Source organism: Nocardia sp. NPDC003979 (assembly GCF_053605015.1).
Genome location: NZ_JBSGIJ010000024.1, coordinates 1 through 56,190, shown reverse-complemented (window position 1 = coordinate 56,190; position 56,190 = coordinate 1). Strand labels below are relative to the sequence as shown.

Here is a 56,190-nt window from a genome sequence, read left to right as displayed (position 1 = left end):
TAGAGCTCGAAGCCACCTGCCAGTTGTTCGGGTCGGCTGTAAGTCCTTGCGTACTCGTCGATCTCGGCGTCGGTGAACGGGGATCGGTCCGAGGTGCCACCGAAGGCTGATCCGCCGAAGGAGACCTGCGGATAGAACAGCGCCAGATATTCGCGGACGTCGTCGACGACTGCCTCGGGGACCCGCCGCTGGGAATGGAAGGCGATATGCCAGCTCATCGACCGGTATGTGGCCGCATCGATCGCGGGCCCGGGTAGCGGCAGGTCGAGGTAGCCGAGACGTGCGGTGTCGGCGGGGAACTGGGTGGCGTACTGGAATGCCACCGCGGCGCCGAAATCGTGCCCGATGACGCGGGCGTCACGCACCCCGAGCCGATCGGCGATCAGCGTGTGCACGTACCGAGCCAGGGTGGCTTTGTCGTAGCCGCTCGGTGAGCCGGTGCTGTCGCCCAGCCCGGGCAGGTCGACGGCGTAGACAGTATGGTTCTCGGCCAGCTCCGGCATGATCGGCCACCAGCCGAACCAGGTTTGCGGCCAACCATGTATCAGCACCACCGGTGTGCCGCTGCCACCGGTCACATAGTGCATCCGCACCCCGTCGATTTCGGCGAACTCGTGCCGGAAGGTCTTGTCGAATTCCGGATCGTTGTGGGTGGCAAGGGCGTATGGGGGAATGTCGGCGGAGGACGGCGTGGTGCACGCGGCGGCGCCGACCGTGAGCAGCAGAGCCAGCGTGCCGGTCACCATCGCGTATACGGCTCGGCGGAAGCGGTGCGGTGACGGCCGGATTGTGGTGATCATGTGTTCCTGTCCAGGGAAGTCGGCGGACGCCGAGAGCGGGGCGCGGCGGCGTGGGCACGCCGAATTCGGCGCTCCCGGTCCTGTTCCAGGAGGTGACCGCACGGGTGGCGCTCATCGAGACTCCTTTGATCGGGACACTCTCAGTGTTTCCGGATCGCACACGATCTGGCACGTAAACTTGCTGTTCCAGCAAAATGAACTCGTGGAACGAAAGCGAGAAATGCAGCCGCTGAGGCTATTTCGGCCGGAGGCGGGATTCCGGGAGGTTCAAAAGTGAACTGTCAGCGCCGGGTGACGAGCTTCGCACCGCGGAGCATCCACACCGCCGGGACCAGGCAGCACAGCAGCGCGAAGAGGCTCGCCTCCGGACCGAATGCCCCACCGGTCAGCACATCCGGTCCGGAGAGGACGGTGCGTAGCAGGCCGGGTTCGCCGTCGGCGCCGGATACCGCGGTGCCGAACACGCCGGACTCCGTGAAATTCCAGGCGAAATGCAGGCCGATCGGCAGCCACAACGACCGCGTGGCGGTGTAGGCGATGGCGAGCAGCGCACCACCTTCGACCGCGATGGCCAGAGCACCCGACAGCGTCGCATTGTTGTTGACCAAGTGCGTCAGGCCGAAGATCAGCGACGAGACCGCGATCGCGATGATGCTGCCGGTCCGTTCTTCCAGGATGCGGTGCACCACGCCCCGGAACAGCAGCTCCTCGGTAACCGCCACCGAAGCCATCGAGCCCGCCACTCCCAGGCAGGCTCCGAACGAGCCACTGGTGATGTCGGCGTCGGTGAACAGGACCGCGAGCACCATCGTCGCGAGGAATGCCTCGGCTCCGATGAGCACACCGTGCCCGAGCCCCCGCCACCGCCCAGCGGCGGCCAATTCCGTGACCTCCGAACGTTTCTCGACACGGCAGGTAAGCCACCTGAAAGCGAAGATCGCCCCGACCGCCGCGCCGATTCCTAGGAAGAACCGCAGCACAGGCACATCCGAAACGAGCGCGTCCACGCCCCGCGCGGCGATCAGCAACACGGCCGTCCCAACGAGCAGAACCGGCACCCGGAGCCGCTGCATCGGCGATCTCCGCTCGGTGGGGGTGATCATCAATTGTCCTCTCGCCGTTGGTCGGTACGGCGAGATTACGAACGAGCCGAGCCGCGCCACATCACTCCGTGGGAGCGTTCTCGGTAGTACTCGCGAGTGAGTCGCTGCTTTCAGTCGCCGGAAGCGGCGTTTTAGTTTCCGGAACCGACGATGGCGGTGACTCGGATCTCCACGCGCATGGCGGCGAGACCGAGCGCGGTCACCCCGGTCTCGGTCCAGATCGGCGCGCGGCCGCCGAGCCGCCGACGGAACTGCTCGGCCATCACCCTGTTGTGACCGTCTCCGATGACGCCGCTTCCCGCTTCCACCTTGTGGTAGGAGTTGACGTGAATGACGTCCCTCCAGGTGGCGCCAACGGTGGCGAGCGTTCGCTCCACGTTGTCGAAAGCCTGGATGATCTCGTCCTCCAGCGAGTGGGGAACGACCAGCTCGTCATCCACCCCGGCCTGACCAGAGGTCTCCACCCGGTCGCCGACCCGGACGGCGCTGCTGTAGCCGAGCGCTCGGTGCAGCTTCTCGCCTGCGCCGGGACTGATGCCGAAGGTAACCGTGCTCATGATGCTCTCATTCGTATGGAGGGGCGTACCGTCACCAAGCGCTGTGAACAGCGCGGTTGGATCGTCCGGGCGCCCGACCCGGCAGACGGTCGCTACACCCTCGCCGAACTCACCGACGCCGGCCTGGACATCGTGCGTCTGGCAGCTCCGACCCACCTGCGTTCAGTGCGCCGCACCGTCCTCGACTCGCTCAGCACGAGTGATCAGAAAGCCCTCGCCCGCATCGCGCAAAAACTTCGCATCGTTCCGGACGGCCTCGGCTGAGGGTAGTCCCACGTGACGGGCCCGGTGTGGGGCGCTCGGTCAGGACTTGGCTGCCTCGTAGGCGGCGGTGAGCTCGGCCAGGACGCCGTCGCGCGGGGTGGGTGCGCCCTCGAGGTGCGTGGCGCGCAGCTCTGCCATGAACCGCTCCCACAGCGGTGGTCCGCCCGCGGCGAGAAGTTCCGCGCGCACGGTCAGCTCCGGTGTGGTCTCGAGCCAGCGCGCGCCCCAGGCGCCGAGCTGGGCCAACACCGGCACCAGATCGATCGCGGCCTCGGTGAGCCGGTATTCCACCTTCTGCCGGTGCGACGGATCGTCGTGGCGGGTGAGCAAACCGGCCGACACCAGTTTCGCCAGCCGCGCTGCCAGCACGTTCGACGCGATTCCTTCGATCGAGTTGGTGAGCAGCTCCCGGAAGTGTGTGTGCCCGCCGAACATCATGTCGCGCAGCACGATCATGCTCCAGCGGTCGCCGAGCAATTCGACGCTCCGGTTGATCGGGCACCCGGATTTGCCGAGCGGTACCGGCAGCTTGTTCTTTGAAACTGGTTGCGTCACGGGATCAGTTTAGGCTACCGTCGCAACTGCTTGCAGATCGCAATCAGAAAGGGGTGTCGCCGTGGCACAGCTGGTCCGGGTGCAGAACTTCAGCGTTTCCACCGACGGGTACGGGGCAGGTGAGGGGCAGAGCCGCGAGCGGCCGTTCGGCCACGCCGACCCGGGGGACTTCATGTTCTGGGCGGGCGCCACCGCGCACTGGCCCAACCGCACCGCGCCGGGCGGCAGCTACGGCCTCGACGACTACATCACCCGCGACTACGCCCGCAATATCGGCGCGGAGATCATGGGCCGCAACAAGTTCGGCCCCGCGCGCGGTCCGTGGGAGAACTACGACTGGCAGGGCTGGTGGGGTGACGAACCGCCCTTCCACACACCGGTTTTCGTGCTCACCCACTACGAGCGCCCTTCGTTCACGCTCTCCGACACCACCTTCCACTTCCTGAACGCCTCGCCGAAAGAGGCGTTGGCGCGAGCCCTCGACGCCGCCGACGGCAAGGACGTGCGCATCGGCGGCGGCGTGGCGACGGTCCGGGAATTCCTCGACGCCGACCTCATCGATCAGCTGCACATCGCGGTCGCCCCGGTGGAGCTGGGCGCGGGGGAGCGGCTGTGGGAAAGCCCGGCCGAACTGGCGGACCGCTTCCAGCACGAAGAGGTTGCCAGCCCGAGCGGGGTCGTCCACCACTTCTTCTGGCGGCGCTGAGGCAATCGGTCGTCATCGATCTGCAACCCGTTCACCCGGCCGTGGCCTCCATGCGCCATGCTTGTGCGGTGGTTATAGCGTCAGATGTCGTCCCCGTGCGTGGCAGTGAGTTCTCGGTCCTGTTGCGTCGTGTCCGGGAGGCGAACCTCTTGGACCGGCGGTTGCGGTATTACGGGTGGAAGAGTGCGCTCACCGCGGCGGCTTTCGTCGCTGGTTGGGCGGCGTTTTTCGTCATCGGGGACTCGTGGTGGACGCTGCTCGTCGCGGCGTTCCTCGCGCTGGTGTTCTCGCAGATCGCCTTCCTCGGCCACGACGCCGGGCACAAGCAGATCTTCGCGGGCCGCAAGGCCAACTACCTGTACGGCCTGATCGCGGGCAATCTCGCGATCGGGTTGAGTATCGGCTGGTGGACCAGTAATCACGCCCGCCATCACGCCCACCCCAATACCGAGGGCATGGACCCGGACGCGATGGGGGTGCTGGCGTTCTCCGGCGAGCGGGCGCGGACCGGAAAGGGCTGGCGCCGCTTCATCTTCCGGTACCAGGGGTGGTTGTTCTTCCCGTTGCTGCTGCTCGAGGGCGGCAGCCTGCACTGGAAGAGCATTGTCGCGGTGTTCCGCTGGCCGATCGCGAACCGCGTCTGGGAGGGTGCGCTGCTCGCCGCCCACTTCATCGGTCTGCTGTCGGCGGCGTTCCTGGTGCTGTCGCCGGGCAAAGCGCTGGTGTTCATCGCCGTGCAGCAGGGCCTGTTCGGGCTGTACATGGGTTCGACGTTCGCGCCCAACCACAAGGGCATGGAAGTCCTGCCCGAGGGTGACAACACCGACTTCCTGCGTCGTCAGGTCCTCACCTCACGCAATGTGCGCGGCAGCTTCCTCGTCGACCTGGCGATGGGCGGCTTGAACTACCAGATCGAACATCACCTGTTCCCGTCGATGCCGCGCGCCAACCTGCGTCACGCACAGCCGATCGTCGCAGGCTTCTGCGACGAGATCGGCGTGCCGTACTGCGAGACAAGTCTTTTCGAGTCCTACCGGCAGGCGCTGACCCACCTCGACGAGGTCGGCCGCCACGCGAAGTAGGTCAGTGCTCACAGAGGTAGAACTCCCGCTCGAAGTATTCCTCGTTGTGTTCGTCGACGAAGAACTTGCGTTCGTGCATCAGTTGTTCACGGAATTCCTCGGCCTGGGCCCTGGTCATCGTCGAGGTGGGTGACCACGGCTGCTGCGGCGGGATGTCGGCGGTCGAGGTGATGGTGACCGACGGGTCAACCAGGAAGAAGGCCACGATCTTTCGGTGACCGTTTCGGGTCGGATCGTCGAGCCGGAACGGGGCGACGCGGTGCTGGTAGATGTTCGGAAAGGCCACGCAGCGGCCGGTCGTGGTGCGGACCGAGCCCAGTTCCTGGTTGAGCGCGTCCTCGTCGTCGAGACCGTAGACCTCGCGGACTCCGGTGCGGTCGTTCTGCTCGTAGTACGGCTCGTCGATGGCGGTACGGAAACCGAGCAGGCTTTCGGTGATGTTGTCGCTGTCCCAGTAGTAGATGGCGGTGGCGACGATGCGTTCGTTCAGCATGGCCTCGACATGCCATGAACCACCGGGATATTCGGGTTTGTCCGGGGTGAGGTGGATGTTGGCGAGTTTGACGATCACCTGCAGCCGGCGGCCGCTGAGCGTGACGGTGTGGGTGTCGTCCCGCTCGGGCGGTTGGAACTCGGGCGCGTCCGGGATGGTGGGCTGACGTTCCTCCCACCACTTCTCCATGGCTTCCTCGTACGCTTCCTCGGCCGCCTCGTCGTCGTCCTCCGGGGGTTGCGGTTCGGTGTCCTCGTACCAGCCGAACGGGTCGGCGACGATGCGCACTCGTTTCGGGGCGCGCAGATCGGTGAGCACGTTCTCCAACAGGGGGAGTATCCGGCCGAAGAGCTCGGGCAGGACGGCGGCGAGCTCCTGATGGCGGTCGGGGTCGACGTTGTTCACGTAGGAAAGGAACGCCACGCAACCGTCGGCGCCGACCTCGACATCGGTGGGCAACCACTGGAACTTCTTCGAATGCGAGGCCGACTCGGCGTTCTTCTCCGGGTCGGGCCACGGTGCGTCCTCGGGCAGGCTCACGCCACGAACCAGGCAGTACATCGAGGGATGCACCAGATCGAGCACCTGCCCGTCGGATCCCGGATGCCAATCCAGTTCCGCCGCAGGCACTTCCTCGAGTACGTGCACCGCCTCGGCCAACCGCTTGCGCAGATCCTCGTCGACCACCGAGTCCGACTGCCACACCCCGTCGACAGCCGACACCTCGATCCCGCGCTCCGCATTACGAAGCTCGGCGTAATACCCCAATTCGTCGAGCACATAACGGATCTGAGCCTGCGTCATCCCCTGTTCGGCCGCCTCCCGCGACCACCGCGCCACGACCTCGGCATCCTCGCGCTTGCGATACCACTCCGGCTTGGCGCGGATACTCGCACTCAACCGCATCATCTCGAGCTCCCGCACCGTCCGAACAGGCGCGACACACGCCACATGGGCGGCACGAAAGGGCAATGGGAACAGATCCAACTCAGTCAATTCTCTGATCTCTCAACAGTTCTGCCGCACCCACGGCGACTCCGCGGATACACCTGCGACCCTGCCACAGAACTGTCTCCCAACCCATCCCCGTCCTCGGATGTGACACCGCCCGCGCCGGCTGGGCGGGCGGCGGGTCTACAGGCGGGGGTCGGTGGGTGTCGACTCCATGGCGAGGACCGCGAAGACCAGCTCGTGGACCCGCCACAACGGCTCGCCGGCGGCGACAGCGTTCAGGGCGGTGAGGCCGAGGCTGTGTTCGCGGAGGGCCAGGCCGCGTTTGCGGTTGAGGTTGCGGTCTCGTAGGCGGGTGAGGTGTTCGGGGGCTGTGTAGTCGGGGCCGTAGATGATGCGGAGGTATTCGCGGCCTCGGCATTTGATGCCCGGCTGGACGAGTTTGCCCTTGGTGCGGGTGGACAGGCCCGCGTAGGGCTTGATGACCATTCCTTCGCCACCCGAGCCGGTCAGGTCGAGCCACCAGGTGGTGGCCTCGGCTTCGGCGGACGGGTCCGACAGGTCGACCACGCGGCGGTCGGTGGATCGGAACGTGGTGGGGTCGGCGGCGACCAGGCGGTCGCAGATGTCGAGGTGCCAGCCGTGATCGCGGTCGGCGAAGGTGGTGCCTTCGGCGGCGAGCAGGGCGAACGGTGCCAGCGCCACGCCGTCGAGATCGTCGGTGGGCCAGCAGTATCGACGGTAGGCGGTGGTGAAGTCGTCGGCGTTCGCGGCGCGGGCGGCCGTGCGGTCACGCAGGGCGGTGAGGTCGAGACCGCGGTCGACGCCCGCTGCCAATGCGGCCAGCGCCGCGGGCAGGGCGGAGCGTGCGGCCGCACCGGCCGCGGCGTACTGGGTGCGGATCAACCCGCCCGCCTTGGCCGACCACGGCAGCAGTTCGCAGTCGAGCAGCAGCCAATCGGTGTCGAGTTCGTCGAACAGTGTCCCGGCGGCGGCCCGTACCCGGGCGAGCAGTGTTTCGGTGAGGGCGGCGTCGCTGAAGAATGACCGGCCGGTGCGGGTGTACACCGCACCGGAGCTGCCGTCGGAGACGCCGAAACGTGTGGTGGCAGCGGCCTGGTCGCGGCAGACGAGCACGACGGCACGCGAACCCATGTGCTTCTCCTCGCACACCACCTTGTCCACGCCCGCCGCCCGGTAGTCGGCGAACGCCTCGGTCGGGTACTCGAGGTACCCCTCCACCGACGACGTGGACGGCGGCGACATGGTCGGCGGCAACCACAGCAGCAGACGCGGATCGATGGCGAACCGGCTCATCACCTCGAGTGCGGCCGCCGAACTCTCGGCGTCGACGATGACGGTGCCGTCGTCGGTACGCACGTGCCTGCGCCCGGTGACATCGGCGAGATTCAGCGTCTCGTCGTCACGAACCGGTTCGGCGACAAGCGGTTTCACCGGTTCGTAGTAAGTCCGCTCGGCGGGCACCGCGACGAACGTCTTCTCCGGGTAGCGCAGCGCAGTCAGCTCACCACCGAAGACGGCGCCGGTGTCGAGGCAGACAGTGTTGTTGACCCACTCCACCTTCGGTGTCGGCACGTGCCCGTACACCACCATCGCCGAGCCGCGATAGTCGCGCGCCCACGGATACCGCACCGGAAGACCGTATTCGTCTGTCTCCCCGGTGGATTCACCGTAGAGGCAGAAGTCGCGTACCCGCCCGGAGGCGCGTCCGTGGTATTCCTCCTTGAGTCCCGCGTGCGCGACGACGAGCCGCCCACCGTCGAGCCGCAGGTGGCTGACGAGCTTGTCGATCCACCGCGCCGCCTCGTCGACGAACTCCGGTGGCTCCGCCGCCAACTGCTCGAGTGTCTCGGCCAGTCCGTGCGACACCGTCACCTGCTTGCCACGCAATTTGCGCAGCAGCTTCTGCTCGTGATTGCCGGGCACACACAGTGCGTAGCCGCTGTCGGTCATGCCCATCACCAGCCGCAGCACTCCCGGTGAATCCGGTCCACGATCCACGAGATCGCCGACGAACACGGCCTGGCGCCCGTCCGGGTGAGTCGCGTCGACGGGACGTCCGGCCTCGTCGCGCACCAGCACCCAGCCGAGTTCGGTGAGCAGGGACTCCAATTCGGCGCGGCATCCGTGCACGTCGCCGATGATGTCGAACGGTCCGGTGAGTTCGCGCCGGTCGTTCCAGGCCCGCTCGTAGGAGATCGTGACGTCGGCCGGGTCGCTCACCACATAAACCTTGCGGAACCCCTCGCGTCCGAGCTGCCGCAGCGATCGCCGCAGCTCCTGGCTCTGCCGCCGCAGGACGTGCCGTTCGAAGGTGCGATCCGTGCGGGTCCGCGTCCGTTCCCACGCGACCGCTTCCGGTGTGTCGAGCACGATCGCGACCGGCAGCACATCGAAAGACCGTGCCAGCGCGACCAATTCGGCGCGGGCGCGCTTCTGCACGTTGGTGGCGTCGACGACCACGCGTCGACCGGCACGCAGGCGGATCCCCGCGACGTGCCCCAGCGCGTCGAAGGCGTCTTTCGTCGCGGTCTGGTCGTTTTCGTCGTCGGCAACCAGGCCGCGGAAGAAGTCCGAGGACAGCACCTCGGTCGGCTTGAAGTGTGCGCGGGCGAAGGTGGACTTGCCGGAGCCGGAGATGCCGACGAGGGCGACGAGCGACAGCTCGGGAAGGTCGATGTTCATCAGGCGGCCTTACGGAAGAGAGCGAGCTGGGTGGGGGAGCCGGTGCGCGGGTCGTGTTCGCCGACGGGACGGATGTCGACGGTGTAGCCGAAGGTATCGGCCACGCGGGCGGCCCAATCGGCGAATTGCGCACGGGTCCATTCGAATCGGTGATCGTCGTGACGGTGACCGTCGAGAGTTTCGTAGTGCACGTTGTATTCGACGTTCGGCGTGGTCACGATGACCGCGCCGGGCGCTGCGTGCCCGAAGACGGCGCGCTCGAGGGCGGGCAACCGGCTCTCGTCGACGTGTTCGATCACTTCCATCAGTACGGCCGCGTCGAAGCCGCGCAGCCGGTCGTCATGGTAGGTCAGCGCCGACTGGACGAGGGTGATCCTGGCCCGCTGCCGGTCGGGCATGCGATGGAACTTCAAGCGCCGCTCGGCGATTGCCAGCGCACCGCTGGACACGTCGGCGCCGACGATCTCGGTGAATCGCTGGTCGGCGTGCAGTGCGAGCAGCAGAGTGCCCGGCCCGCAACCGAGGTCGAGGACGCGGGTGGCGCCGGTTTCGGCGAGTGCGGCGAGCACCGCGTCGCGGCGCGACTTCACCAGCGGTGTCCTGCGCTCGGTGGCCTCCACGAGTTCGACCGGGTCCTCGATGGTTTCGGGCTCGAGCTGGTCGTCGGCGGCGCGCAGGCGTTCGAGCGCGGACTGGGTGAGCGAGTGCCGACCGGCCAGGTAGCGCCGGGCGATCAGTTCGCGGTCGGGGTGGGTGCCGAGCCATCCGGAACCGGCGCGCAACAGTTTGTCGACCTCGTCGGCGTCGACCCAGTAGTGCTTGGCGTCGTCGAGCACCGGCAGCAGCACGTACAGGTGGTTCAGCGCCTCGGCCAGGCGCACGGTCCCGGTGAGCCGCAGCCGGGTGTAAGGCGAGTCGCCCCACTCCGGGAACTGCGGGTCGAGCGGTTCGGTGGTGGTCGATACCTGCCAGCCCAGGGGTGCGAACAGCCGCTCGACGATCTCGCTCCCACCTCGGCACGGCACCGCTGGCACCTCGATCTCCAGCGGGATCGCCGTGCCCGCCAGTTCGGCCCGGTCCCGGCTGGTGCCGTTGAGCGCCGACCGGAACACCTTGCCCAGTGCCACCGACAGCAGGCTCGACGCCACGTACGGCCGGTCGTTGACGTAGCGTCCCAGCGCCGAGCTGTGCTGACCCTTCGCCGGCCTGGCCAGTTCCACGGGGTCGATCTCGAGCAGCAGCGCCACCGTGCACCGTTCGGCCTCGGCGTGGGGGTAGAACACATGCGCCGTGCCGCCGGTCGTCGCGAACGACTGCACCCGGTCGGGGTGTTTGACCAGCAGGTACCCGAGATCGGTCGCCGGGGAGTGGGTCGTGGAGATCGTCAACAGCACAGACCGATCCTGTCACGGCCGGTCCAGCGATTTTCTTGTGAAAACCTTCAGGCGAAGGCGAACAGCGGCCCGATCACGACCACGACCACCGCCGCCCAGGCGCCGTAGACCGGGAGGTAGCGGGTCTGCCAGTGTTCCAGCGCGGTGAAAGGGGTTCGGCCGCGCAGGAATCGCAGACTCAGGTGGGCCGACCAGGCCAGGTTCACCAGCAGCACGACATTCATGCCGAGCGCGACGATTTTATTGGGGCTGGAACCGAATTCGGCGATCCTGGTGGCCATGACCGCCAGCATCATCAGGTCGACGATCAGGGCGCTCAACACCAGCACCAGTTGCACACGGTCGAAGAAGGCGGGTGGTGCCAGCGGGTCGCGGGCCGAGATCGTGTAGAGCAGCAGGCCGAGCACGAGGACCAGGATGAGGTCCATCTGGATCAGCAGGTCCCGGTCGATGCCGGTGAAGCTGCGGGTGGTGGCGAAGGCGCCGAGCAGGGCGAGCAGCATCAGGATGGTGAGCGGCGTGAACACCCTGGTGAGCACGGGTGCGATGTTCTCGATCACGTTCTGTTTGGCCTCGACCAGCCACGCCGCGACGATCACCGCACCGGCCGCGCCGAACGGCATGATCCAGCGGGTGATGACCGGTTCGATATCGAAATCGAGGGCATCGAACGCGGCAGCCGTGAGGCCCATCAACACACCACCACCGAGGGCGAGCAGCGTGAGATAGACGAACCATTCGCCGGTGAACCGGATGAAATCCATGCGCGGACGGTCCGAGCGCCAGTCACCGCCTGCATACGCGAGGCCGACCACCAGCCACAGCGCGATCGGGGCGTGGATGCCCGCCAGCACCACCGTCGAACCGCCGTCCTCGAACGGGTACAGATTCAGTACGAGCGCGGCAAGCACGAACGGCACGATCAAGGCGAGGGCGACCGCCGCGCTCACCTGCCGCTTCCAGGCGAAATACCCGGTGAGGAAAGGCAGGACGAGAAGACTGAGGTTGAGGGCGAGGGTCTCCTCGTGCAGGAACGTGATCCCGGTCTTCACCGCCACGCCCGCGGCGAGTGCGATGGCGTTCACCATCATCAGCTCCCGATTGCTCTGGCGCCCACCGTCTTCGGGCATCAGCACCAGCTGTTTCCACAACCGGTCGGAATGCTCACGAGCGAACTCGCGCGAGATCGAGTCCACATTGCCCATCCGCTTGACCGCGACGAGAAACGCTTCCTCGCTGCTGAGACCGGCGTCCTGCAATGTCGAGACCTGTTCGCGCAGATGGTCTTCCATCTCGTCCACATCGGCCACCGAGATCACCCGGTGCCGTTGGACATAACCGCGCCACAGGTCGACCGCGGTGTCGAGTTCGGCATCCATCACGCCCACCCCTGCGCCGCGGCCGGCGGCTGATTGATGCCGCGCCAGACCTGGTCGAGGGCCTCGGCCACGACGGTCCACTGCGCCCGGCGTTCGGCGAGGGCGGCGCGGCCCGCGTCGGTGATGAGGTAGTGCTTGCGGCGGCGGCCGCTGTCGGACACGCGCCAGGCCGAGGACACGTAGCCGAGCCGTTCGAGCCGGTGCAGCAGGGGATAGAGCATGCCGTCGGTCCACTGCATGCGGCCGTTGGACAGCGTGTTCACCTGCTCGAGGATGGCGTAGCCGTAGGACTCGCCGTCGGCGAGGATCCCGAGCACGAGCGGCGTCGCCGAAGCCGCTACCAGGTCTTTGTCGATGCGCACTGCACTCCCATACCTAGAACCGTTAGGTATGACCCTAGCAGATCTAGGTATGGGAGGCGGGGAACCTCAGCTCAGGCGGACCGGCAGGGTCGCGTGGCCGTTGGAGATGAAACTGGCCACCGAACCGAATTCCTCCGTGGCACCGGCCAATCGGATTCCGGGAAAGCGTGCGAACAGGGCGGGCAGGGCGATCTCGGCCTCGAGCCGGGCCAGCGGCGCGCCGAGGCAGCGGTGCACGCCGTAGCCGAAGGCCAGGTGTTCCTTGTTCACCCGGGTGACATCGAAGTCGTCGGCGGTGTCGCCGTGCAGGTTCGGGTCACGGCTCGCCCCGGCGTAGGAGGCGAGGATCGGGTCGCCCGCCGCGATGGTGACGCCTTCGAGCTGGATCTCCTCGACGGCGAACCGCAGCGGCAGATGCGCGACCGGCGCCTCGAAGCGCAGCGATTCCTCCACCACATCGGCCCAGGTGGCCTTGCCGTCACCGACCGCGGCCAGCTGCTCGGGATGGGTCAGGAGAGCATGCACTGCCTGATCGAGCAGGTTGACGGTGGTTTCGTGGCCCGCGCTGATCACCAGCAGCAAGGTGTCGACGAGTTCCTGCTCGGTGAGCTGGGTGCCGTCGTCCTCGTCGCGGTGGGTGATGAGCAGGCTGGTCATGTCGTCGCCGGGGTTGGTGCGGCGGTAGGCGACCAGTTCGCCGAGGATGCCGTACATGTTCATGTAGTTGGCCTGCGACTCCTCCGGGCTCAGCGAGGTGTCGAAGATGCCGTCGACGCACTTGCGCAGGCCCGCGTGCAGCGAGTCCGGCACACCCATCAGCTCGGAGATCACCTGGATGGGCAGCGGGTAGGCGAAGCGTTCACGCAGGTCGATCACCTCGCCTGCCGGGACGGCGGCGAGTTCGTCGAGCAGGCCCGCGGTGATCTTCTCGATCATCGGGCGCATCGCCACCGTGCGCCGATGGGTGAAGGCGGGTGCGACAAGCTTGCGCAGGCGCGTGTGGTCGGCGCCGTAGGCGGTGAACATGTTGTTCACGGCCACCCAGAGGAACAGTGGCCAGTCCGGCGGCACCTCACCCGCGGCGAACGCGGGCCAGTGCTTGGTGGCGGACTTGGACACCCGTGGGTCGGCCAGCAGCTTCTTCAGCGTGGCGGCGTCGGTGACCGACCACGCCCGCACCGCACCCGGCAGCTCGACGAGCGTCACCGGCCCCCGTGCCCGAATCCGCGCGGATTCTCCCTGGATATCCGCGCCTGCGGGGTCAAGTACCAGTGCCACGTCGTCCATTCAGGTCTCCTCATCGCTCGCACATCACACTGCTTGCGGGGCAAGCCTTTTCGGTACGAATGCCCCCGTTTCACGGTAACAGTGCCATCGATCGCGCGCCGATGCTTTCATTCGGTACCACTCGCTGGAAGCTGCTCGGCGCGGAGGTCGAATCGGCACGTCACAGCCGGTGGGGCGGAGGGTGTGGATTTCGCACCCTAGGGCTGGGATTCGCACTTTTCGCCTAACGGGCCCGGCGAGAGTCTCGATGGAGTCGTTGTCCGCGCCGACAGCGTGCGGGGGACCCGGAATCGAGGAAATCATGAAGAACGCAGTTCGGATGAGTGCGCTGATCGCGGTGGCGGCGGGGATGGTCGCGGGCTGCACCGGGGACGACGGGGGCACTGTCCGCCCGACGACCTCGGTCACCGCCACGTCTTCGGTTCCGGTGGAACCTCCTGTGGAGCAGACCATTTCGCCGTCGCCGGGCATACCGTCGCCGGGGAGGCCGTCGGCTGAGGTGCCGCCGGTGATCGACTCACCGGTGCCGTCGGATACGGAGCCGCCGGTAGTCACGCCGCCCGCCGACGACATCAGCGGGCCGGACCGGTGCGTCGACCCGGGCTCCAGCGGTGTGCGCACCGCGCTCGCCGGGCTCGGTGACGGTTGGGCCGCCTCGCAGGCCTCGGAGGACCGGCCGGGCAGCTGTGGTGAGCTGCTGTGGGTGCGCGCCGTCGGTGGGAATTCGGCGGGTGCACCGATTCACATCATGTTCTTCCACGACGGGAAGTACCTGGGCACAGCGACTTCCGAGGCCTACGCGTTCACCTATGTCGCCGGGGCGAGTGGCAACTCGGTGACCGTCAACTACAAGTGGCTCGTCGGTGACGAACCGTTCGCGGCGCCGCAGGGTGGCCCGGCGGCGATCACCTACAGCTGGACCGGGTCGGGTGTGGCGATGAGCGGTCCGCTGCCGAGCGAGGTCACCCAGCCGCATCGCTGACAGTTCAGGCGGGCTCCGGGTGGAGCACCAGGACGGTGATCTCGCTGGGTGCGAACACCCGCAGCGGCGGGCCCCAGAACCCGGTGCCACGGCTGGTGTAGAGCTGGGTGTTGTTCGCATGCCTGCTCAGCCCGGCCACGACCGGCTGGTCCAGTCGCACCAGGTAGTGGAACGGCCAGATCTGACCGCCGTGGGTGTGACCGGAGATCTGCAGGGCCACCCCGGCCGCGACGGCGTCGGCGATCTGCTTGGGCTGGTGGGCGAGCAGCACCACCGGCAGGTCGGGGTCGGCGCCGGTCAGGGCGGCGGGCAGGTCGGGGCCGTGACCGGGGAGTCCGCGCCCGGTCGGGTCGTCGATTCCGGCGATGACCAGGCGGTCGCCGTCGCGGGTGAGGGTGCGGTGTTCGTTGTGCAGTGGCTGCCAGCCGAGGGCGGCCATGTAGTCGATCCAGCCCTGCGCGTCGCCGAAGTACTCGTGATTGCCGGTGATGTAGAAGCGGCCGAGCGGCGCGACGACCTTGCCGAGCGGGTCGACCTGGGTCTGGCGTTTCTCGACCGAGCCGTCGGCGAGATCACCGGCGTGGCAGGCGATGTCGGGTTCGAGGCCGTTCACCACGTCGACCACTTTCTCCGACCAGCGCACGCGGTTCAGCGCGGCGTAGTGGGTGTCGGTGACGACGACCATCCGCAGGCCGTCGAGGCCGGGGGCGAGGCCGCGGATGGCCACGTCGACCGTGCGCACGCGCGGCACCCGGCGTGCCTCGTACACGCCCCAGCCGGTGAGGGCGAGCGCGGTGATCGCCACCCCGGCGGCGACCGGGCGGGCGGGGTCGTCGACACCGATCACCGTCAGCGCGCCGCGGACGAACACGCCGATGACCGACCAGGCGAAGAACACCCAGGACACCCCGAGCAGGGCGTCGCCGACGATCACCGCCGGGTCGGATTGGGCCGGGCCGTGCCCGAGGAACATCGCCACCGGCAGGCAGGCGAACAGGGCCGCGGCGACGGCGGTCCCGATCCAGAACAGCGTTCCGGTACCGCCGGTGGGTGCCCAGACCAGGGTCCACCAGGGCAGGGCAAGCAGCAAGGCTGGGATCAGCACGAACATCAGGCGTACAGCGAGCTTCACGGGGTCCCGTTCTGCAGGGGCCGCCGGGGTCGCGGCACGAATTTCCTCACCAGCGTAGCGCCCGGATCGTCACCCGTGCCGTGGTGAAAGCCCAGGCCGGTGAAGGTGGCTGCGTCGCACCGTAATTCGGTATGTGCCGGTGGTAGCCGGGCGCGCTATGCTGCGCGGCAGGACATCGCCGTGGGGGCGGGTCGTGTGGGGAGCGGCGTGGCCGCGTCAGCGAAAGGTCGATCATGCGTGGCGTAAACGGGGGAGGGGCGCCTGCGCGCCGATCCGGGCGGGTCCGGCGGACCCTGATCGGGGTCACGGCGGCGGTGTTGCTGCCGTTCGGGACGGTGGTTCCGGCGGGTGCCGACGCCGATCCGAACGCGATCGACTTCGCGGTCGAGTCGTCGATGGGCACCATCAACACGCGCATCGTGCGCGCGGCCGACGGCAACACCGACCGGGTGGTGTACCTGCTCGACGGTGAACGGGCCGAGAACGACCTCAACGGCTGGGAGAAGCACACCTCCATCCCGGCGCAGATGGCGAAGTTCAACATCAATGTGGTGATGCCGGTCGGCGGGCAGTCCAGCTTCTACGCCGACTGGGAGCAGCCGAGCAGCTTCAACGGGGTGAACCCCGACGGGTCGATGCTGCCGAGCGCCGACTCCGGTTCGGCCATCGGCGGCTGGGAGGACACCCAGGGCAAAACCACCGCCTACCAGTGGGAAACCTTCATCACCAAGACGCTGCCCGAGGCCTTGAAGTCGCGGTTGGGATTCAGTTCCACGCGCAACGGTGTGCTCGGGCTGTCCAGTGGCGGGAGTGCGGCGCTGTTGATGGCGGCCTACTACCCGGAGCAGTTCAGCTATGCGGGATCGCTCTCGGGGTACCTGCACATGTCGATGCCCGGTATGCGGGAGGCGCTCGGTGCGGCCATGATCGCCAGCGGTGGGTACAACATCGAGGCGATGGCGCCCGCGGGCAGCGAGAAGTGGCGGCGGATGGACCCCTACGGCTTCGCCGAGAAGCTGATCGCGAACAACACCCGCCTCTACATCTCCGCCGGTAGCGCCAAGCCCGCCGATCAGGATCTGTCGTCCATCGACGCGATCACCCAGGGCATGCCGCTGGAAGCGATCGCCCTCGCCAACACCCGTTCCTTCGAAAAGCGCCTCACCGCACTGGGTTACACCAACGTGAGCTTCGACTTCCCCGACATCGGCATCCACAACTGGGGCACCTGGGAGCAGGTGGCGATCCGTTTGATGCCGGACATGGCACCCCACATCGGCAAGCCCCTGCCCGCCGGCGCCAAGCCACCCGCCGCTGCCGCGCCCCCGGGCGCTCCCGGTGCGGAGCCGCCGGCCGGTGGTGCACCGCCGAAGTAGGTCGTCCCGAAAAACAACAACCGCCGCTGCCCCGAGGGACAGCGGCGGTCGTTGTTTCGGCTGGTTGTGCGTGCGGGCCACGCGCACCGCACCGCTCTCCGCGAGTCGTGTTCGCGCCCGAGCATTCGGCTCCGGTCGCGATCCGAGCTATTCGGTCGAATGCGGTCAGTTGGTTCTGATCGGTGCGGCGGTCGACCAGCCCCAGGTGGGTTCGGTGTGGATGGTGATCTCGGCGGGGGGAGCGGTGATCAGGCGGGTGAGGCGTTGGAGTTCGCCCCAGTCGCGGGTCCAGTCGTCGGCCAGGTAGGACGGGATGGTTTGCGACCGCATGAGCATGCCGGTCCAGCCGAGGGGGCCGCCGCCGGTGTCGCCCTGCCAGGTCTCGGAGACCTGGGCGTTGAGTTTGTCGGGGAGGATGCGCCAGATCGGCATCTCCGCCACGCCTGCTCGATGATCGAAGGGGCGCTGGCATGGGAAAGCCAGTCCTACATGCCAATCCGCGAGCACCGGGTTCTCCTCGCCGACCATCGTGTTCAGCGTTGTCAGTTTCGGCAGGCGTGGTGGGGTGAGTGCCACCCACTGCATCGGATCGGGGTCTCCTTCGGTGATGAGGCGAACAGCGTTGGTGCCCAAGGGAATACGGTCCAGCGCGACTGGAAGATTCCGCCACCCCGGTGCGCCGCCCACACTCGGCGGGGTCGCTTCGCCCAACCGCGAGAACGTTCCCCCGGCCTCCTGCCCGAACTCCACGCGAAGCCGCTGTCCCGGCATGGGCGCCCCATCAGGGCCCACTCCTTCGATACGTCCGGCAACGGTGAGGATCAACACCCGGTAAGCCGGATCACGCTGCACCGCTGCCAGATCCATCCGGAACCACTGGGTGACCAACTTGCCGGCGCGAGGCTCTCCGACGGCGTAACTACCGAGAACCGGAGTCCGCTCCGGAGCAAGCCCGAACGGAAGCGCCACGGTACTCCCGTTGACACCGGCAATCCCTGTCCCGTTTGGCCCTGCGGCTCCAATCGGTGCGCCATTGCCTGGTCCTGGAACTCCGGCTGGTGCGCCATTGCCAGGTCCTGCGGCAGCGCTCGGCCCGCCGGGAGCGCCCGCCGGGCCGCCGATCGCCCCGCGCGGTGCTTCGTCGCCACTCGGCTGCCCGCCGGGAGTGGCGCCATTCTGTCCGCCGGGTGCGGCGCTGGTTGGGCCAGGGCTGCTGGGCCCTGCGCCGCCACCAGGCGCGCTGCTGGGTGCCGGACTTCCCGGTGCCGGGCCCCTGGGGCCGCCACCGGGTCCTCCTGCGCTGGCGCTTTCTTGCGGAGGACCGGCCGTGGCGCCATTCGGCCCGGCGGGCGCGCTGCCACTCGGGCCGCCGCTGCTGGGCCCTGCGCCGGCACCGGGAGCTGAACCACCTGGCGCTGGTCCGGTCGCCGCACCATTCGGGCTGCTGGGGGCGGCTCCAGTTGGACCGCCGGGTGCGGCGCCACTCTGGCCGGCGCCGGGGCCCCCTGCGCTGCCACTGGGTGGTGGGCCGCTGGGGGCGCCAGGTCCGCCACCGCTGGGTCCACCTTGTGGGGGACCTGCTGCCCCGCCATTCGGACCGCTCGGTGCGCCGCCGGGCCCGCTACCTGGCCCTCCACCGCCGGGTCCGGAGCCGGAGGGAGGTGCGGACGACTGGCCGGGGCCGGGGTCCGGGGCGAGGCTGCCCACGCCGTTCGGGGTGAAGCCGGTGTTCTCGGCGGCGAGGCTGTCGGCGATGGTGCCGGTGTACGGGGTGAGCAGGGAGTCGGCCGTGTTGGTTTCGACCAGGACGTCGTCGGCCATGGCGCAGGGGTTGCCGCCGAGGGCACGCAGGTTGGACAGGCCGACCGAGTAGGCGGGGTACTGCGAGATCGCCGCCGAGGCAAGCGAACCCACCTCGAAGAGCACCAGCGCTGCGGCAACCAGAGTCAGCGGCGCAACCGGGGCGACCTTGAAACGATCAGCTGCAGCCCACTTCCCAGCAAACGGCAACCTGCTGTCGGTCTCCGAGGCTCGAGGCTCACCGTCGTTCTCGTCGTCGAGAAGTGGTGCGCCATGCTTGTCGACCACTGGGTTGTCGCGCTCGGATATGTGCGGATAATCCACCGCCGGCTGGCCGCCATGTTCGGGTGACAGCGAATGGTCGTCGCGCTGGGAATCGGCAGGGGCGCTGTCGTGCTCGGCGGAGTCTCGGGTCTCGCACTCGGACATGCGCGGATTGCTGTTGTGGTCGCCAGTGGGTGTCAGAGTGTCGTGCTCGCGCGGGCGGGGTTCGCGGTAGTACTGGTACAGCGCGAGGAGGAGGGTTGCGGCGGTGGCGGTCAGGGCGAGGGTGGACAGGCTTAGGCTGCCGAGGGTGGGGGCGCGGTCGGGCCAGGGGACGCCGTAGCCGGAGACGTACCACCAGCCGTTTGAGCCGGTGAGGCTTACCGCGAGGAGGAACAGGACCGCTGCGGTGAAGAGGGTGCGGACGTAGGCGGCGTGAATGATCTTGCGGCTCAGGGCGACTGCGGTGACAGCGGCGAGGGCGGCGGCCAGGCCCGCGTACACGCCGAAGTGGTGGGTCCACTTGGTGGGGGTGAACATCATCAACAGCAGTGCCATGAAAACCACTGCGAGAAGGCGGGTTACCGGTCCGCGGGCGGTGCGGGGGACGCGCCCGTGGCGCAAAGTGGTGAGGACACCGATGATCAGGCACAGCAGCATGGCGAGGATGCCGAAGCGGCGGGCGAGGGAACCGTCGGGGTTCACCGATAGCAGGGTGTCCCAGCGGGTGCGTTCCTCGAACCAGGACATGTCGGGGCCGACGAGCTGGCGGACGCGGGTCGCTTCGAGGACGGTCGCCAGGGTCTGGTCGGCGAAGACCACAACCAGAACTAGTGTTCCGGCGGCGGCGATCGGTGCGAGCAGGGCCGCGTATCCGCTCGGAGTGGAGCCGGAGCGGGCGACGATGGTGCGTAGAACCGGGCGTGAAGCGGCCAGAAGTGCTGCCGTGCAGATCAATCCGGTGGGACCGGCGGCCAACGAGAATGCCGCGACGAGCACGGCGACGGCGGCCGGTAGCAGACGCCGGGTCGCCACCGCGCGCTCCATCGAGCACCAGGTGACCAGCACCCCGACGGCGATCAAGGGTTCCGGACGCAGACCGTTGTTGTACGGCAGCCAGATCGAGAGGAACACCAGCGCACCGGTCCACACCGCCCAGCGGTTCGCGGCAATTCCCGAGCGAGGCAGTACTTCCCGGCTGAGTACCAGCCAGCACACGAGTCCGGCGAGCAATGCGGGCAACCGCATCCACACGCCTGCCTCGCTGACCCTGCTCATCCAGGCGAGCACCTCGTACGGCCAGCCGAACGGCGCCTCCGCCACCTGGAACCACCGGTAGTAGTTGGCCGTATATCCGGCCTCGCGCGCAGACCGGGCCATCGTGAGGATGTACCCGTCGTCGGAACTGTTCGCCCCGATCACATGCCACACGACCAGCACGCCCGCCACGGTCGCGTCGACCGCGCGGAATCGCCACCAGCGCATCGGAAGTAACCGGCGGGTGCGCCTGCCGTCGCGAAGGTCACTGCGGTGCAAGCAGATCAGCGACACCAGTGTGCACAGCACCGCACCGATGATCGCCGCCAGCTTCCACCCACTCGGACTCGACGAGAACCGCGCGTCGATCTCGGCATGCAACCGCGCATCACCGAGCCGCCCCCGATCGAGTTCGGTGAACACACCGACAACCTGCGGCCGCACATCGCCCTGCACAGCCGTCCGCATCACCGCGCCGTCGCGGTCCGCCACTCCTACGATCTCGGCACTGGTGCGCCCCGCATCGGAGAAGAGGACAAGCGCACAGCCACCGTCCGCCGCGCCTGGCGCACCACTCTCAGGCACTGCCGATGGTGCGCTGCTCGCCGGTGCCCCCGATGACGCTGCCGGTGCCCCCACCGGCGCCGCCGAGGGTGCTCCCGCTGGTCCTGCCGATGGCGCTCCCGACGGTGCTCCCGCTGGTGCTGCCGATGGCGCTCCTGACGGTGCTCCCGATGGCGCCCCCGAGGGTGTGGCAGGCGTCGAAGGCAAGGGTGCTTCGCCTACCCCAGGCGCTGCGGGACCGGTCGGAAGGCTGGTGAGGGGGACGCTCAGTAACAGGCGGTCGCGCAACACCATCGACAGCGTGCGGCCCTGTTCGGGGCGGTCCTCGATGCGGGCGACCAGGCCCTTGGAGCCTGCTCGGGGAGCTTGGGGTGGGACGGTGGACAGGACGGTTCCGCCGGTGAAACCTTGTAGGGCGGTGCAGGGGATGCGTAGGTCGAGGCTCAGCGGCACGTAGTCCACGAGCGGTGCGCTGACCTGTAGCGACTTGTCCTGCGGCCAATCCAGGCTCGCGCGCTGTTGCTGCACGGGAAGCAGCGGGACGAGAACCGCCAGCAACAAACCGAGCGCCCCCGCCACGATCCCACCAATTTTCGCTCGGCCGAAGCCGGTATCTCCACCCACGAATGACGATGCTAGGCCGTCGAACCGGCTCGCACCCAGTCACTTCGAGATCACCACGCTCTGATGGCGGCATCGCCCGAGAGCCGAACGCCACCAGAGCGTGGTGATCGAAGGGGTCAGGGGGTGGGGCGGCGGAGTTCGGTGACGGCGATCCGGGCGGCCTCGCCGATGGCGGCGTCGACGACGGGGAGGTCGGGGTCGGCGCGAGCGGCGCGGGTGAAGACCGCGACGGCGACCGGGATTTCGCCGGGGAATTCGACGACCGCGACCTCGTTGCGGATGATGCCGACGGTGCCGGTCTTGCCCGCGACCACGACACCGCGATGTGGGAAGCCGGCAGCGACACGGTGCGGCCAGATCTGGTTGCGCATGACCGCGCGCACGAATTCCGTGCTCTCCGAAGACAACACGCCGCCGGACCAGAGCCGCCACAGCAGACGCGTCATCTCCTCGGGAGTGGTCGCGCTGGCGTAGGCGGGATCGTAGGCCGACACTGTCCACGCCTCGTCGTTGTCGGTCAGCGCCGCGAACGCCTCGGCGGTGCTGTGGGTATCGGTGTCGCGCACCAGACTTCGGTGCTGATCGGCGGTGCCGCCGACGACCCGGGTTTCGGTGAGGCCGAGTTCGGCGGCCATGTCGGTGACGGCGGCCAGCCCGAGTTCACCGAGAAGAACGTCGGCAGCGGCGTTGTCGGACACCGTCATCATCGAGGTCACCAGATCGCGACGGCTCAGTGTGATCGGATCGTGCAGTGCGGCAATACCGGTCGGGCCGGGGGTGCAGTCGGCGGGATCGATGGTGAGCCTGCCCGCCGGATCGATGCGCCCGCGGTCCACCTCGCGATAGAACGCCACGCACAACAGCAACTTGTACACCGACGCCATCACCACCCGATCCTGCCCACCCACCGAGATCTCCGCCGCCGAACCGTCACACCGTCGCGCATGCAGCCACCCACTGCACCCAGCGTCCGCGAACACCGCCCGAATCCTGTCCGTGGCTGTCGGGACAGCCCGATCGGCAGCCACGAACCCCGGCTCCGCACGCAGCATGTCGAACGAACGGCTCACCGCGCGCTCCGAACAGTCACGCGACGCACCCTGTGCAGCCGGCTTCCGCCGTGAGAATCGTCCGTGCTTCGGTGGCCTCGCTCGGCCGTGGTGACAGCGGCCGTCCCGGCGCCGTGCTCCGCACGCACCCCTCGCGACCGAGGCGACGAGGACTCGATCTGCGCATTCCGCGTGAACTCGGCCTGTACGCCGGTCGTGCCATATCGATCAGCACACAAAACACCTGCTCGCATACACCTCATCGCGCACAGACGGGTGATTCGCACCGTCACCGCAACCGCTCCCGGTACAGCACGCGATCGAGCACCTCCGCCTGCCCGCGCGTATCAGTCCGCCGAATTACCCTGACCCGCAACGCGACCGACTGCGGCGCCAAGGTCAACCACGCGACGCCCGGCGTGGGAGTGGGTGGGGTGGTGGTGAGTCCGAAGCTGGTGCCGGCGGCTACCGCTGCCAGCACAGCGCGGTCGTCGGGCGCGGGCAGCGACGGAGTGTCGAGGCCGCGTTCACGCAGGAGGTCGAGGAGCGCGTCGTAAGCGGGCGGGTTGGCCGGACGCGGGGGATGGGCGAAGTGCAGGCCGGTGAGCATGGGGAAGGTGGGGCGTTCGGTGGTAGTGGTGCGGTGACCGGCGGGAACGACCAGCCAGCGGGGGAGTTTCACGACGGGGCCCGCTTCGACGCCGTCGACCAGGGCGGGATGTTCGATGACCGCGACATCGCAGATGCCCGAGCGCACGTCGGCGACGAGGTCGACGGTGCTGCCGATCGTGGTCGACACCGTCCCGTCCGCGGGCCGCAACGCGGTGACGCAGGCGGTGACCACGCGGTCCGGCAAGGCGGTGGTCGCCGCGAAGCGGGTGGTGCCGCTGAGCTGGGCGATGCGCCGGGATTCGGCGAGCAGGCGATCGGCGTCGTCGACGAGCAGCCGGGCGCGCGGCAGCAACTGCCTGCCCGCCGGGGTGAGCACGGCGCCCTGGGTGGTCCGGTGGACGAGCTCGATGTCGAGGTGCTGTTCCAGGCGCCGCAAACCCTGGGACAGCGGTGGTTGGGTCATGTCGAGTGCCGCTGCCGCCCGCCCGAAATGGCCCTCGTCGGCGACGGCGACGAAGAACCGGAGGTGGCGCAGCAGGTCCATGGGGCCATTGAACCAGCGGTCACGCAACGACTCGCCCGAACCGGGCGAAGTGCCCAGCGCATCGCCTCGGATACCGCATGTGAACTGCGGCGATATCGATCACGACTCGCCGCCGACGGCATCCGATATTGGCCGCGCCCCGCCCGCGATGGTGTGGTGCAACGGTGATTTCCTCCGCTACCGAGCACCCGATCCGCAGACGCCTCGCGGCTGCCGCACTCGCGGTCGCCACGCTGACCTTCACCGCGTGCTCCTCCGAACCCGCGGCCCCGAGCGAAACCTCGGCCGCGCCGAGCACCTCGTCCGCCGACACCACCCCGTTCGCCGCATTGGAATCGAAGTACAGTGCGCGACTCGGTCTCTCGGTCACCGATACCGGAACCGGCGCCACCGTCGCCTACCGGGCCGACGAACGTTTCCCCATCGCCTCCACCTTCAAGGGCCTGGCCTGTGGCGCCCTCCTACAGGCGCATCCACTCTCGACCGGTTACTTCGACCAGGTCATCCACTACACCGCCGCCGACCTGGTGGAGTACTCACCCGAAACCGAAAAACACGTCGACACCGGCATGACCGTAGCGGCCCTCTGCCATGCCACCATCACGCTCTCCGACAACACAGCGGGCAACCTGGTGCTCCGATTGCTGGGCGGCCCAGCGGGTTTCACGGCGTTCCTGCGCACCCTCGGTGACAACGTGACCCGCCTGGACCGCTGGGAAACCGAACTCAACACCGCCATCCCCGGCGACGAACGCGACACCACCACCCCGGCCGCCCTGGCCGCCGACTACCGCGCCCTCGTCCTCGGCGATGTCCTCGCCGAACCCGAACGCACCCAGCTCGCCGACTGGCTCAGGGCCAACACCACCGGTGGCAAACGCATCAAGGCCGGTCTACCCGCCGACTGGACTGTCGGCGACAAGACCGGCAGCCCCGCTTACGGTTCGGCCCTCGACGTGGCCATCGCCTGGCCCCCGAACCGGCCGCCCCTGGTCCTCGCGGTCCTGTCGACGAAATCCGAGCAGGACGCCGAACCGTCCGACGAACTCCTGGCCGAGGCGACGAAAGCGGCGGTCGCCCAGCTCAATTGATCCGCCACCCCGCCCGCACGGAACGGGCGCACAGCTGCGGTTCGTCGCCTGCTCCGACGAACAAGGCGGTGAGCATCGGGATGCCGTGGTCGAGTGCCTCGGCGGGCAACGGGCCGGTCGCCACCAGCCCGGCCAGCCCTTGCCCGATCACCCAGCTCTGTGTCGCCAGTTCGAGCGGGTCGACCTCGGCCCGGAAGCGGCCGAGGTCGCGGGCCCTCGCCACGGCCGTCACCAGCCGTTCCAACGTCGCATCGGCGGCCGGTGCGTTCAAGTGGCCCGCGACGCCGACGGAAACCCGGTCGGTGCCGGCGATTTCGCCGCCCAGGTGGAACAGGCCTACCTGAATGTCGGCACCGCGATGAGCGCGATCGGCGGATCCTTCGACGACGTCGCGAAGCTGACGATCTACGTCGTCGACTGGAGTGCCGACAAATATCCGCTGCTGGGCGAAGGAGTGAGTCGCGCGGCCGCGAAAATGGGTGTCGACCCGGTCAAACCGATCACCCTGATCGGCGTGGCCGCACTGGGCGAACCCGACCTGCTCGTCGAGGTCGAGGCGACCGCGGTGCTCGACTGATCACCCTGCGCGGTACCGGCCGGGGGCCACACCGTATTCACGTTTGAAGGCTTTGCCGAACGCGTATTCGGAGCTGTAGCCGGTGCGCCCGGCGATGGTGGCCAACGGGTGGTCGGTCTCGCGCAGGAGCCGGGCGGCGGTGAGCATCCGCCAGCGGGTGAGATAGGCCAGTGGCGGTTCGCCGAGCAGGGTGGTGAATCGTTTGGCGAACGCGGCACGGCTCAAACCGGCACGGGCGCCGAGCGATTCGACGGTCCAGTTGTGACCAGGATCGTCGTGCACGGCCCGTAGCGCACGCGACAGTTCGGGGTCCGTGAACGCCAGCGACCATCGTGCGGTGTCGTGGGTGGCGCTTTCGGCGAGCCAGGCGCGCAACAGATAGAGCAGGAGCAGGTCGAGCAGCGGTGGGACGGCAGCGTCGGCACCGGGGCGGGCATCGGTGAGTTCGGCGGCGAGCAGGTCGACGGCGGCGCGCAACGACGCGTGCGTGCCGAGCCGGGCCGGAATGTGCACCACCTCGGGCAATTCCGCCAGCAATGGATGGGTGCGATCGGCGGCGAGGTGATACGACCCGCACAGCAGAGTAGAAGCGGCGCCGGGGCCGTCGACCACGCGGATGTCGTCGGGTCCCGCGGTCTCGGTGAACGTGCTGGTGAGCTGATCGACCAGACCGTGCGCGACCCCGCGCGGCATCAGCACCGCGTCCCCCGTACCGAGCGCGATGGGTTCGGCCCCCGCCCTGGTGAGCCAGCACGAACCCTGCAGGACGACATGGAAACCGGCACCTTCCATCAGTGGATACCTGCGGCCCCACGGCGCGTGCCGCACGAACATCCCCGAGGCCGGGTCACCGGTGCGCGCGGTGGCCAGGACTTCGCTGAGTAGATCCATAACCGAGGATATTACAGCTGAAGACGTTCGGATATCTTCTGCGGACTCTGGATGATTTTCCGTCGCTACATCTGCTCATACGCTGAGTTCATCAACCGAATGAACAAGGAGCAGGACATGAAGATCGCCGTGTACGGGGCCAGTGGACACGTCGGCCGTTTCGTGGTGGCGGAACTGGGTCGTCGTGGAATCGACACCGTCGTCGTGGGACGTAACGCCCAGCGGCTGACGGACTTCGGCGTACCTGTCCGGGTCGCCGCAGCCGACGATCACTCCGCGCTGCTCACCGCCTTCACCGGGGTCGACGTGGTCGTCAGCACCCTGCCCGACTACACCGGAACCGGTGAGGGCGTGCTGCGCGCCGCCGTCGCCGCGGGCGCGAGCTATGTGGATGTCGCGGGCGAACAACTGTTCGCCCGCAAGGTGTTCGACGAATACGGGCCGCTCGCCGAGGCCGCAGGCGTCACCCTGGTCACGGCCGTCACGGAGGCGGGCGTGTTCGGTGACCTGCTCGCCAACCTCGGTGCGCGGCGGCTCGGCGGTGCCGACGAGATCGTGCTCAGCCATGTCGTCGCACCCGGTGGTGAGGGTTCTCGTGGCAGTATGCGCACGGTGCTGCGCAATCTCGACGCCTTCACCAGTGGTGGTCTTTCCTGGTCCGACGGCGAATTCCGCACCGGTCCTCAGCCGCGCCGGGACACGCTGCTCCTGCCCGGCACCACCGACCCTGTCGCGGTGGTGAAGTTCCCGCAGCCGGCCGTGGTGACGATCCCGCGCCATACCGCGGCCGCTTCGGTGGAAGGTGCGCTGGCGAAGGAGATCTTCGCGATGGTCGGCACCGTCACCGAGGCCGACCTGGAACGCGCGCCCGAAACACCCTCCGCACCGGCCCCCTACTCGATGGTGGTCGACATCCACCGCGACGGAAAAACGCTGCGCGGCATCGGAAGCGGGCCCGACACGTACCGCAACAGTGCCCAGCTCGCGGTGGCGGTAGCGACCCGCATCGGCGCGGGCGCGAAACCGGGCGCGCAGTCACCGGCCGAACTGTTCGACCCGGTCGAATTCCTCGACGCACTGGGCGAATTCGGCATGACCTGGTCGCTCGGATGAACAAGCCCGCGCGCCGGGCGGTCACCTTCCTCGCGACGGTGACCGTCCTGGTGCTGGTCGCCTGTGGCACGCGTGAGCCGGCACCCGAGTGGTCGAGCGTCTGGGCGGCCGCCGCCCAGCATCCGGTGACCCAGAACTGGTCGGCCGACGGCTTTGCCGACGAGACCGTCCGCCAGGTCCTCCGCCTGACGGACGGCGGCCCGCAAGTCCGGGTCCGGCTGTCGAATCGCTATGGCACCGAACCGCTGGCCGTCGCGGGTGCCACGGTGGCTCGCGGCGCAGGCGGCGCCGCGCTGGTACCCGGGTCGGTGCACCCGCTGACAGTGGCCCGCTCGACAACCTTCGATCTCGCCCCCGGCGCCGAGGCGGCAAGTGATCCGATCCCCCTCCCGGTCGCCGCCGGGGAGGCGGTCACCGTCACGCTCTACTTCGCCCGTCCGACCGGTCCGGCGACCCAGCACGCGCAAGCTGCCACGACCAGCTTCCGTGCCGCAGGCGACCACGCGGCCGAACCGACCGCGACGCCCTTCACCGAGACCTCCCGCTCCTGGTACTACCTGACGGGCATCGACGCGACCGGCGCGGAACGGGAGGTCACCGTCGCCTTCGGCGATTCCATCACCGACGGCTACCGCTCGACCGTCGACACCGACCAGCGCTACCCGGACCAGCTCGCCCGCCACCCGGGCACCGAACCGCACGCGGTCGTCAACGCGGGTATCAGCGGCAACCGGCTGCTCACCGACTCGACCGTGCTCGGGGACAGCGCCCGCCTCCGCTTCCGCCGCGACGTCCTCGAACAACCCGGCGTCGACACCGTGATCGTGCTCATCGGCATCAACGACATCGGCCTGGCCGGGACCACCGGACCCGATGGCGTGTTGTCCCCGGTTGTTTCGGCCGACCAGCTCATCGCGGGTTATCGCGAGCTGATCGGCGCGGCCCACGCGGCGGGCGTGCGCGTCATCGGCGCGACTCTGCTGCCGTTCGGTGGGTCGGTGTACTACTCACCGAGCAAGGACGAGCTGCGAGCTCAGGTGAACACCTGGATACGCACCGGCAACGCCTTCGACGCGGTGGTGGATCTGGACCGTGCGCTGGCCGCGCCGGACGACCGGAGCAGACTGGCGCAACAGTTCGACAGCGGAGATCATCTGCACCCCAACGACCTCGGCTACGGTGCTATGGCGGCGGCCATAGCAGGCGCGGGCGTGCTGTGATGCTCGACAGCGGCGAGGCTGTCACCAGCGCGGGAAGAGACAACCGGGTCAACAACCGGTGAACCCTGACTGCTCGAGTGGCAGTTGGGACGAGGGCTCGATATGCTCGCCCCGTTATCGAAACGGGCTGCCTTGCTGCATGTTTGGCTCGAGGATTGGTGGTTGGGGGCCTGTGGTTACTGCGGAAGTCGGGTCGGTGACGCACGCGACGGGGGACCGCACGACAGCGGGACCGGCGGGGTACGTGGTACTGAGCGCCGCAGTGGTCATCGTGGTGATCGCCGCGCTCACCGTGGTTTTCGCGCCCCCTCTCATCGGCGTTCCCGTGCTGGTCGGGGCGTTGGTCACGGCGCTGATCGCCTGTCCGGCGGTTTTCGTCGCGCTGCGCCAAACCGCGAAAGCCGACCTCTCCGCCGCCGCCGCTCAGCGCGCCGAACAGCAGTTGGCGGCCACCGTCGCCGAGGCGACGCAGCGCATCGCGAAGGCCGAGGAACACAGCTCCGCCTACGCCTGGGAAGCGCAGGAGAACTCGCGTCGCGGTGCCGCCGCGCTCGCGGCGTTCGCCGGTGCCGCCAGCCGTATCCAGGCCATGACCACCAGCATGCTCGCCGAACTGCGCGAGATGGAACACCGTCACGCCGACCCACGCGTGCTCACCGACCTGCTCCACATCGACCACCGCACCGCCCAGACCGGCCGCCTCGCCGACAGCATCGCGGTGCTCAGCGGCGCCCGCACCGGCCGACGCTGGGCCAAACCCATTGCGATGGAATCGATCCTGCGTGGCGCGATGGGCCGAGTGGCCGGGTACCAGCGCGTGCGACTGCGCGCGGTGGCCGAGGTCGGTATCGCCGGACACGCCGCCGAAGGCGTGATGCACGCGCTGGCCGAACTGCTCGACAACGCCTGCAACTTCTCCCCGCCCACCACCGAGGTGCATGTCTACGCGGCGGAAGTGCCCGCGGGCGTTGTCATCACCATCGAGGACAGCGGTCTGGTGATGAGCGAATCGGCCCTGCGCCGCGCCGAGGCCGCCGTGAGCGGACGCGACCACAAGGGCAAGGGCGCCGACCTGGCCTCCCTCTCGGGCACCCGGCTCGGGCTGGCCGTGGTCGGAAACCTCGCGCGCAAACACGATCTCACCGTGTCGTACCGGCCCTCGGCCATCGGTGGCACGGCGGTGGTCGTCGTCGTCCCGCGCGAACTCACCGCCCGCGCCGAACGCCGCGGCCGCGACACGGGCCGTCACGCCGCGCCCGCCCCCCAGCGTGCCGACACCGGCGGCATCCAGCTCACCAACCTCGGCCAGTTCGACGCACCGACCCCGCGCCCGGCACCGCACACCGAGAACGGCGACCTCGGCTGGGCCGACGCCATCGCCCGCCAGGTGTCACCGCCCGCCGGTGAGGCCGCCCACTTGCCCGCGGCGACCACCCCGGCGCTGCCCAAACGCCGTCGCGGCAGCACTCTCGCGCAGGTCCATCCCGAAGGTCTCACCCCGCCCGCGCCCACCCAGGTGACGCCGGCAAAACCCTCGGCACTCGGCGCCTTCCAACGTTCTGCCCGCACCGAGCCGCGCACAGGCAGCGCCGCCTCTGCACCAGACCCCCAGGAGGACCGATGACCACCACCGCCGCGACCAATCTCGGCTGGTTGCTCGAGAAACTGCTCGCCCGCACCCCACGCACCCGCCACGCCCTGCTGCTCTCGGGTGACGGCCTCAAGATCTGCCACACCCCGGAACTCGACACCGACCGCGCCGACCAGCTCGCCGCGATCGCCGCCGGTTTCCAGAGCCTCGCGCACGGGGCCTCCGTCGAATTCGGTGACGGGCGAGGCGGAGTCCGCCAGTCGATGACCGAGTTCTACGGCGGCATCCTGTTCGTGGTCGAGGCCGGGCTCGGCGCGCACTTAGCGGTGATCGCCGCCGAGGACGCCGACGCGGGCCTGGTCGGGCACACCATGCACGAGCTGGTCGAGCAGCTCGGCGAACATCTCGCCGCCCAGCCGCGCCGGGGGACGCCGTAATGCTCGGCCGCGACGACGATCCCGACCGGTTCTACACCCTCACCGGCGGCCGGATGCCCGCCGACGACGACTTCGACCTGGTCACCCTCGTGGTCAGCGAGTCGGCGCCGAACGCGGGCATGACCTCCGAACAGGTCGCGATCCTCGAGCTGTGCCGGGCGCCGACCGCCGTGGTGGAGATCGCGGCCGAACTGCGGCTGCCGGTCGGCGTGGCGACGGTTGTGCTGTCGGATCTGCTCGCCGCGGGCAAGATCACCATCAGGCCTCCGCTGTCGGCGGCGATGAATCTGGATCTTTCCACCCTCGAGAAGGTGCTCGTTGGACTTCGCAGGCTCTGAAGACGTACCCGAGCGGTCACGGGCGCCGCTGCACAGCACGGCGCGGCACGGGTTGAAAATCGTCATCATCGGCGGATTCGGTGTCGGCAAAACGACATTGGTCCGGTCGGTGAGCGAGATCCGCCCCCTCGACACCGAGGCGACGATGACCGATGTGGGTGTCGGCGTCGACGACGCGAGCGGCGTGCCGGGCAAGTCGACCACCACCGTCGCCTTCGACTTCGGCCGCATCAGCATCGACGACGAGCACGTCCTGTATCTGTTCGGCGCCCCTGGGCAGCAACGGTTCTGGTTCCTGTGGGACCGGTTGTTCGCCGGTGCGCTCGGTGCGATCGTGCTCGTCGATCAGCGCCGCATCGCCGACTCCTGGTACGCCATCGACCGCCTCGAACACCAGGGCACACCATTCGTGGTCGCCTGCAACGACTTCGGTGAAGCACATGCCCCCGAGGCGGTGCGCGACGCGCTCGATCTCGACCCGGCGGTCCCGCTGCTGATGTGTGACGCCCGCTCGCGTGAATCGAGCAAACAGGTACTCATCGCCCTGATCGAGCACCTGTATTCTGTTGTCCCACAGGGGGAGACCGTTTCATGAGCACACCGGCAGGCGCCTGCCCGGTCACCGGCGCCGTCCCGCTGAGCGGTCCCGAGTTCCATATCGAACCGCACGAGGTGTACCGGCGGATGCGCCGCGAACACGGCCCGGTCGTCGCCGTCGAACTGCCCGGCGGTTTCCCCGCCTGGCTGGTGATCGGGTATCGCGAACTGCACCAGGTGACCAGTGATCCGGTGCTGTTCCCGCGCGATGTGTCGCTGTGGAACCAGTGGGGGCGGGTGCCCGAGGACTGGCCGCTGCTGCCGATGGTCGGGCGGCCGATGCCGTCGATCTACTTCACCGCCGGTGCCGAACACCGCCGCCACCTGGCCATGGTCGAACCCGCGCTCGACGCGGTGGACCACTTCGAATTGCGCCGTGCCTGTGAGGAACTCGCCGATCAACTGGTCGACCGGTTCTGTGGGCGTGGCACCGCCGACCTGGTCGCAGAATTCGCCGAACCGCTGCCCGTGCTCGCGCTCGGGCGCATCCTCGGCCTGCCCGACGCCGATGCCGCCGACCTGGCGCTGACCATGAAGACCCTCGCCGACGGCGGCGCCGACGCCCAGGCCGGGCACATGCGTTTCGCCGAGCACATGGCCCGCCTCGTCGCCGCCAAGAAGGCGCGCCCCGGCGGCGACCTCACCTCGTTGATGCTGGCCGATCCCGAGCCGTTCACCGACGAGGAGTACATGAACGACCTGATGGCGATCGCCGCCGCGGGTCACCTCACCACCGCCGACTGGCTCGGCAGCTCCATGCGGCTGATGCTCACCGACGAACGGTTCGCCGCCGCGCTCGGTGGCGGCAGGCGCAGCGTCGGCCAGGCCATGAACGAGGTGCTCTGGGAGGAGGGGCCGACCTCCATCCTGGCCGGTCGCTGGGCCGCCCGCGATACGCGCCTGGGCGACCGCACCATCCGCGCCGGGGACATGCTGCTGCTCGGCTTGGCCGCTGCGAACCTCGATCCGCATGTGCGCCAGTCGTTCTCCGACGGCGAGACCGTGCCCACCGGCAACAACGCGCACTTCGCGTTCAGCTACGGCGAATACCGCTGCCCGTACCCGGCGCAGCAGATCGCCGAGATCATCGCGCGAACCGGGATCGAGGTGCTGCTCGACCGGCTCCCCGATGTCGACCTGGCGGTTCCGGCCGACCAGCTCACCCGGCGACCTTCGGCTTTCCTTCGGGGCATGCAAGCACTGCCCGTTCGTTTCACCCCTGTTCGACCCGTCGGAGGTTTCTCGTGAGTTCGCAATGCCCTATCGCCATCGACCCCATGGTCGGTGATCTCGCGGGGGAGACCGCCCGACTACGTGACGCGGGGCCGATCACGCGGATCGACCTGATGGGTGTGACCGTGTGGACCGTCACCGACCACGCCCTGGCCCGCCAGCTGACCACCGACACCCGCCTGGTCAAGGACATCAACGCCTGGAAACTGTTCGCCGACGGCGTCGTGGGCAACCAGTGGCCGCTGATCGGGATGGTCGACGTCGACCGCTCGATGTTCAGTGTCGACGGCGCCGAACACCGCAGGCTTCGGCTCAAGACCGCGCAGGCGCTGGCCCCGCGCCGGCTCGAGGAGCTGCGCCCGACGATCGAGGCGCTCACCGCCGAACTCCTCGACGACCTCGCCGCGGCCGGTGCCGACGGCACCCCGGTGGACCTCAAGCAGGTGTTCGCCTACCCGCTGCCCATGCGCGTGGTCGGCGACTTGATGGGCGTCGCCCGCGAGGACCACGCCCAGCTGCTCGACTGGTACAAGAAGTTCTTCTCGGTGATGACCCCGCAGGACGAGCGCCTGCGCGTGATCGGCGAGCTCGACGTGTACTTCACCGACCAGGTGCGCAAGAAGATCGCCGATCCGGGCGACGATCTCACCTCGGCGTTCGTGGTGGCGGACGAGGGCGGCGAGGCGCTCACCGAGGAGGAGGCGATCGGCAATATCAAGGCCCTCGTCGCCGCCGGGCACGAGACCACCGTGAGCCTCATCGTCAACACCGTGCGCGCGCTGCTCAACGAACCCGAGCAGCTGGCGAAAGTCCTTGCCGGGGAAGTGGACTGGAAGCAGGTCATCGAGGAGTCGCTGCGCTGGGACGGGCCCGTCTCGCACCTGCTGATGCGGTTCGCCACCGAGGACATCACGGTGGGCGAGACCGTCATCGAGAAGGGCGAGGGTGTGGTGATGTCCTACCGTGCCGTCGGCCGCGACTTCGCCGTGCACGGTGAGACCGCCGACGAGTTCGACGTGACCCGCTCGACGGCCAACCGCCACCTCGCCTTCGGCTACGGCCCGCACATCTGCCCCGGTGCGGCTCTGTCGCGGCTCGAGGCGGCGATCGCGCTGCCCGCGCTGTTCGCCCGCTTCCCGAATCTGCGCCTGGCCGTGCCCGACAGCGAACTCGGCAACCTGCCGGTGCTGACCCAGAACGATCTGGCCGCCTTGCCGATCACCCTGAACTGACCGGCGTCGCGTCGCGCCCGGTGGATCGCTTCACCGGGCGCGACGCACTGCTTCACAGACCCAGATCGCGGCCGATCAGTTCCTTCATGATCTCGTTCGAACCCGCCCAGATCTTGGTGACCCTGGCGTCCATCCAGGCCCGCGCCACCCGGTATTCGCGCATGTAGCCGTAGCCGCCGTGCAGCTGCACGCAGGCGTCGAGCACATCGTTCTGCACCTGCGCCGACCACCATTTGGCCTTGGCGGCGTCGACGGCCGACAGCTCACCGGTGGTGTGCGCGGCGAGGCACTGGTCGATGAAGGCCTGCGTGACCTCCACCTTGGTGACCAGCTCGGCGAACAGGAATTTGTTGTACTGGAAGCTGCCGATCTGCTGCCCGAAAGCCTTGCGCTCCTTGGCGTATGCCAGCGTCTCGTCCAGGATCGCCGCCGCATGGGCGATATTGGAGGCAGCGGCGCCGATGCGTTCCTGGGGCAGCATCTGCATCATCGTGATGAAGCCGCGGTCGAGTTCACCCAGGCGGTTGGCATCGGGGACGCGCACGTTGTCGAAGAACAGCTCGGCGGTGTCGGATTCGGGCTGGCCGACCTTGTCGAGTTTGCGGCCACGGGTGAAGCCGTCCATGCCGTTCTCCACGACGAACAGGGTGATGCCCTTGGCCTTCTTCTCCGGGCTGGTCCGGGCGGCCACGATCACCAGGTCGGCATTGAAGCCGTTGGTGATGAAGGTCTTCGAGCCGTTGATGATCCAGTCGTCGCCGTCGCGCACGGCGGTGGTCTTCAGCGCGGCCAGGTCGGAACCGCCCGAGGGTTCGGTCATGCCGATGGCCGTGATCAGCTCGCCCGTGCAGAACTTCGGCAGCCAGCGCCGCTTCTGCTCGTCGGTGGTCAGTTCGACCAGGTAGGGGGCGCACACGTCGAAGTGGATGCCGAACGACGACGAGATCGCCGCACCGGCCTTGGCCAGTTCCTCGCCGAGCACCGCGTTGAACCGGTAGTCACCGGCATCGCTGCCGCCGAATTCCTCCGGAACGCCCAGCCCGAGATAGCCCAGTTCGCCTGCGGCCAACCAGGTTTCGCGATCGATCGCGCGCTGTTCGATGAACTTCTCGGCCTTGGGCTCGATCGACCGCTTGACGAATTCGGCTACCGAGGCACGGAAGGCCTCATGGTCCTCGGTGTAGAGGGTGCGCTTCATTCCTACAGTGTACGAATGGCGCGTGGGCCGATGTCAACGCGAACGCGAAGCCTTGTCTCCGGACACGAAAAAGCTCCCCGGTCGGTGGACCGGGGAGCTCATCTGTAGCCCCGACGGGATTCGAACCCGCGCTACCGCCTTGAGAGGGCGGCGTCCTAGGCCGCTAGACGACGGGGCCAGAACAACAGCTCACCTCGGTGAACCGCGCGGGTCATACGATAGCCCACGACCGGGCGATCGACCAAAACGGGGCGCGGGAAACCGTCCATCGGGGCGGGCGACGACTTCGCCGTGGCTGCCGGACGGTTTTCAGTCGTCGGGAAACGCGAGCTCGACGACCTGGTCGGCCTCGAGCAGGAAATAACCGAGGAAGGTGACCCCGTCCTGTTGCGCGTCGAAACGCGCGATGCGGACATGTGCGGGCTCGTAGAACACGTCGCCGGGGCGCAGGATCGTTGCCGGTTCGCCTTCGATCTGGTAGACGGCGGAGCCGGATTCGATGCTGCCGAAGACCGGTCCGTTGTGGACGTGGAGGCCACCGGCGAAGTCGGGGGCGAGCGTGATGCGCCGGATTTCGACCCGGTGCAGGGTTTGGGGGGACGGCAGCACCTGGTCGAGAAGGGTCGTGCGGACGACCGGGGCAGTGCCGGTTTCGGGGGTCGGGGCAGGCATGACGGTGGTTACTCCGTTCCAGTCGAGCTGTGCGTGAGTAGGCCGAGGATTCCGGTGATCGCGTCGTCGAACCGTTGTGGATCGTCGGCCGCGCGGGCGAGGACATAGGCACCCTGCAAGACGGCGACGATCGTCTGGGCCGTCGTGTGCGGGTCGAGCGCGAGTTCGCCCCGCTCCCGCCCTTCTTCGAGCACCCGCGCGAGCCGGGTTCGTAGCCAGCCGAATGTCTCTTCCACCGGTTCGCGCAGCGCGGCGGTCGACATGACGTCGGGATCTTGGGTGAGTCGCCCCATCGGGCAGCCCCGCAACACGTCACGTTCACGGCGCAGGAACGCCTCGATCCGCGCGTGAGCCGTGCCGTCGGCGGACAGTTCGGCGTCGGCGGCGGCCCGTAACTCCTCGGCGCTGCGGCGGATGGCGGTCAGCGCCAGATCCTCCTTGCCCGCGAAATGGTGGTACATGCTGCCCTGCCCTGCTCCGGCCCGCTGCTGGATCGCCTTCGGGCTGGTCCCGACGTACCCGCGCTCCCACAACAGCGACCGAGTGCTCTCGATCAGGCTCTCTCTGGTGCTCACCCGGCCACTGTACATACCAATAGGTACAGGCAGTGCATCAACTCGTGCCGCGGAAGGGAGTGCACTTCTCGATGCACGGCTCCGGCTCGCGAGACTCAGTGGCGCAGGTGGTGGTTGACCTGGTCGATGGTGGGGTGGAGGGTGGAGCGATGGCCGGTAAAGAGGTGTGGGGTGGGGTCGAGATGTCGAATCTCGATCAGACGTTGTTCGACGGTGCCGAGGCCACCAAGCGGGATCTGGTGGCGTATCTCGATGTGATGGGGGAGCGGCTGGTTGGGGTGCTGCGGGGGCGGCCCTTGTCGGTGGTGCGGGTGCGGCCGGGGCAGGAGCCGTTCATGCAGAAGAATCTGCCCAAATACACGCCGGAATGGGTTGGGCGCACGACGGTGTGGGCGGAGAGTTCGCGGCGGGAGATCACCTATGCGCTGTGTGACGACCTGCGGACGCTGCTGTGGTTCGGGAATCAGCGTGCGGTTGAGTATCACGCGACCTTGTTCCTGGCCGAATCAACGCCCGCACCAACGCATCTCGTGCTGGATCTCGATCCGTCCCCGGGGCAGTCGTTCGCCGACGCGGTGGCTGGTGCCCGGCTGATCCGGGAGGCGCTGGCGGCCGACGGGCTGGCGGGGGCGGTGAAGACGAGCGGGTCAAAGGGGCTGCATGTCTTCGTACCGGTCGTCGACGGTATCGACGTGGAGGACGCGGCCGCGGCGACCCGGGCGGTGGCCGCGCGGGCCGAACGCATCGATCCTGCCGTCGGGACAACGGCTTTCATCCGTGAGGACCGCCACGGGAAGGTGTTCCTCGATGCCACGCGTGCGGGCGGCGCCACCGTCGCGGCGGCCTACAGCCCGCGCATCCGTCCGGGCGTCACCGTGTCGTTTCCGCTGAACTGGTCGGACCTCGACGATGTGACGCCCGCGGACTTCACCCTGCGCACCGTGCCGGACCTGCTCGCCGACGCCGACCCGTGGTCGACGGAAATGCCGGAACCGCAACAACTCCCGGCGGACCTGATCGCCGAAGGCCACACCATCCCGGTCGCCCGGGTCCAGGCGATGCACGAGGGCAAACGACGCGCCCGCGCCCGTCGCGCGGAATGAGAATCAGACCGGAGTGAGCGTCGCCGCGCCGAAGGAGACGTGGAACCGCTCGCACCAGATGCTGACCGAACGCACCGAGGACAGATCGGTTCCGGCGGGTACCTCGTAGTTCTGATTGCCCTCGTTGCCCTTCAACGCACCGAGATCGATATGGGTGCCGTCGTCGAAGTTGTGCCAGTCGTCGGGGATCACCGGCTGATCGGTGAGCCATACCCGCAGGGCGGGGCCGTCGGAGGTACGCAGGTCGGTGATCCGCACGACCACGGTGCCGTCGGCAGTGTGCTGCAACACCACGGTGCCCGAGGTGTCGTGTTCGTGGGAGAGGAACGTGCCCTGGGCGAGCAGCGGCGGCGGGGCGCCGTCGGCGGCGACCACCGGGGCCTCGTCGACCGTGACCGTGGTGAACAACCGCCACGGCTGAAACAGATACAGCCCCACCGCCACCGCCGCGACCAAGCCGATGGTGAGGACACTGAACAGAACCCGGCGAGCGGACATGATGCCTCCTTCGAGGTCCATCATTCTCCGTCCGCCCGCCGGGCGCAGCCTTCGATCAGCTACCGAGAGCGGCCACGCCGGCCTGCGCGAACTTCTCGTCCAGATCGCCGCTCGGCGCGCCTGCCACACCGATGCCCGCGATGGGCGCGCCCTTCGACTTCACCGGGGCGCCGCCACCGAGGAAGAGGGTGCCGTCGATGTCGGCCAGGTGGGGTGCGGACTCGAGCCGCTTGGTGAGCTCGCTGGTCGGTGCGTTCCACGAGACGGAGGTGAACGCCTTCTGCTGGGCGGCGTCGTAGGACTGCGGGCCCGCGCCGTCGCCACGCAGGGTGACGATCACATTGCCGTTGCGGTCGACCACGGCCACGCTCACCCGCTGGTTCTCCTTGGCGGCCGCGTCTAGCGCGGTCTGGGCGGCCTTGGTCGCGGCGGCGACCGACAGGTGCGTGCTGGTGGCCAGATTGTTGTCGGCGGCCTCGACGACGACGGGGGTGCGGGTGGCAGGGTCGGGATCGGCGGCCTGCACGGTGACGACACCGACGACGCCCGCGCCGACCACAGCGGCGGTGGCACCGGCGACGATGAGACGGTTACGGGTGCTGAACTTGCTGGTCATTGCTGCTCCTGAGCATTTCTCGGCCGTCGGATCTGCGGCGCGGCCTGGTGATATCCATCCTGTTCGCCCGGCGGCTCCCGCGAATCGACGGTGTGGCTGGAGTGCGCGGCCGGATCGGACGACACCGTGGTCAACCGATCGGATGACCCGCCGGGCCCCGGCGCCGGGAGAGAATGCCGAGGAGAGGAGGTGGCCGCATGGACCTCGGTGACCAGCGCGAGGACACCCGTCTGCTCGCGATCATCGTGCACAGCGCGTTCTACGTGTTGCTCGCCGCGTCGCTGTTGCGCTGGCTGATCCGGCACAGCGAGACCCGTTCGACACCGCTCATCGTCGTCCTCGCGGTGGCGCTGGCGGTGCTCTACGGGCTCAGCGAGTTGCGGGAGTCGCGCCGGCTCGTATGGTTCGCGGCGCTGGTGCTCACCTGGTCGGTGCTGGTGGTGCTCGCACCGAGTTTCGCCTGGTGCGCGGTGCCGTTGGTGTACACGGGCCTGCGCATCCTCTCCGAGCGCACCGCGGTGACGCTGGTCGTCGTGCTGACCGCGCTGGTGGTGGCCAGTCAGGTGCGCATCGCGGGCTGGCTCGATCCGAACCTGGTGCTCGCGCCGCCCGCGGTGGCGGCCGTGACCACCGCGCTGTTCGTCGGTATGCGCAGGCAGGCCGCCCGGCAGGCGGCGCTCATCGACGATCTCGTGCGAACCCGTCAGGAACTGGCCGACACCGAACGACGTGAAGGCACCCTGGCCGAACGCGAACGGCTCGCGATGGAGATCCACGACACCCTCGCCCAGGGTCTGTCCAGCCAGCGCATGCTGTTGCAGGCCGCCGACCTGGTCTGGGATACCGACCCGGGGCTGGCCCGCACGCATCTGCGCTCGGCCGCCGAGATCGCCGAACGTGACCTCACCGAAGCGCGCCGCTTCGTCCACGATCTCGCCCCCGCCGACCTCGCCGCGGGCGGGTCGCTGGCCGCCGCCCTGACCGCGCTCGCCGACCGCGAATCCACCGACACGCTGACGGTGCGATGCCATATCGAAGGTGCGCCGGTGCCGCTGCCGCAGCGCGTGGAAGCCACGCTGCTCCGCATCGCCCAGGGCGCGCTGGCCAATGTGCGCGAACACGCGCGGGCGAGCACGGCGACACTCACGCTGACCAGCCTCGACGACCAGATCGTTCTCGATGTGGCCGACAACGGACGCGGCTTCGATCCCGGCGACGTCGGCGATCCGGCCGAGCATCGCGGTCACGGTCTGCCTGCGATCCGGGCGCGCGTGCATCAACTGGGCGGTACCTGCGCGATCGAATCGGCGCCGGGGGAGGGGACGGTGCTGTCGGTGTCGATCCCCTTGGCCCCGGTCGTACCGGGCGATGCCCGCTAGCATCGGCCGTTATGACCACCACCGTGCGCCTGCTGATCTGTGACGATCACGCGGTGGTTCGCGCCGGCCTGCACGCCCTGCTGTCGAGCGCTCCCGGAATCGAGGTGATCGGGGAGGCCGCCGACGGCCCGGCGGCCGTGGCGCTGGCCGGGCGCCTGCACCCGGATGTGGTGCTGATGGATCTGCAGCTCGGCGGCGAGATGGACGGCGTGGCCGCGACCAGGCTCATCACCGCCCAACCGGCGCCGACACCGCACGTTCTCGTGCTGACCACCTACGACACCGATGCCGACATCACCCGCGCGATCGAAGCGGGCGCCACCGGATACCTGCTGAAGGCCGAACGCCCCGAGGAACTGTTCGCCGCCATCCACGCGGCCGCGAGCGGGCAGACCGCATTGTCGGCGCCGGTCGCGGCCAAGGTCATGGCCAAGATGCGCAACCCTGGGCCCACTCTCACCGCTCGCGAGCGCGACATCCTCGGAAAATTGGCCGAAGGCCTCGGAAACCGGGAGATCGCCCGCGCGCTGCACATCAGCGAGGCGACGGTGAAGACGCATCTCGGGCGCATCTACGACAAGCTCGGCGTCGATACGCGCGCCGCAGCGGTGGCCGTGGCATCGGAGAAGCGGCTCCTCGCCTGAGGAGCCGCGGCCACTACTCATACAAAGGGTTGCCCGAATTGCTCGGAAGAAACGTGAGCGGGCCCACTAAATTCCTGTGAGGCCGCTCACAAATGGCCGCCTGAAACACAGTTCTGTGATTACGGATTTATCACGAACGACCAGCGGTGAACAGCGTACGTTTGGACAAACTTTGCTACATAAGCGTCCGTGATCGGTGCGTGATCTTCCGTTGCCAAACAGCTACATTCGATCACGGCTTGAACAACAACCCGAGCCGAATCGAATCGCAGAACGCCGCAAAGCCTGCCCCGCGATTCGAGGATCCCCGACATACCTGTGGGGCAGGGACGCGGTAGTTCGAATACCGAGTCGGTGGGCGCAGGCAGGAAATGCTTATGTCTTTCAATCGCAAATTCACCACCCGTGCCCTCGGTTTCGCCGCTGTCGCCGGTGCCATGATCGCCGTTCCGGCCGGTCTGACCACTGCCACCGCTTCGGCGAACAACTGGGACGCCGTGGCGCAGTGCGAGAGCAGCGGTAACTGGGGTATCAACACCGGTAACGGCTACTACGGCGGTCTGCAGTTCTCGCAGAGCACCTGGGAGGCCTACGGCGGCACCGGCACGGCCGACAACGCCAGCCGTGAAGAGCAGATCCGCGTCGCCGAGAACGTGCTCGCGGCCCAGGGCCCCGGCGCCTGGCCGACCTGCAGCGCCTACCTGTAGGTACGCCGCGCAATAAAGACTTTCCTTGTCGGGAAACGGAATACCCGCTATTCGAAGCACACGTCGAATAGCGGGTTTTTTCGTTTATGCGGAATCCAGGCGATATACCGTGAGCGCGGCCGCGAGCATTCGTGAATCCTTGGGATCGGCCGGGTCGAGGCCGGTCAGGTCGGCGATGCGGCGCAACCGGTAGGTGAAGGTATTGGGGTGGACATGAATCCGTCGCGAGGCGGTCTTCCGATCGGCTCCGTACTGCAGATGCGCTTCGAGTGCCTCGACGAGATGCGGGCTCGACAGCAGCGGAATCACGCGCTGCGCCAACCGCTCTCGCGCCGGGCCCGGGCGGGTGAGCTGATACTCGAGCAGCAGATCGTCGAGGCGGTAGCACCCGCCGGGTTTACCCCGGAGCCGAGCCAGCTCCGTCAGTTCGCTCGCGTCTTTGGCGGCGGTGGGAATGTCGTCGCGGGCCACCTCCGAGAACTCCGCGAGGTACACCGGAACCCCGAATTGTTCGGCCAGTCGCGTGGCGAGCTGGTCGAAACGCGCGGCGTCGAGGACATCGGCCTCGGAGCGGCTCAGCAGGGCGATGCCGCTGGTGCCGTCGAAGGTGGCGGGGGTGGTCGTTCCGGTCAGCGCGTCGAGGGCGCGCTGCAATACCCGGATGCGGCGGCGCGTCAGCAGGTTGGCCGCGCTGCCGGTGCGCGGCTGCTCGTCGAGGTGGATCGCGAGCACCGTGTACTGCTCGGCCAGAATCGTGTCGGCCCGCGCCGCGAGTTCCTCGGCCGGTAGCCCGCGCACCAGCGCCGAGCACAATTCGCGCCGTGCCTCGCGTTCGGCGTGGTAGATCGACTGCTCCACCTCGGTGTAGGTCTCGACCACGGTCATATTGATGTGGCGGAGCAGGTCGAGCAGCCGGCTGAACACGTGGATGAACTCGAACATCTCGCTGGGCTCGGCCTCCGCGGAGGCCGCCGCGAGCAGCGACTGCGCCGATGCGTGAATGGCGTCGATGAGCAGCGGCAGCGGCAACCGGTCCTCGGCATGACGCTCGGCGACCGGGGCCACGAACATGGCCACCTCCGACTTGGTGAACTCCCGGTTCGAGGCGATCGCGTCGAGCACCGCCCGGCCGCAGGCATAGATGGTCGGCAGCACCTCGGCGGTGAAGTGGCCGGCGGGCAGTTCGGCGGGGGCTTTGGCGGCGAGTCCGTCGGCGAGCATGCGCTCGGCGATCTGGGGCCAGCGACTCAGCAGGCGAGTCGTCAGATCGGGTGACGCGGACGTGGCTTGTTCGGCGAGCATGCCTGGAATTGTGTCCCAAGACAGGGCGAAAGTGGGCGCTCCAGTCGGCTACGACGAGAACTTGGTTCACGAGACAAGAACGGTCGTGTTTTCTGGGCGCGAGGTGCAGTGACACCCTGTGGTCCCGGTCATAGATTCGCAGAACGCGCATCGGGCCGCCTGCCCGACGACGCTGTTCTACGGAAGTGAAACCTTGATTGCAACGACGCATCCTCTTCGCCGAACCCTGTCCGCGTTCGGCATCGCCGCCGCGCTCGTCGCGCTCGGCACCCACTCGGCCGCCGCGACTCCCACGCTCGAACCGACCGTCGCCTCGCTGGCCGAGTACCTGACCGCCACCGCGCCGACCACCCCCGACGGCCGCCCCACCGCCATCGCCGACACCGGCAGCTCCTCGGGCAGCGGGTCGGGTTCGTCGAGCCGTGCCTCCGACACCATCGGTGAGGGCCCCTCGATGTCGGCCTATCTGCCCGCCTTCGCCTACGGCCTGCTGCACCCGGACGCCGCGCCGCCCAAGGCCAACCGCTGGGACTGCAAACCCACCGCGGCCCATCCGCGACCGGTGGTCCTGCTGCACGGCACCTGGCTCAACGCCTACGACACCTTCTCCTATCTGTCACCGCGGCTGGCCGGCGCCGGGCACTGCGTGTTCACCCTGAACTTCGGCAAGTCCGCCCTGCTGGAGGCCGGTGGGCTCGGCGCGATCCTGCCCGGCCGCAACGGGGTCGGCCCGATGGTCGAATCCTCCGGCCAGGTGGCCGCGTTCATCGAGCGGGTGCTGGCCGCGACCGGCGCCGAACAGGTCGATATCGTCGGCCACTCCCAGGGCGCGACCATCGCCAACCACTACCTCAAGTTCGACGGGGGACAGGGCAAGGTCGCCACGCTCGTGAGCTTCGGCGGCACCCACCACGGCACCTCGCTGCTCGGTATCGCCTCGCTCGGCCGCATGATCAACAACGCGGGTATCGACATCCTCGGCTTCTACCGGCCGATCATCGGCGCCGCCAATGTGGAACAGGCCATCGGCTCGCCGTTCTACACCACCCTCAACGCCGGCGGCGACACCGTGCCCGGCGTGCACTACACCGTGGTGGGCTCCCGCTACGACGAAGTGATGAACCCCCTCGACCTGGGCTTCCTGGTCGCCGGACCGGACGCGACCGTCGACAACATCACCTTGCAGGCCGGCTGCGAACAGGACGTCTCCGACCACCTGACGATGATGTACTCCCCGCGCGCGGCCTCCATCGCACTGCGTGCTCTCGATCCGGCGAGCGGACCCGAGCTGGCCTGCACGTTCAACCCCTGGTTCTTCGGCGGAGGCGGCAGCCTATGACCAGTCTGCTCGATCGGGCGGTCACCCTGAATGGAGCGCCGCCGCTGCCGCCCGACGATCCCTTCTATCTCGCCCCGCCCGATCTCGAGACGCTCGCCCCCGGCGCGATAGTGCGGTCGCGCTCGGTGGAGCTGGCCCTGTTCGGCATGGTGCCGCAGCGTATCGCCGCGTGGCAATTGCTCTATCGCACCTGCGATCTCGACGGCAATGCCGAGGTGACGGCGACGACGGTGCTGTTGCCCTGGGGTGCCGACCCGCGCGAGTCCCGTCCACTCGTCTCGTTCCAGTGCGCGATCGATGCCGTTGCCCCGCAGTGCTTTCCGTCCTACGCCTTGCGCCGGGGCGCGCAGACCATCGGCTCGATCGCCCCGCTGGAACTGCCGATCATCGCGATGGCGCTGCGGCAGGGGTGGGCGGTCTCGGTCCCCGACCACGAGGGGCTCGACGGGCGGTTCGGCGCCGCGCGGGAACCCGGTTACCGGGCGCTCGACGGCATCCGTGCGGCACTGAGTTTCGGCGCGCTCGGGCTGTCACCGTCGAATCAGGTTGCGCTGTGGGGCTATTCGGGCGGCGGGCTGGCGACGGCCTGGGCGGCCGAGCTCGCCGCCGAGTACGCCCCCGAGCTGGATATCGTCGGCGCCGCCGCCGGGTCGCCCGTGGGTGACCCGGCGGCGGCGTTCGTCCGGCTCAACGGCGGCTGGTTCGCCGGATTCCCCGCCGCCTTCGTCGCCGGTCTGCGCCGCGCCTACCCGGAGCTGGTCCCTGTGCTGGAAGACCACTTCGACACGCGGTTCCGCGCCCTGCTCGGCGAGGCCGAACAACGCAGTACCTTCGCGCTGTTGCTGCGGTTCGCCCGCCGCGATGTCGCCCGCCACCTGCGCGGCGGCATCGCGGAACTACTCGCCGAACCGGTGCTGCGCCGCGTTCTCACCGACATCGAGCCCGGCGGCAAGGCCCCGGCCGCCCCGCTGCTCGTGGTGCAGGGCGTGCGGGACGAGGTGATCGCGGTCGCCGACATCGACGCGCATGTCCGGCGCTACGAGCGGGCCGGTGCGGCCGTGCGGTACCTGCGCATCCGCAACGGTTCCCATCTGCCGCTGGAGTTCCTCGTCGTCCCGGTCGTCCTCGACTGGCTCGCCGACCGCTTCGCGGGCAGGCAGACCGAGACCGGAACGGAGACGGTGACCTCGGTGGCCCGTTCCGTGCGGGCGGTGCGCAAGAACCTGGAGTTCCTGCAGGTTGTGCTGACCATGGTCGCCGGTCGGTCGATCGGTGTGGCCGATGTCCCGTCGGCATCGGCCGCACAGTCCTCGCCGCTGGTGCCCGAAGAAAGAGAAGTATTACGTATCAGCTAATTCTCCGCACCTTTCCCGCGTACGCCGAGTCCTAAACATAAAAGGTGAATAAATAAATCTCAGAAACTTCTCATGCAATTTTAAGTAACACGCTGTCGCACCTATAACCGCAGGTGGTGATAGGCGAAACCGGGTTACTGTAACGGCTGTCACTAATCCGTAATTTGCGTAACTCGCGGCGTTCGGGCGTCGATATGCCATTCGTAAGCCAGCCTCGGCTGGAGCATGAGAAACAGAGGAGTATTTATGATCCCCGTTATCATCGACACCGGTAGCGCCGCCCTGAACGGTCTTTTCGACACCCTGGGTGCTGCTCTGCACGGTCTGGTCGACACCCTGTGGACCGGCTCCTTCGGCGGCTGATTCGTCAGCGCTTTCGGCCGGTGACGGCCGGGTCGACGGGAACGTCGGCCACGAGAATGCCCCGCACCTTCCGGTGTGGGGCATTCTCGCGTTCGGGGGTCAGTGCGTGTGCGGCGCTTCGGCCGTGTGGGTGTCGCCGCAGGCGCTGCTCTGCCGGTTGCCGATGGCGAGCACCTCCGGGGTGGCGTGGTCGACCTGCAGGGTGACGTGGCTGATGTGGTGGTCGTGGTCGAGCATGTGCGCCACGTCTTCGCGCACCGCGTGGCAGTCGCGGCCCGGCTGCACCAGGATGTGCGCCGACAGGGCGGGGGAGCCGGAGGTGATCTCCCAGATGTGCAGGTCGTGCACGCCGACCACGCTGCCGCGGGCGCGGATGTCGGTGTCGATCTGCGCGGGATCGAGGTAGTCGGGGGCGGCCTCGAGGAAGATGCGGCTCGACGCGCGGATCAGCCCGACGCCCGCCTTGATCATCAACGCGACCACGATCAGAGTGGCGACGATATCGGCGCGAGCCCAGCCCGTCAGGATGATGACCACACCCGCGACAGCGGTGGCGATGAACGCGAACAGGTCGTTGAGGATGTGCTGGTAGGCGCCCTCGATATTGAGGCTCGTCCGATCGGCGCGACTGATCATCCAGGTGGCGAGCACATTCACGGCCACGCCGACCAGTGCGGTGACGAGCACCAGGCCGCCGTGCACTTCCGGCGACTCGAACAGCCTGCGGATCGCCTCGTAACCGAGCCACAGCGCGAGCAGCAGCAGGGTGAGCCCGTTGGCCTGGGCGGACAGGATCTCCACCCGCTTCCAGCCGAAGGTCATCCGTCCCTTCGGCGGGCGCGCGGCCAACCGGATCGCCCACAGTGCCAGCGCGATGGACGCGGCATCGGTGGTCATATGCGCGGCGTCGGACAGCAGCGCCAGCGAATCGGCGACGATACCGACGATGACCTCGCCGATCAGGAACGTGACGATCAGGGCCAGCGCGCCCGCCAGCCAGCGTTTGTCACTGTCGGCAGACACCCCGTGGTCGTGCCCGTGTCCTGCGCCCATGCGATTTCCCTCTCCGGTGAACCGAACGGCGCAATCATATGCACGAATCGCTATGTATGCAATTCCTTCGTGGCCCGGGAACGGAGCGAGCCCGGCAGCCCTGCTCCCCCCTCCTGGAGCAGGCCCGGCCGGGCTCGCAGGAACTACTTTCCGGCACGGCACCAGCAGGATCCTGAAGAGTCGCTTAAGGCGTTGTCATCGGGCGGTCCGGCCGCGATAACCCGGTATGGCGGAGAACCTCTGTAACGCGCACTGCGCGCGACTGTGTACCAGGGACGGGCTGGCCGACGTGCTGGCCACCGATCGGGGCCTGCTGCACTGGCGGGCCATGCGCAGCCTCGGCGATCGCGGGTTGGCCGAGCATGCCGTGCAGGAGACGTTGCTGCGTGCGTGGCGCGCGTGCGCCGACTTCGACGCGCGCAAGGGCAGCGTGCGCACGTGGCTGCTGGCGATCGAACGCAATGTGGTCGTCGATATCGTGCGGGCTCGGGCCGTGCGCCCGATCGATGTGGGTTTCGACGACCTCGCCGAGCTGGTGCCCTGCGGCAGGCCGGATTTCGCCGACGGGCTCGTCGACGGCCTGCTCGTCGACGAGCTGCTCGCCCGGTTGCCCGAACCGCAGCGCGCGGCCGTGGTCGAAGTGATTCTGCGTGATCGCGGATACCGGGAAGTGGCCGAGGATTTCGGGGTCCCCGTCGGCACGGTGAAGACCCGCGTGCACTACGCGCTGCGCTCGCTGCGGCAGTTGCCGGAGGTTGCCTGACGCACTCGAGAAATCGCCCATCTGGGCACCTGACCAGCGATTATCGGCCTATTGCAGTTCGGTAACGGCGCTTGCCCTGTCGTTGTACACGTGGCAAGAGTTAACTACTGGGTTTGGTGTTACCAATGGGAAGGGAGGGGTGCTCCGTTCCGGAGCGCCGACCGAACATGAAACCAGACATCATCAAGGCCGGTCTCTGCTCCACAGTCTCCGCCGCGGTCGTGGTGTCGCTGTCCGGGCTGCTGCCCGTGACCGCCCACGCCGCCCCCGAACCAGCGCAGGGCGATCAGCTCGCCGGGAAGACGATCTTCCTCGACCCGGGTCATCAGGGTCCGGCCCATGCGGAAGATCTCACCCGCCAGGTCGACAACGGCCGAGGCGGAACCAAGGACTGCCAGACCACCGGCATGACGTCGCTGGGCGGCGTCCCCGAGCACACCATCAACTGGGAAGTGGCCCAGCTGGTGAAGACCTCGCTGCAGGCGCTCGGCGCCGAAGTGGTGCTCAGCCGCGCCGACGACGCCGGATGGGGCGGCTGCGTGGACGACCGCGCCCGCGCCGCGAACGAATCCGGCGCCGAGGTGGCGGTGAGCATCCATGCCGACAGCGCACCCGCCGACCAGCGCGGCTTCCACCTCATCCTGCCGCAGCTCCCGGTGCCGGATCCGGCCGTCGAACAGGCCCAATCGCAAGCCGGGCTCGCCGCGTCGAGCGCGGTGCGCGACGCCTATGTCGCGGCCGGGATACCGCCCGCGACCTACGGCGGTGCGAACAACGGGTTGCAGACCCGCGCCGACGTGGCCGGGCCCGCCCTGACCCGGGTACCGCTCGTTTTCGTGGAGATGGGCAACGGTGCCAATGCCGAGGACGCGGCGCTGCTCGAATCGCGCGAGGGACGGCTGCAGCACGCGGTGGCCATCACGACCGGATTGGTCGGCTATCTGCTGAACAAACCGATCGGGCCCGCGCCTGCCCTGGCATCGGCACCCAAGCCGATTCCGGGTCGGGCGCCGGTGGCTACCCCGGTTCCCACGCCCGGGCAGGAGCCGGAGCCCGGTGCGGCGACGGACTCGACGACCGAGAAGCCGGGTCAGTCCGACACGACCTCGCCGCGCCGGGGTGCGCCGTCTACCAGCAAGTCCGCGCCCGGTGCTGCGGGTGAGTCGGGTCAGGGATCGGTGCCGGAGTCCGACGGGACCGGGCAGGGATCGGCGCCCGAGTCCGGTGGAGTTGGCCAGGGTTCCGCGCCCGGTGCGGCGTCGGAACCTGAGTCCGGTGGAGTTGGCCAGGGTTCCGCGCCCGGTGCGGCGTCGGAACCCGAGTCGGGTGGAGTTGGTGAGGGTGCGGCGTCAGGACCCGAGTCCGGCGGTGTCGGCGAGGGGTCGGCACCTGAATCGGACGCGACCGGGAACGGTGCGGGGCCGGAATCCGGGGTGAACGGGCCGGGGTCCGCGCCCGAGTCGGGCCCGGCAGGCGCACCCGCCCAGGGTGCGCCGGAGAACGGCGCGACCGGCGACGAATCCGGCCAGAACCCGGCACTCGTGGAGGAACCGTCCAGCGATTCCACCACCCCGGCAGCGCCCGCCCCTGCGCGCGCACCGGCCCGGGCCCCGATCGCCGACCCGGCGCCGCTGCCGTACGCCCCCGCCCGCACCGCACCCGGTGCCAATGCCCGCCCGCCGGCCGCGCCGGCCCCCACCCCGAGGGAACGCGGCGGTGCCGCCCCTAAGGCCCAGCCCTACCAGGAGGAATCGGTTCCCGACATCACGTCGCTGAGCAGTTCCCTCGGCGGCCCGGTCCTCACGGTGATGAACATGCTGATGCCCATGGCGCAGTCCCTCGGCATGGACAACAGCGTCGTCACCGATCAGCTCATCAACCTGGCCTACACCCTCGCCGGCGTCGTCTTCGGCCCGACGAAGTAGCCGACCGAACCCACAGCCGCCCTCCCATCCGGAGGGCGGCTGTTCACGTTTCAAGATCACCACGCTCTGGTGGCGGCATCGCGCGAGAGCCGAACGCCACCGGAGCGTGGTGATCGCTTGTCCAGGTGGAGGCCCAGGCCGAGCCCAGGGCCACGAGGTGAGGCCGCAGCGGGAGGTGGGAGTGGTGGGGCAGAGGTGGGATGGAGCGGGGCTGGGCGCGGGAGTGGCACCATGGGTGCCGTGATTCCTGTGGTGATCGTTGCTGGGTTTCTGGGGTCGGGGAAGACGACTCTGCTGAACTATCTGTTGCGCAACAACCGGGGGACCCGGATCGGGGTGGTGGTCAACGATTTCGGGGCGGTGAACATCGACGCGATGCTGGTCGCGGGGCAGGTCGATGCCATGGTGTCGCTGGGGAACGGGTGTGTGTGCTGCGCGGTCGACGTGTCCGAGCTCGACGATCTGTTCGCGCAGCTGGCGCAGCCGCGCAGCGCGGTGGACGTGATCGTTGTCGAGGCCAGCGGGCTGGCCGAACCGCGCAATCTGATCCGGATGGTCGTGGCGAATCCGAATCCGCGCATCGGCTACGGCGGACTGGTCGAGGTGGTCGATGCCGAACAATTCGGCGAAACGAGCACCCGGCACCCGGAGTTGATCTCGCACCTGAAACTGGCCGACCTGGTGCTGGTGAACAAGGCCGACCGCGTCACCCCCGAGGCACTCACGGCCCTGCGTGCGCAGATCACCGAGTGGGTCGATCAGGTACCCGTCTACGCGACCACGCACGGCCGGGTCGACCCGGGTCTGCTGTTCGACGAGCGCACCCGCGAAGAGCCCAAAGTGGCGCAGCAGTTGAGCTTCGACGCCCTGCTCGACGACCACGACCACGACGATCCCGACCACCGCCACTTCCACGACGACTACGTCTCGGTGTCGTTCACCAGCGAGCGCCCACTGAATCCCCGTGCGCTGGTGGAGTTCCTGGAGAACCCGCCGCACGGCCTGTTCCGCGCCAAGGGATGCCTGGCCTTCGCCGTGGAGGGCGAGCGGCGCAAGTTCGAGATGCACCTGGTCGGCCGCCACGTGACGTTCACCCCGGGCACCTGGGCGCGGGGTGAGCAGCGGGTGTCGAGCCTGGTCCTCATCGGCGCGGGCCTCGACGCGGACGCGTCCCTGGAACGCTTGCGCGCCACCGTCTTCGAGGGCGACTCACCGCTGGACGACCAAGCGATGCTCGGCATCTGGCGCTACACCCCGAGCATGGTCTAACCGCAGGCGTTGACCCATTCCGAGAGTCCGTCGGCGAACAGTTGCCGCTTCCAGATGGGCACTTCGTGCTTGATCCGGTCGACGAGCTCGTGGCATACGGTGAACGCCTCGGCCCGATGCGGTGCGGCGACGGCGACCACGATCGCCAGGCCACCGATGTCGAGCGCACCGACCCGATGGGCGGCGGCGACGGGAAGTCCACTGGCCGTGGCGACTTCGGCGCACACCGCGTGGAGGAACCGTTCGGCCTGCGGGTGCGCGGAGTACTCGAGCGAGGAAACCGCCTGGCCACCATCGTGATTGCGGACCTTGCCGGTGAACACCACCACGGCGCCGAATGCCGGTCCGTCCACGGCCTTTTCGACGGTGGCGGGATCGAGATCGCGGTCACTGATCGCGGCCAGCGCGACCGTGCCCTTGTCATTCATGATTGCCGCCTCCGGCTACTTGCGCGAGCAGATGATCCAGCAGCGGCTCCAGCACGGCGATGCCGTCCTTCACCCCGCCGGGCGAACCGGGCAGGTTCACCACAACGGTGCTCCCGACCAGGCCCGCGACCCCGCGGCTCAGCGCCGCGAGCGGGAATTTCGCCGTCCCACGCTGCCGGATGGCGTCGGCCACCCCGGGCAGCTCCCGATCGAGCACGGCCCGTGTCGCTTCGGGGGTTGCGTCGGTCGGCGAAGCGCCGGTGCCGCCGGTCGTGACGACCAGCGACGGCGCCCCGGTCAGTGCGTCGGCCAAGCCTGCCGCGATGTCGGCGTCCGCGTAAACGAGTGGACCGCGCACGGAAAACCCTTGCGCGGCAAGCCATTCGGCGAGCACGGGACCGGTGGTGTCGACACGTGACCCAGCGGCCGCGCCAGTAGACGCGACCACGACAGCGGCACTACGAGACCCGGCGGGGGCACTGTTCATGGCCTGCCGAGAATCAGCGACGGCCGAACGTGATTCGGCAACATGCTGCGACTCCGAGACGCCGACCGCAGCGCCGGCGGAACGGGCGCCGGAGCCCGCTGCCTCCGAGATGCCCACAGTGCCGCCCGATCCGGCGACGGCCGGAGCCTGCGCGGCCCCGATCGACGCTGACCGCGCCTCCGGCCGCACCCAATGCCCGTGCTTGCCACCTTCTTTGGTGACCAGCCGCACCCCGTTCAACACCGCCGCCGGATCGACCGCCTTCACCATGTCGTGCAGGGTGAGCCCCGCCACGGCGACGGCGGTGAGCGCCTCCATCTCCACTCCGGTCGGCCCGGTGGTCTTGGCGCTCGCCTCGATGGTGATGGTCGTCTCGGTGAACCCGAACTCTACCTTCACCGACGACAGCGCCAGCTGGTGACACAGCGGGATCAGCTCGGAAGTCTTTTTGGCACCGGCGATTCCGGCGAGCCGGGCGGTGGACAGCACGTCGGCCTTGGGCATGCCGTCGGCACGGACCAAGCGCACGACTTCGGCCGTCGTCTGCAATTCGCCTGCGGCGACGGCGATCCGGGTGGTGTCGGGCTTGGCACTCACATCGACCATGCGGGCGCGACCTTCGCGGTCGACGTGCGACAACTCGCTCATAGCATCAAGATTCGCACAGTGGCACCGGCGGCGAGCGTGGTGACCTCGGCGGGAATGTCGACCAGCGCATCCGCCCAGGCCATACCCGCGATGAGATGCGAGCCGGGTCCGGACACGACCTCCACGCCGTCGTCGCTGGTCAGGCCACGCAGGAACTGACGTTTGCCCGCCGGGGAGCGGACCGGGGTGAGCAGGGGCAGCTCGCGGCTCGCGGGCGCGGGCAGTCCGGCGAGTGCCCGGATCACCGGCCGCGCGAAGACCGTGTAGGAAACCATCGTGCTCACCGGATTGCCCGGGAAGCTCAGTACGGGCACACCGTCGACCACCGTGTACCCCTGCGGTCCACCCGGCTGCACCGCGACGGAACCGAACGTTCCGCCCAGCGGCGCCAGCACCTCTTTGACCACCTCGAAGTCCCCCTTGGACACCCCACCGGAGGTGAACACCACGTCGGCCTTCGCGACGGCCGACCGCAGCACCTGGGCGAAGACGGTCGCGTCGTCGGTGCTGTGGGCGATCTCGAGCACGTCGACGCCGTCGGCGCGCAGGGCGGCGGCCAGTCCGATCCCGTTCGAGTTGTAGATCTGGCCGGGGGCCAGCACCGAACCGGCCGGTCGCAGCTCGTCACCGGTGGTCAGGCACACCGCACGCAACCGCGACAGCACCGGCACACTCGGCAGCCCGACGGCGGCCAGCGCGGCGATATGACGCGGCGCGAGCACCGTGCCCGCCCGGGCGACCAGCTCACCCATACGCACATCGGTACCGGCCTCGCGCACGAATTCCCCACGTGCCCGGCCGCGTTCGACGACGATGCGGTCGGTGCCCGCCTGCACGTCCTCCACCGGGACGACGCAGTCCGCGCCCGGCGGCAGCGGCGCACCCGTCATCACCTTCATCGCCGCGCCCTCGGGCAGTACCTCGGTGCCGGGCCTACCGGCGGCCACTACACCCGCGACCGGCAGCGTCACCGGCGTGACGGCGACGTCGGTAGCCCGGACCGCGTACCCGTCCATCGCCGAATTGCGGAAGACCGGCAGATCGATCGGGGAGTTCACATCGGCGGCGAGCACGCGCCCGAGTGCGTCGGGGACCGGCACCTGTTCGGGGGTGCGGCCGGCGAGGTGGGCGAGCAGCGCGGCAACGGTGTCGCGGTACTCGTCCACGCTGCGCGCCGACGCGGTGGCGGGCCGGTGAGTCATGTGCCCAGCCTAATCGTCGTCGCGGTACCCGGTTCGATCGTGTTGCTCACTCTTTCCCGGCCCTGGCGGTGAGCAACGAATCGCCGCACCGGACCCGATGTGACGGCCCCGACGGGTCATACTGGAGGAATGACGCTGGTCGAGATGGGGATCCCCGCTGTGCGCTCGGAGCGGCCGTCTCTCGACGGCAGGCCCGAGACGCCGCTGCTGGTCGACCGATTCGGCCGCGTCGCCCGTGACCTGCGCGTCTCCATCACCGAGAAGTGTTCGCTGCGCTGCACGTACTGCATGCCCGAGGAGGGCCTGCCGCCGATCCCGCGCGAGGAACTGCTCACCGCCGACGAGATCGTGCGGCTGGTCTCCCTCGCTGTGCAGGAACTCGGGGTGCGCGAGGTGCGCTTCACGGGCGGCGAACCGTTGATGCGCCGTGAACTCGAGCAGATCATCGCGGGCTGCCACGCCGCCGTTCCCGACACTCCGTTGGCGATGACCACCAACGGTGTCGGCCTCGAACATCGGGTGCGTGCCCTCGCCGCTGCCGGCCTGACCAGGGTGAACGTCTCCCTCGATACCGTCGACCGGCTCGACTTCGCCCGGCTGACCCGCCGCGACCGCCTCGAATCGGTCCTCAACGGCATCCGCGCCGCCCGTGACGCGGGCCTCGCACCGGTGAAGGTGAACGCCGTGCTCATGCGCGACAACCTCGCCGGTGCCGCCGACCTGCTGGCCTGGTGCCTGGCCGAGGAATGTGAACTGCGCTTCATCGAGGAAATGCCGCTCGACGCCGACCACGAGTGGGCGCGCGAACAGATGGTGACCGCCGCCGACCTGCTGGACGTCCTCGGCACCCGCTTCACCCTCACGCCCGCCGGCCGCGCCGACCCCTCGGCGCCCGCGGAGAAGTGGCTGGTCGACGGGGGCCCCGCGACCGTCGGCATCATCGCGACGGTGACCCGCAAGTTCTGCGACGCCTGCGACCGCACCCGGCTCACCGCCGACGGCATGCTGCGCTCGTGCCTGTTCAGCGACCAGGAGTTCGACGTGCGCACCGCGCTGCGGGCCGGCGCCGACGACGCGGAGGTCGCCGAGCTGTGGCGCGGCGCGATGTGGCAGAAGTGGGCAGGGCACGGCATCGACGCCGCAGGTTTCGTCCCCCCGGAACGCACGATGGGAGCCATCGGTGGTTGAGGTCCGCTATTTCGCCGCCATCGCTGACGCGGTCGGCAAGAACACCGAAACACTCGACCTACCCGACGGCGCCACCGTCGCCGACCTACGCACCACCCTCGCCACCACCTACGGTGCCGAGGTGGACACCCTGGTCCGGGTCTGTGCCTTCCTGATCGGCGACGAACTCACCCGCGACCCCGCGGCTATGCTCCGCGACCGGGTAGACGTTCTCCCCCCTTTCGCCGGCGGCTGAACCCGATCCAGCTATTCGGCCCACCGCCTGGCAGGTCCCGCGAGGGACGACCGGTCTCAGCGATCGCGCCGGCCGGTGTCCCAGACGTGGTCGGCGAAATCCGCGATGCGCGGAGCGATTTCCGGCAGATGGGTCTCCAGGGCGAAATGGCCGGTGTCGAACAGGTGCAGTTCTGCCTGCGGCACGTCTGCGAGGTACGCGTGGGCGCCGGGCTCGGGGAAGAACGGGTCGTGCCGACCCCAGAGGATCAGGGTGGGTGGTGTGTGCGTCCGCAGCCAGAGCTGCCAGGCGTCATAGCGCTCGAGATTGCTGTGGTAGTCGAAGGCCAGCGTCAGCTGCGCCTGCTTCCGTCCGGGCGCGTCGAGGAAGTGCTGGTCCAGGGTCCAGGCGTCGGGGTCGAGCACCTGCGGGTCGGAGACACCTGTTTCGTACTGACCTCGGGTGCCGTCCAAGGTCAGCAGCTCGCCGATCACGTCGCGTGATCCGGGGGTCTCCGGGGTCAACGCGATGAAGTCGCGGGCGCCGTCGGACAGGCCATCGGTGTAGGCGTTGGCGTTCTGCACGATCAGTCCGGCGATCCACTCCGGATGACGCTCGGCGATCCGGAAGCCCACCGGCCCACCGAAATCGAAGACGTACATGATGAAGCGGTGCAGGCCGAGGGCCTCGAGGAAGCCTTCGGTGATATCGGCCAGACGGTCGAACGAATAGGCGAAATCCTCGGGAGCCGAGGTGTGTCCGAAGCCGGGGTAGTCCGGGGCGACGAGGTGGTACCGGCCGCCGAGGGCATCCATCAACCGGCGGAACTGATGTGAGGCAGAGGGGAAGCCGTGCAGCAGTAGCAGCGTCGGCGCGTCGCGCGGGCCGGTCTCGCGGTAGAAGACGCGCACGCCGTCGACCTCGACGAATCGATGTGCGATCACAGGAATCTCGATCACCGTAAACCCTTTCAGGGGAGGAGAAGAGCCGGGGCGCGCCGGGGGGGGGGGGCCCGCGCAAGCGGGGGACTGGTGGGTGTGGGGCACCACCCCCCCCACCATTTTTTTTTTGTGGGGCTATTTTTTTAAAAAAAAAACAA

General features: G+C 68.5%; 52 protein-coding genes, 1 tRNA gene and 4 pseudogenes (1 of these 57 only partly in view). 27 read left to right on the top strand and 30 right to left on the bottom strand.

Features of this window, described 5'->3' with window-relative positions:
• The 3 genes from ACWEVR_RS30325 to ACWEVR_RS30315 form a co-directional block, all read right to left on the bottom strand.
• Positions 1-800 carry the 5' portion of an alpha/beta fold hydrolase gene (locus ACWEVR_RS30325; protein ID WP_452469736.1) on the bottom strand. 226 nt of this gene lie to the left of the window's left edge, so only the first 800 of its 1,026 coding nucleotides appear in the window; the start codon lies at positions 798-800; its stop codon lies off the left edge, out of view.
• A 281-nt stretch (positions 801-1,081) separates the two neighbouring features.
• Positions 1,082-1,903, bottom strand: coding sequence for a CPBP family intramembrane glutamic endopeptidase (locus ACWEVR_RS30320; protein WP_452469735.1), 822 nt, complete (start codon positions 1,901-1,903; stop codon positions 1,082-1,084).
• 131 nt (positions 1,904-2,034) lie between these two features.
• Entirely contained in the window at positions 2,035-2,460 is a 426-nt protein-coding gene (locus tag ACWEVR_RS30315; protein WP_452469734.1) for a Rid family hydrolase, read from the bottom strand.
• Positions 2,461-2,475: 15 nt separating this feature from the next.
• On the opposite strand from ACWEVR_RS30315, the gene ACWEVR_RS30310 reads away from it, so the two are divergent.
• A complete protein-coding gene (locus ACWEVR_RS30310; RefSeq protein ID WP_452469733.1) occupies positions 2,476-2,724 on the top strand; it encodes a MarR family winged helix-turn-helix transcriptional regulator in 249 nt (82 codons plus the stop codon).
• Positions 2,725-2,763: 39 nt separating this feature from the next.
• Here ACWEVR_RS30310 and ACWEVR_RS30305 read toward each other — a convergent pair whose 3' ends face one another.
• Positions 2,764-3,279 (bottom strand): winged helix-turn-helix transcriptional regulator, encoded by a 516-nt coding sequence (locus ACWEVR_RS30305; protein ID WP_452469732.1) that lies wholly within the window; start codon positions 3,277-3,279, stop codon positions 2,764-2,766.
• A gap of 61 nt (positions 3,280-3,340) precedes the next feature.
• Between ACWEVR_RS30305 and ACWEVR_RS30300 the strand changes: the two genes are divergently transcribed.
• Both ACWEVR_RS30300 and ACWEVR_RS30295 read left to right on the top strand, forming a co-directional pair.
• Entirely contained in the window at positions 3,341-3,985 is a 645-nt protein-coding gene (locus ACWEVR_RS30300) for a dihydrofolate reductase family protein (protein WP_452469731.1), read from the top strand.
• A gap of 68 nt (positions 3,986-4,053) precedes the next feature.
• Positions 4,054-5,067 (top strand): fatty acid desaturase family protein, encoded by a 1,014-nt coding sequence (locus tag ACWEVR_RS30295; protein ID WP_452469730.1) that lies wholly within the window; start codon positions 4,054-4,056, stop codon positions 5,065-5,067.
• 1 nt (position 5,068) lies between these two features.
• Here ACWEVR_RS30295 and ACWEVR_RS30290 read toward each other — a convergent pair whose 3' ends face one another.
• The 6 genes from ACWEVR_RS30290 to ACWEVR_RS30265 form a co-directional block, all read right to left on the bottom strand.
• Positions 5,069-6,547, bottom strand: a complete 1,479-nt coding sequence (locus tag ACWEVR_RS30290; RefSeq protein WP_452469758.1) for a DUF4246 domain-containing protein — start codon at positions 6,545-6,547, stop codon at positions 5,069-5,071.
• A gap of 147 nt (positions 6,548-6,694) precedes the next feature.
• Positions 6,695-9,220: a polynucleotide kinase-phosphatase gene (locus tag ACWEVR_RS30285; RefSeq protein WP_452469757.1), complete on the bottom strand. Its 2,526-nt coding sequence runs from the start codon at positions 9,218-9,220 to the stop codon at positions 6,695-6,697.
• Positions 9,217-10,611: a 3' terminal RNA ribose 2'-O-methyltransferase Hen1 gene (locus ACWEVR_RS30280; protein ID WP_452469729.1), complete on the bottom strand. Its 1,395-nt coding sequence runs from the start codon at positions 10,609-10,611 to the stop codon at positions 9,217-9,219. Before ACWEVR_RS30280 ends, ACWEVR_RS30285 begins: the two co-directional genes overlap by 4 nt.
• A gap of 47 nt (positions 10,612-10,658) precedes the next feature.
• A complete protein-coding gene (locus ACWEVR_RS30275) occupies positions 10,659-11,990 on the bottom strand; it encodes a permease prefix domain 1-containing protein (RefSeq protein ID WP_452469728.1) in 1,332 nt (443 codons plus the stop codon).
• On the bottom strand, positions 11,990-12,352 hold the full coding sequence (locus ACWEVR_RS30270) for a PadR family transcriptional regulator (RefSeq protein ID WP_067491817.1): 363 nt from the start codon (positions 12,350-12,352) through the stop codon (positions 11,990-11,992). The genes ACWEVR_RS30275 and ACWEVR_RS30270 overlap by 1 nt, the downstream gene beginning before the upstream one ends.
• Positions 12,353-12,418: 66 nt before the next feature.
• A complete protein-coding gene (locus ACWEVR_RS30265) occupies positions 12,419-13,639 on the bottom strand; it encodes a cytochrome P450 family protein (RefSeq protein ID WP_452469727.1) in 1,221 nt (406 codons plus the stop codon).
• Positions 13,640-13,940: 301 nt separating this feature from the next.
• Here ACWEVR_RS30265 and ACWEVR_RS30260 point away from each other — a divergent pair, with 301 nt between their 5' ends.
• On the top strand, positions 13,941-14,621 hold the full coding sequence (locus ACWEVR_RS30260) for an LppP/LprE family lipoprotein (protein ID WP_452469726.1): 681 nt from the start codon (positions 13,941-13,943) through the stop codon (positions 14,619-14,621).
• A 4-nt stretch (positions 14,622-14,625) separates the two neighbouring features.
• Here the strand turns inward: ACWEVR_RS30260 and ACWEVR_RS30255 are convergent, their stop codons facing one another.
• Positions 14,626-15,732: a metallophosphoesterase gene (locus ACWEVR_RS30255; protein ID WP_452469756.1), complete on the bottom strand. Its 1,107-nt coding sequence runs from the start codon at positions 15,730-15,732 to the stop codon at positions 14,626-14,628.
• 254 nt (positions 15,733-15,986) lie between these two features.
• On the opposite strand from ACWEVR_RS30255, the gene ACWEVR_RS30250 reads away from it, so the two are divergent.
• Positions 15,987-17,129, top strand: a complete 1,143-nt coding sequence (locus ACWEVR_RS30250) for an alpha/beta hydrolase (protein WP_452469725.1) — start codon at positions 15,987-15,989, stop codon at positions 17,127-17,129.
• Positions 17,130-17,294: 165 nt separating this feature from the next.
• On the opposite strand, the pseudogene ACWEVR_RS30245 reads toward ACWEVR_RS30250, so the two are convergent.
• Both ACWEVR_RS30245 and ACWEVR_RS30240 read right to left on the bottom strand, forming a co-directional pair.
• Positions 17,295-19,028: pseudogene (locus ACWEVR_RS30245) on the bottom strand (arabinosyltransferase C-terminal domain-containing protein); the annotation flags it as partial.
• A 387-nt stretch (positions 19,029-19,415) separates the two neighbouring features.
• Positions 19,416-20,999: pseudogene (locus ACWEVR_RS30240) on the bottom strand (arabinosyltransferase domain-containing protein); the annotation flags it as partial.
• A 68-nt stretch (positions 21,000-21,067) separates the two neighbouring features.
• On the opposite strand from ACWEVR_RS30240, the gene ACWEVR_RS30235 reads away from it, so the two are divergent.
• On the top strand, positions 21,068-21,271 hold the full coding sequence (locus ACWEVR_RS30235) for a hypothetical protein (RefSeq protein ID WP_452469759.1): 204 nt from the start codon (positions 21,068-21,070) through the stop codon (positions 21,269-21,271).
• A 46-nt stretch (positions 21,272-21,317) separates the two neighbouring features.
• Here ACWEVR_RS30235 and ACWEVR_RS30230 read toward each other — a convergent pair.
• The 3 genes and pseudogenes from ACWEVR_RS30230 to ACWEVR_RS30220 form a co-directional block, all read right to left on the bottom strand.
• A pseudogene (locus tag ACWEVR_RS30230) lies at positions 21,318-21,542 on the bottom strand (hypothetical protein); the annotation flags it as partial.
• Positions 21,543-21,754: 212 nt separating this feature from the next.
• Complete coding sequence (locus ACWEVR_RS30225; RefSeq protein ID WP_452469755.1) at positions 21,755-22,690, bottom strand: serine hydrolase; 936 nt, start codon at positions 22,688-22,690, stop codon at positions 21,755-21,757.
• Positions 22,691-22,976: 286 nt separating this feature from the next.
• Positions 22,977-23,843: a LysR family transcriptional regulator gene (locus ACWEVR_RS30220; RefSeq protein WP_452469724.1), complete on the bottom strand. Its 867-nt coding sequence runs from the start codon at positions 23,841-23,843 to the stop codon at positions 22,977-22,979.
• Positions 23,844-24,034: 191 nt separating this feature from the next.
• Here ACWEVR_RS30220 and bla point away from each other — a divergent pair, with 191 nt between their 5' ends.
• A complete protein-coding gene (gene bla, locus ACWEVR_RS30215; protein WP_452469754.1) occupies positions 24,035-24,934 on the top strand; it encodes a class A beta-lactamase in 900 nt (299 codons plus the stop codon).
• Here bla and ACWEVR_RS30210 read toward each other — a convergent pair.
• Positions 24,927-25,166: a hypothetical protein gene (locus tag ACWEVR_RS30210; RefSeq protein ID WP_452469723.1), complete on the bottom strand. Its 240-nt coding sequence runs from the start codon at positions 25,164-25,166 to the stop codon at positions 24,927-24,929. The genes bla and ACWEVR_RS30210 overlap by 8 nt on opposite strands.
• A 39-nt stretch (positions 25,167-25,205) precedes the next feature.
• On the opposite strand from ACWEVR_RS30210, the gene ACWEVR_RS30205 reads away from it, so the two are divergent.
• Positions 25,206-25,511 (top strand): RidA family protein, encoded by a 306-nt coding sequence (locus ACWEVR_RS30205; protein ID WP_452469722.1) that lies wholly within the window; start codon positions 25,206-25,208, stop codon positions 25,509-25,511.
• Here ACWEVR_RS30205 and ACWEVR_RS30200 read toward each other — a convergent pair whose 3' ends face one another.
• Positions 25,512-26,402: an AraC family transcriptional regulator gene (locus ACWEVR_RS30200; protein ID WP_452469721.1), complete on the bottom strand. Its 891-nt coding sequence runs from the start codon at positions 26,400-26,402 to the stop codon at positions 25,512-25,514.
• Positions 26,403-26,519: 117 nt separating this feature from the next.
• Between ACWEVR_RS30200 and ACWEVR_RS30195 the strand changes: the two genes are divergently transcribed.
• The 8 genes from ACWEVR_RS30195 to ACWEVR_RS30160 all read left to right on the top strand — a co-directional run bounded on the left by ACWEVR_RS30195 (position 26,520) and on the right by ACWEVR_RS30160 (position 34,163).
• Positions 26,520-27,515 (top strand): saccharopine dehydrogenase NADP-binding domain-containing protein, encoded by a 996-nt coding sequence (locus ACWEVR_RS30195; protein ID WP_452469720.1) that lies wholly within the window; start codon positions 26,520-26,522, stop codon positions 27,513-27,515.
• Complete coding sequence (locus ACWEVR_RS30190; protein WP_452469719.1) at positions 27,512-28,735, top strand: SGNH/GDSL hydrolase family protein; 1,224 nt, start codon at positions 27,512-27,514, stop codon at positions 28,733-28,735. Before ACWEVR_RS30195 ends, ACWEVR_RS30190 begins: the two co-directional genes overlap by 4 nt.
• Positions 28,736-28,931: 196 nt before the next feature.
• Positions 28,932-30,359 carry an ATP-binding protein gene (locus ACWEVR_RS30185; RefSeq protein WP_452469718.1) on the top strand — a complete coding sequence of 476 codons (1,428 nt, stop codon included), beginning with the start codon at positions 28,932-28,934 and terminating at the stop codon, positions 30,357-30,359.
• Complete coding sequence (locus tag ACWEVR_RS30180; RefSeq protein ID WP_067491837.1) at positions 30,356-30,763, top strand: roadblock/LC7 domain-containing protein; 408 nt, start codon at positions 30,356-30,358, stop codon at positions 30,761-30,763. The genes ACWEVR_RS30185 and ACWEVR_RS30180 overlap by 4 nt, the downstream gene beginning before the upstream one ends.
• A complete protein-coding gene (locus ACWEVR_RS30175) occupies positions 30,763-31,101 on the top strand; it encodes a DUF742 domain-containing protein (RefSeq protein ID WP_067491839.1) in 339 nt (112 codons plus the stop codon). Before ACWEVR_RS30180 ends, ACWEVR_RS30175 begins: the two co-directional genes overlap by 1 nt.
• 28 nt (positions 31,102-31,129) lie before the next feature.
• Positions 31,130-31,696, top strand: coding sequence for a GTP-binding protein (locus ACWEVR_RS30170; protein ID WP_452469753.1), 567 nt, complete (start codon positions 31,130-31,132; stop codon positions 31,694-31,696).
• A complete protein-coding gene (locus tag ACWEVR_RS30165; RefSeq protein ID WP_452469717.1) occupies positions 31,693-32,946 on the top strand; it encodes a cytochrome P450 in 1,254 nt (417 codons plus the stop codon). The genes ACWEVR_RS30170 and ACWEVR_RS30165 overlap by 4 nt, the downstream gene beginning before the upstream one ends.
• Complete coding sequence (locus ACWEVR_RS30160; RefSeq protein WP_452469716.1) at positions 32,943-34,163, top strand: cytochrome P450 family protein; 1,221 nt, start codon at positions 32,943-32,945, stop codon at positions 34,161-34,163. Before ACWEVR_RS30165 ends, ACWEVR_RS30160 begins: the two co-directional genes overlap by 4 nt.
• A gap of 52 nt (positions 34,164-34,215) precedes the next feature.
• On the opposite strand, the gene ACWEVR_RS30155 is transcribed toward ACWEVR_RS30160, so the two are convergent.
• The 4 genes from ACWEVR_RS30155 to ACWEVR_RS30140 form a co-directional block, all read right to left on the bottom strand.
• Entirely contained in the window at positions 34,216-35,361 is a 1,146-nt protein-coding gene (locus tag ACWEVR_RS30155) for an acyl-CoA dehydrogenase family protein (protein WP_067637106.1), read from the bottom strand.
• A gap of 105 nt (positions 35,362-35,466) precedes the next feature.
• Positions 35,467-35,539 (bottom strand) — tRNA-Glu (locus ACWEVR_RS30150).
• Between the two features lie 131 nt (positions 35,540-35,670).
• Entirely contained in the window at positions 35,671-36,033 is a 363-nt protein-coding gene (locus tag ACWEVR_RS30145) for a cupin domain-containing protein (protein ID WP_452469715.1), read from the bottom strand.
• Positions 36,034-36,041: 8 nt separating this feature from the next.
• On the bottom strand, positions 36,042-36,608 hold the full coding sequence (locus ACWEVR_RS30140) for a TetR/AcrR family transcriptional regulator (RefSeq protein ID WP_452469714.1): 567 nt from the start codon (positions 36,606-36,608) through the stop codon (positions 36,042-36,044).
• A gap of 149 nt (positions 36,609-36,757) precedes the next feature.
• Here ACWEVR_RS30140 and ACWEVR_RS30135 point away from each other — a divergent pair, with 149 nt between their 5' ends.
• Positions 36,758-37,711 carry a DNA polymerase domain-containing protein gene (locus ACWEVR_RS30135; protein ID WP_452469713.1) on the top strand — a complete coding sequence of 318 codons (954 nt, stop codon included), beginning with the start codon at positions 36,758-36,760 and terminating at the stop codon, positions 37,709-37,711.
• A gap of 3 nt (positions 37,712-37,714) precedes the next feature.
• Here the strand turns inward: ACWEVR_RS30135 and ACWEVR_RS30130 are convergent, their stop codons facing one another.
• Both ACWEVR_RS30130 and ACWEVR_RS30125 read right to left on the bottom strand, forming a co-directional pair.
• A complete protein-coding gene (locus ACWEVR_RS30130; RefSeq protein ID WP_452469712.1) occupies positions 37,715-38,209 on the bottom strand; it encodes a DM13 domain-containing protein in 495 nt (164 codons plus the stop codon).
• A gap of 55 nt (positions 38,210-38,264) precedes the next feature.
• Positions 38,265-38,825, bottom strand: a complete 561-nt coding sequence (locus ACWEVR_RS30125; protein WP_452469711.1) for a GlcG/HbpS family heme-binding protein — start codon at positions 38,823-38,825, stop codon at positions 38,265-38,267.
• A 197-nt stretch (positions 38,826-39,022) separates the two neighbouring features.
• On the opposite strand from ACWEVR_RS30125, the gene ACWEVR_RS30120 reads away from it, so the two are divergent.
• The 3 genes and pseudogenes from ACWEVR_RS30120 to ACWEVR_RS30110 all read left to right on the top strand — a co-directional run.
• Positions 39,023-40,204 carry a sensor histidine kinase gene (locus tag ACWEVR_RS30120; RefSeq protein WP_452469710.1) on the top strand — a complete coding sequence of 394 codons (1,182 nt, stop codon included), beginning with the start codon at positions 39,023-39,025 and terminating at the stop codon, positions 40,202-40,204.
• An 11-nt stretch (positions 40,205-40,215) separates the two neighbouring features.
• On the top strand, positions 40,216-40,848 hold the full coding sequence (locus ACWEVR_RS30115; protein ID WP_067637097.1) for a response regulator: 633 nt from the start codon (positions 40,216-40,218) through the stop codon (positions 40,846-40,848).
• A gap of 377 nt (positions 40,849-41,225) precedes the next feature.
• Positions 41,226-41,552 (top strand): annotated as a pseudogene (locus ACWEVR_RS30110) (transglycosylase family protein); the annotation flags it as partial.
• An 87-nt stretch (positions 41,553-41,639) separates the two neighbouring features.
• Here the strand turns inward: ACWEVR_RS30110 and ACWEVR_RS30105 are convergent.
• Positions 41,640-42,857 carry a PucR family transcriptional regulator gene (locus tag ACWEVR_RS30105; RefSeq protein WP_452469709.1) on the bottom strand — a complete coding sequence of 406 codons (1,218 nt, stop codon included), beginning with the start codon at positions 42,855-42,857 and terminating at the stop codon, positions 41,640-41,642.
• 193 nt (positions 42,858-43,050) lie between these two features.
• Between ACWEVR_RS30105 and ACWEVR_RS30100 the strand changes: the two genes are divergently transcribed.
• Positions 43,051-44,196 carry an esterase/lipase family protein gene (locus ACWEVR_RS30100; RefSeq protein ID WP_452469708.1) on the top strand — a complete coding sequence of 382 codons (1,146 nt, stop codon included), beginning with the start codon at positions 43,051-43,053 and terminating at the stop codon, positions 44,194-44,196.
• Positions 44,193-45,551, top strand: a complete 1,359-nt coding sequence (locus ACWEVR_RS30095; protein ID WP_452469707.1) for a lipase family protein — start codon at positions 44,193-44,195, stop codon at positions 45,549-45,551. The genes ACWEVR_RS30100 and ACWEVR_RS30095 overlap by 4 nt, the downstream gene beginning before the upstream one ends.
• Before the next feature lie 462 nt (positions 45,552-46,013).
• On the opposite strand, the gene ACWEVR_RS30090 is transcribed toward ACWEVR_RS30095, so the two are convergent.
• Complete coding sequence (locus ACWEVR_RS30090) at positions 46,014-46,967, bottom strand: cation diffusion facilitator family transporter (RefSeq protein WP_452469706.1); 954 nt, start codon at positions 46,965-46,967, stop codon at positions 46,014-46,016.
• A gap of 226 nt (positions 46,968-47,193) precedes the next feature.
• Between ACWEVR_RS30090 and ACWEVR_RS30085 the strand changes: the two genes are divergently transcribed.
• The 3 genes from ACWEVR_RS30085 to ACWEVR_RS30075 all read left to right on the top strand — a co-directional run bounded on the left by ACWEVR_RS30085 (position 47,194) and on the right by ACWEVR_RS30075 (position 50,924).
• The gene (locus tag ACWEVR_RS30085; RefSeq protein WP_452469705.1) at positions 47,194-47,730 is read left to right on the top strand and encodes a sigma-70 family RNA polymerase sigma factor; all 537 of its coding nucleotides are present in this window, start codon (positions 47,194-47,196) and stop codon (positions 47,728-47,730) included.
• A gap of 167 nt (positions 47,731-47,897) precedes the next feature.
• The gene (locus ACWEVR_RS30080) at positions 47,898-49,655 is read left to right on the top strand and encodes an N-acetylmuramoyl-L-alanine amidase (protein ID WP_452469704.1); all 1,758 of its coding nucleotides are present in this window, start codon (positions 47,898-47,900) and stop codon (positions 49,653-49,655) included.
• Positions 49,656-49,886: 231 nt separating this feature from the next.
• Positions 49,887-50,924 carry a CobW family GTP-binding protein gene (locus ACWEVR_RS30075; RefSeq protein WP_452469703.1) on the top strand — a complete coding sequence of 346 codons (1,038 nt, stop codon included), beginning with the start codon at positions 49,887-49,889 and terminating at the stop codon, positions 50,922-50,924.
• Here the strand turns inward: ACWEVR_RS30075 and ACWEVR_RS30070 are convergent.
• Genes ACWEVR_RS30070 through ACWEVR_RS30060 form a run of 3 tightly spaced genes read right to left on the bottom strand, consistent with a single transcriptional unit; the run spans position 50,921 to position 53,689 of the window.
• A complete protein-coding gene (locus ACWEVR_RS30070; RefSeq protein ID WP_452469702.1) occupies positions 50,921-51,352 on the bottom strand; it encodes a molybdenum cofactor biosynthesis protein MoaE in 432 nt (143 codons plus the stop codon). The genes ACWEVR_RS30075 and ACWEVR_RS30070 overlap by 4 nt on opposite strands.
• Positions 51,345-52,487: a bifunctional molybdenum cofactor biosynthesis protein MoaC/MoaB gene (gene moaCB, locus ACWEVR_RS30065; RefSeq protein ID WP_452469701.1), complete on the bottom strand. Its 1,143-nt coding sequence runs from the start codon at positions 52,485-52,487 to the stop codon at positions 51,345-51,347. Before moaCB ends, ACWEVR_RS30070 begins: the two co-directional genes overlap by 8 nt.
• Positions 52,484-53,689 (bottom strand): molybdopterin molybdotransferase MoeA, encoded by a 1,206-nt coding sequence (locus ACWEVR_RS30060; RefSeq protein WP_452469700.1) that lies wholly within the window; start codon positions 53,687-53,689, stop codon positions 52,484-52,486. Before ACWEVR_RS30060 ends, moaCB begins: the two co-directional genes overlap by 4 nt.
• A gap of 129 nt (positions 53,690-53,818) precedes the next feature.
• Between ACWEVR_RS30060 and moaA the strand changes: the two genes are divergently transcribed.
• Positions 53,819-54,877: a GTP 3',8-cyclase MoaA gene (gene moaA / locus ACWEVR_RS30055; protein WP_452469699.1), complete on the top strand. Its 1,059-nt coding sequence runs from the start codon at positions 53,819-53,821 to the stop codon at positions 54,875-54,877.
• A complete protein-coding gene (locus ACWEVR_RS30050) occupies positions 54,870-55,112 on the top strand; it encodes a MoaD/ThiS family protein (protein WP_067493080.1) in 243 nt (80 codons plus the stop codon). The genes moaA and ACWEVR_RS30050 overlap by 8 nt, the downstream gene beginning before the upstream one ends.
• 56 nt (positions 55,113-55,168) lie before the next feature.
• Here ACWEVR_RS30050 and ACWEVR_RS30045 read toward each other — a convergent pair whose 3' ends face one another.
• Positions 55,169-56,050 carry an alpha/beta fold hydrolase gene (locus tag ACWEVR_RS30045; protein WP_452469698.1) on the bottom strand — a complete coding sequence of 294 codons (882 nt, stop codon included), beginning with the start codon at positions 56,048-56,050 and terminating at the stop codon, positions 55,169-55,171.
• Between the last annotated feature and the right edge of the window lie 140 nt (positions 56,051-56,190).

Bases quoted from the DNA above. Each gene is read 5' to 3' on its own strand.
- ACWEVR_RS30155 (WP_067637106.1), bottom strand. From the start codon at position 35,361: ATGAAGCGCACCCTCTACACCGAGGACCATGAGGCCTTCCGTGCCTCG.
- moaA (WP_452469699.1), top strand. From the start codon at position 53,819: ATGACGCTGGTCGAGATGGGGATCCCCGCTGTGCGCTCGGAGCGGCCG.
- ACWEVR_RS30145 (WP_452469715.1), bottom strand. From the start codon at position 36,033: ATGCCTGCCCCGACCCCCGAAACCGGCACTGCCCCGGTCGTCCGCACG.
- ACWEVR_RS30250 (WP_452469725.1), top strand. From the start codon at position 15,987: ATGCGTGGCGTAAACGGGGGAGGGGCGCCTGCGCGCCGATCCGGGCGG.
- ACWEVR_RS30195 (WP_452469720.1), top strand. From the start codon at position 26,520: ATGAAGATCGCCGTGTACGGGGCCAGTGGACACGTCGGCCGTTTCGTG.
- ACWEVR_RS30120 (WP_452469710.1), top strand. From the start codon at position 39,023: ATGGACCTCGGTGACCAGCGCGAGGACACCCGTCTGCTCGCGATCATC.
- ACWEVR_RS30090 (WP_452469706.1), bottom strand. From the start codon at position 46,967: ATGGGCGCAGGACACGGGCACGACCACGGGGTGTCTGCCGACAGTGAC.
- ACWEVR_RS30220 (WP_452469724.1), bottom strand. From the start codon at position 23,843: ATGGACCTGCTGCGCCACCTCCGGTTCTTCGTCGCCGTCGCCGACGAG.
- ACWEVR_RS30175 (WP_067491839.1), top strand. From the start codon at position 30,763: ATGCTCGGCCGCGACGACGATCCCGACCGGTTCTACACCCTCACCGGC.
- ACWEVR_RS30095 (WP_452469707.1), top strand. From the start codon at position 44,193: ATGACCAGTCTGCTCGATCGGGCGGTCACCCTGAATGGAGCGCCGCCG.
- ACWEVR_RS30180 (WP_067491837.1), top strand. From the start codon at position 30,356: ATGACCACCACCGCCGCGACCAATCTCGGCTGGTTGCTCGAGAAACTG.
- ACWEVR_RS30260 (WP_452469726.1), top strand. From the start codon at position 13,941: ATGAAGAACGCAGTTCGGATGAGTGCGCTGATCGCGGTGGCGGCGGGG.
- ACWEVR_RS30070 (WP_452469702.1), bottom strand. From the start codon at position 51,352: ATGAATGACAAGGGCACGGTCGCGCTGGCCGCGATCAGTGACCGCGAT.
- ACWEVR_RS30115 (WP_067637097.1), top strand. From the start codon at position 40,216: ATGACCACCACCGTGCGCCTGCTGATCTGTGACGATCACGCGGTGGTT.
- ACWEVR_RS30105 (WP_452469709.1), bottom strand. From the start codon at position 42,857: ATGCTCGCCGAACAAGCCACGTCCGCGTCACCCGATCTGACGACTCGC.
- ACWEVR_RS30315 (WP_452469734.1), bottom strand. From the start codon at position 2,460: ATGAGCACGGTTACCTTCGGCATCAGTCCCGGCGCAGGCGAGAAGCTG.
- ACWEVR_RS30190 (WP_452469719.1), top strand. From the start codon at position 27,512: ATGAACAAGCCCGCGCGCCGGGCGGTCACCTTCCTCGCGACGGTGACC.
- ACWEVR_RS30125 (WP_452469711.1), bottom strand. From the start codon at position 38,825: ATGACCAGCAAGTTCAGCACCCGTAACCGTCTCATCGTCGCCGGTGCC.
- ACWEVR_RS30085 (WP_452469705.1), top strand. From the start codon at position 47,194: ATGGCGGAGAACCTCTGTAACGCGCACTGCGCGCGACTGTGTACCAGG.
- ACWEVR_RS30200 (WP_452469721.1), bottom strand. From the start codon at position 26,402: ATGGATCTACTCAGCGAAGTCCTGGCCACCGCGCGCACCGGTGACCCG.
- moaCB (WP_452469701.1), bottom strand. From the start codon at position 52,487: ATGAGCGAGTTGTCGCACGTCGACCGCGAAGGTCGCGCCCGCATGGTC.
- ACWEVR_RS30255 (WP_452469756.1), bottom strand. From the start codon at position 15,732: ATGTTCGTGCTGATCCCAGCCTTGCTGCTTGCCCTGCCCTGGTGGACC.
- ACWEVR_RS30130 (WP_452469712.1), bottom strand. From the start codon at position 38,209: ATGTCCGCTCGCCGGGTTCTGTTCAGTGTCCTCACCATCGGCTTGGTC.
- ACWEVR_RS30075 (WP_452469703.1), top strand. From the start codon at position 49,887: ATGGGTGCCGTGATTCCTGTGGTGATCGTTGCTGGGTTTCTGGGGTCG.
- ACWEVR_RS30265 (WP_452469727.1), bottom strand. From the start codon at position 13,639: ATGGACGACGTGGCACTGGTACTTGACCCCGCAGGCGCGGATATCCAG.
- ACWEVR_RS30225 (WP_452469755.1), bottom strand. From the start codon at position 22,690: ATGCTGCGTGCGGAGCCGGGGTTCGTGGCTGCCGATCGGGCTGTCCCG.
- ACWEVR_RS30080 (WP_452469704.1), top strand. From the start codon at position 47,898: ATGAAACCAGACATCATCAAGGCCGGTCTCTGCTCCACAGTCTCCGCC.
- ACWEVR_RS30235 (WP_452469759.1), top strand. From the start codon at position 21,068: ATGACGCTGCCGGTGCCCCCACCGGCGCCGCCGAGGGTGCTCCCGCTG.
- ACWEVR_RS30135 (WP_452469713.1), top strand. From the start codon at position 36,758: ATGGCCGGTAAAGAGGTGTGGGGTGGGGTCGAGATGTCGAATCTCGAT.
- ACWEVR_RS30310 (WP_452469733.1), top strand. From the start codon at position 2,476: ATGGAGGGGCGTACCGTCACCAAGCGCTGTGAACAGCGCGGTTGGATC.
- ACWEVR_RS30060 (WP_452469700.1), bottom strand. From the start codon at position 53,689: ATGACTCACCGGCCCGCCACCGCGTCGGCGCGCAGCGTGGACGAGTAC.
- ACWEVR_RS30165 (WP_452469717.1), top strand. From the start codon at position 31,693: ATGAGCACACCGGCAGGCGCCTGCCCGGTCACCGGCGCCGTCCCGCTG.
- ACWEVR_RS30320 (WP_452469735.1), bottom strand. From the start codon at position 1,903: ATGATCACCCCCACCGAGCGGAGATCGCCGATGCAGCGGCTCCGGGTG.
- ACWEVR_RS30275 (WP_452469728.1), bottom strand. From the start codon at position 11,990: ATGGATGCCGAACTCGACACCGCGGTCGACCTGTGGCGCGGTTATGTC.